This window comes from Frigoribacterium sp. CFBP 8751, from assembly GCF_014841545.1.
Taxonomy (GTDB): domain Bacteria; phylum Actinomycetota; class Actinomycetes; order Actinomycetales; family Microbacteriaceae; genus Frigoribacterium.
In genome coordinates this window covers 171,961-229,631 of sequence record NZ_JACYUB010000003.1, presented here as the reverse complement: position 1 = coordinate 229,631, position 57,671 = coordinate 171,961, and the positions used below count along the sequence as shown (strand labels likewise).

Annotated in this window: 50 protein-coding genes and 1 tRNA gene (2 of these 51 only partly in view); 3 read left to right on the top strand and 48 right to left on the bottom strand. The window is 69.4% G+C overall.

The annotated features are described in order from the left end of the window. The 16 genes from gap to polA form a co-directional block, all read right to left on the bottom strand. Positions 1-909, bottom strand: the 5' portion of a protein-coding gene (gap, locus tag IFT88_RS10290) for a type I glyceraldehyde-3-phosphate dehydrogenase (protein WP_043595015.1). The gene continues 96 nt to the left of window position 1, outside the view; only the first 909 of its 1,005 coding nucleotides appear in the window; its start codon is at positions 907-909; its stop codon lies beyond the left edge, outside the window. 171 nt (positions 910-1,080) lie between these two features. Then, positions 1,081-2,061: a DNA-binding protein WhiA gene (whiA, locus tag IFT88_RS10285; protein ID WP_055972792.1), complete on the bottom strand. Its 981-nt coding sequence runs from the start codon at positions 2,059-2,061 to the stop codon at positions 1,081-1,083. Positions 2,062-2,129: 68 nt separating this feature from the next. Continuing rightward, the gene (gene rapZ / locus IFT88_RS10280) at positions 2,130-3,011 is read right to left on the bottom strand and encodes an RNase adapter RapZ (protein WP_055972789.1); all 882 of its coding nucleotides are present in this window, start codon (positions 3,009-3,011) and stop codon (positions 2,130-2,132) included. A 40-nt stretch (positions 3,012-3,051) separates the two neighbouring features. Then, positions 3,052-4,959, bottom strand: coding sequence for an excinuclease ABC subunit UvrC (gene uvrC / locus IFT88_RS10275; protein ID WP_043595018.1), 1,908 nt, complete (start codon positions 4,957-4,959; stop codon positions 3,052-3,054). Further along, positions 4,956-7,907 (bottom strand): excinuclease ABC subunit UvrA, encoded by a 2,952-nt coding sequence (uvrA, locus tag IFT88_RS10270; RefSeq protein WP_192120441.1) that lies wholly within the window; start codon positions 7,905-7,907, stop codon positions 4,956-4,958. Before uvrA ends, uvrC begins: the two co-directional genes overlap by 4 nt. Before the next feature lie 70 nt (positions 7,908-7,977). Continuing rightward, the gene (locus IFT88_RS10265) at positions 7,978-8,892 is read right to left on the bottom strand and encodes an SDR family NAD(P)-dependent oxidoreductase (RefSeq protein WP_192120439.1); all 915 of its coding nucleotides are present in this window, start codon (positions 8,890-8,892) and stop codon (positions 7,978-7,980) included. After that, the gene (gene uvrB, locus IFT88_RS10260) at positions 8,882-10,948 is read right to left on the bottom strand and encodes an excinuclease ABC subunit UvrB (RefSeq protein ID WP_043592809.1); all 2,067 of its coding nucleotides are present in this window, start codon (positions 10,946-10,948) and stop codon (positions 8,882-8,884) included. Before uvrB ends, IFT88_RS10265 begins: the two co-directional genes overlap by 11 nt. A gap of 10 nt (positions 10,949-10,958) precedes the next feature. Then, on the bottom strand, positions 10,959-11,609 hold the full coding sequence (coaE, locus tag IFT88_RS10255; protein WP_192120436.1) for a dephospho-CoA kinase: 651 nt from the start codon (positions 11,607-11,609) through the stop codon (positions 10,959-10,961). Positions 11,610-11,687: 78 nt separating this feature from the next. After that, entirely contained in the window at positions 11,688-13,136 is a 1,449-nt protein-coding gene (rpsA, locus tag IFT88_RS10250) for a 30S ribosomal protein S1 (RefSeq protein WP_043592805.1), read from the bottom strand. 168 nt (positions 13,137-13,304) lie between these two features. Continuing rightward, positions 13,305-14,996: a DUF885 domain-containing protein gene (locus IFT88_RS10245; protein ID WP_192120434.1), complete on the bottom strand. Its 1,692-nt coding sequence runs from the start codon at positions 14,994-14,996 to the stop codon at positions 13,305-13,307. A 39-nt stretch (positions 14,997-15,035) separates the two neighbouring features. After that, positions 15,036-15,305 carry an HPr family phosphocarrier protein gene (locus IFT88_RS10240; protein WP_043592801.1) on the bottom strand — a complete coding sequence of 90 codons (270 nt, stop codon included), beginning with the start codon at positions 15,303-15,305 and terminating at the stop codon, positions 15,036-15,038. Positions 15,306-15,331: 26 nt separating this feature from the next. Continuing rightward, entirely contained in the window at positions 15,332-15,796 is a 465-nt protein-coding gene (locus tag IFT88_RS17170; protein ID WP_043592800.1) for a PTS sugar transporter subunit IIA, read from the bottom strand. A 2-nt stretch (positions 15,797-15,798) separates the two neighbouring features. Next, positions 15,799-16,107 (bottom strand): PTS lactose transporter subunit IIB, encoded by a 309-nt coding sequence (locus tag IFT88_RS17165; protein ID WP_043592799.1) that lies wholly within the window; start codon positions 16,105-16,107, stop codon positions 15,799-15,801. A gap of 47 nt (positions 16,108-16,154) precedes the next feature. Continuing rightward, positions 16,155-17,351, bottom strand: a complete 1,197-nt coding sequence (locus tag IFT88_RS17160; RefSeq protein WP_052505062.1) for a PTS mannitol transporter subunit IICB — start codon at positions 17,349-17,351, stop codon at positions 16,155-16,157. A gap of 113 nt (positions 17,352-17,464) precedes the next feature. Further along, positions 17,465-18,226 (bottom strand): DeoR/GlpR family DNA-binding transcription regulator, encoded by a 762-nt coding sequence (locus IFT88_RS10220; protein ID WP_043592798.1) that lies wholly within the window; start codon positions 18,224-18,226, stop codon positions 17,465-17,467. Between the two features lie 351 nt (positions 18,227-18,577). Next, on the bottom strand, positions 18,578-21,250 hold the full coding sequence (polA, locus tag IFT88_RS10215; RefSeq protein WP_192120432.1) for a DNA polymerase I: 2,673 nt from the start codon (positions 21,248-21,250) through the stop codon (positions 18,578-18,580). A 66-nt stretch (positions 21,251-21,316) separates the two neighbouring features. Between polA and IFT88_RS10210 the strand changes: the two genes are divergently transcribed. Continuing rightward, a complete protein-coding gene (locus IFT88_RS10210) occupies positions 21,317-21,787 on the top strand; it encodes a PaaI family thioesterase (protein WP_192120430.1) in 471 nt (156 codons plus the stop codon). Between the two features lie 61 nt (positions 21,788-21,848). Here the strand turns inward: IFT88_RS10210 and IFT88_RS10205 are convergent, their stop codons facing one another. Beyond that, on the bottom strand, positions 21,849-22,454 hold the full coding sequence (locus IFT88_RS10205; protein WP_043592796.1) for an ANTAR domain-containing response regulator: 606 nt from the start codon (positions 22,452-22,454) through the stop codon (positions 21,849-21,851). Between the two features lie 39 nt (positions 22,455-22,493). Between IFT88_RS10205 and IFT88_RS10200 the strand changes: the two genes are divergently transcribed. Both IFT88_RS10200 and IFT88_RS10195 read left to right on the top strand, forming a co-directional pair. Next, a tRNA-Leu gene (locus tag IFT88_RS10200) sits at positions 22,494-22,579 on the top strand. A 292-nt stretch (positions 22,580-22,871) separates the two neighbouring features. Next, a complete protein-coding gene (locus IFT88_RS10195; RefSeq protein WP_043592793.1) occupies positions 22,872-23,075 on the top strand; it encodes a cold-shock protein in 204 nt (67 codons plus the stop codon). A 127-nt stretch (positions 23,076-23,202) separates the two neighbouring features. Here the strand turns inward: IFT88_RS10195 and IFT88_RS10190 are convergent, their stop codons facing one another. The 31 genes from IFT88_RS10190 to efp form a co-directional block, all read right to left on the bottom strand. Then, entirely contained in the window at positions 23,203-23,829 is a 627-nt protein-coding gene (locus IFT88_RS10190) for a GlsB/YeaQ/YmgE family stress response membrane protein (protein ID WP_192120428.1), read from the bottom strand. Positions 23,830-23,914: 85 nt separating this feature from the next. Further along, positions 23,915-25,363, bottom strand: coding sequence for a pyruvate kinase (gene pyk, locus IFT88_RS10185; protein WP_043592789.1), 1,449 nt, complete (start codon positions 25,361-25,363; stop codon positions 23,915-23,917). Between the two features lie 80 nt (positions 25,364-25,443). Then, positions 25,444-26,901, bottom strand: a complete 1,458-nt coding sequence (locus tag IFT88_RS10180; protein ID WP_043592786.1) for a glutamate synthase subunit beta — start codon at positions 26,899-26,901, stop codon at positions 25,444-25,446. Then, positions 26,894-31,471 (bottom strand): glutamate synthase large subunit, encoded by a 4,578-nt coding sequence (gltB, locus tag IFT88_RS10175; protein ID WP_192120426.1) that lies wholly within the window; start codon positions 31,469-31,471, stop codon positions 26,894-26,896. The genes IFT88_RS10180 and gltB overlap by 8 nt, the downstream gene beginning before the upstream one ends. Positions 31,472-31,759: 288 nt before the next feature. Beyond that, positions 31,760-32,761, bottom strand: a complete 1,002-nt coding sequence (gene lgt, locus IFT88_RS10170) for a prolipoprotein diacylglyceryl transferase (protein WP_342212132.1) — start codon at positions 32,759-32,761, stop codon at positions 31,760-31,762. An 85-nt stretch (positions 32,762-32,846) separates the two neighbouring features. Next, positions 32,847-33,662, bottom strand: coding sequence for a tryptophan synthase subunit alpha (trpA, locus tag IFT88_RS10165; RefSeq protein WP_192120425.1), 816 nt, complete (start codon positions 33,660-33,662; stop codon positions 32,847-32,849). Next, entirely contained in the window at positions 33,659-34,867 is a 1,209-nt protein-coding gene (gene trpB, locus IFT88_RS10160) for a tryptophan synthase subunit beta (RefSeq protein ID WP_054146069.1), read from the bottom strand. The genes trpA and trpB overlap by 4 nt, the downstream gene beginning before the upstream one ends. 2 nt (positions 34,868-34,869) lie before the next feature. After that, positions 34,870-35,643, bottom strand: coding sequence for an indole-3-glycerol phosphate synthase TrpC (trpC, locus tag IFT88_RS10155; RefSeq protein WP_137846571.1), 774 nt, complete (start codon positions 35,641-35,643; stop codon positions 34,870-34,872). After that, complete coding sequence (locus IFT88_RS10150; protein ID WP_043592886.1) at positions 35,644-35,922, bottom strand: DUF6704 family protein; 279 nt, start codon at positions 35,920-35,922, stop codon at positions 35,644-35,646. It abuts the gene before it with no gap. An 81-nt stretch (positions 35,923-36,003) separates the two neighbouring features. Continuing rightward, positions 36,004-36,648 carry a Trp biosynthesis-associated membrane protein gene (locus IFT88_RS10145; protein ID WP_043592777.1) on the bottom strand — a complete coding sequence of 215 codons (645 nt, stop codon included), beginning with the start codon at positions 36,646-36,648 and terminating at the stop codon, positions 36,004-36,006. Continuing rightward, positions 36,648-38,180: an anthranilate synthase component I gene (locus tag IFT88_RS10140; RefSeq protein ID WP_446718828.1), complete on the bottom strand. Its 1,533-nt coding sequence runs from the start codon at positions 38,178-38,180 to the stop codon at positions 36,648-36,650. The genes IFT88_RS10145 and IFT88_RS10140 overlap by 1 nt, the downstream gene beginning before the upstream one ends. Beyond that, complete coding sequence (hisI, locus tag IFT88_RS10135; RefSeq protein ID WP_137846569.1) at positions 38,173-38,589, bottom strand: phosphoribosyl-AMP cyclohydrolase; 417 nt, start codon at positions 38,587-38,589, stop codon at positions 38,173-38,175. Before hisI ends, IFT88_RS10140 begins: the two co-directional genes overlap by 8 nt. Positions 38,590-38,671: 82 nt before the next feature. Further along, positions 38,672-39,478: an imidazole glycerol phosphate synthase subunit HisF gene (hisF, locus tag IFT88_RS10130; RefSeq protein WP_192120424.1), complete on the bottom strand. Its 807-nt coding sequence runs from the start codon at positions 39,476-39,478 to the stop codon at positions 38,672-38,674. Positions 39,479-39,480: 2 nt separating this feature from the next. Then, complete coding sequence (gene hisG / locus IFT88_RS10125) at positions 39,481-40,320, bottom strand: ATP phosphoribosyltransferase (RefSeq protein WP_043592771.1); 840 nt, start codon at positions 40,318-40,320, stop codon at positions 39,481-39,483. A 64-nt stretch (positions 40,321-40,384) separates the two neighbouring features. Further along, positions 40,385-40,648, bottom strand: a complete 264-nt coding sequence (locus tag IFT88_RS10120; protein ID WP_043592769.1) for a phosphoribosyl-ATP diphosphatase — start codon at positions 40,646-40,648, stop codon at positions 40,385-40,387. Then, the gene (gene rpe / locus IFT88_RS10115) at positions 40,645-41,310 is read right to left on the bottom strand and encodes a ribulose-phosphate 3-epimerase (RefSeq protein ID WP_043592767.1); all 666 of its coding nucleotides are present in this window, start codon (positions 41,308-41,310) and stop codon (positions 40,645-40,647) included. Before rpe ends, IFT88_RS10120 begins: the two co-directional genes overlap by 4 nt. Before the next feature lie 9 nt (positions 41,311-41,319). Then, positions 41,320-42,690: an RsmB/NOP family class I SAM-dependent RNA methyltransferase gene (locus IFT88_RS10110; protein ID WP_192120422.1), complete on the bottom strand. Its 1,371-nt coding sequence runs from the start codon at positions 42,688-42,690 to the stop codon at positions 41,320-41,322. Next, a complete protein-coding gene (gene fmt, locus IFT88_RS10105) occupies positions 42,687-43,685 on the bottom strand; it encodes a methionyl-tRNA formyltransferase (RefSeq protein WP_192120420.1) in 999 nt (332 codons plus the stop codon). Before fmt ends, IFT88_RS10110 begins: the two co-directional genes overlap by 4 nt. Positions 43,686-43,700: 15 nt before the next feature. Continuing rightward, positions 43,701-45,776 carry a primosomal protein N' family DNA-binding protein gene (locus IFT88_RS10100; protein ID WP_342212131.1) on the bottom strand — a complete coding sequence of 692 codons (2,076 nt, stop codon included), beginning with the start codon at positions 45,774-45,776 and terminating at the stop codon, positions 43,701-43,703. Positions 45,777-45,778: 2 nt separating this feature from the next. Continuing rightward, positions 45,779-47,005 carry a methionine adenosyltransferase gene (gene metK / locus IFT88_RS10095; protein WP_446718831.1) on the bottom strand — a complete coding sequence of 409 codons (1,227 nt, stop codon included), beginning with the start codon at positions 47,003-47,005 and terminating at the stop codon, positions 45,779-45,781. A gap of 126 nt (positions 47,006-47,131) precedes the next feature. Further along, positions 47,132-47,398, bottom strand: coding sequence for a DNA-directed RNA polymerase subunit omega (rpoZ, locus tag IFT88_RS10090; RefSeq protein WP_043592764.1), 267 nt, complete (start codon positions 47,396-47,398; stop codon positions 47,132-47,134). 77 nt (positions 47,399-47,475) lie between these two features. Continuing rightward, positions 47,476-48,390: a guanylate kinase gene (gene gmk, locus IFT88_RS10085; protein ID WP_043592762.1), complete on the bottom strand. Its 915-nt coding sequence runs from the start codon at positions 48,388-48,390 to the stop codon at positions 47,476-47,478. Next, positions 48,378-49,232, bottom strand: a complete 855-nt coding sequence (pyrF, locus tag IFT88_RS10080; protein ID WP_137846564.1) for an orotidine-5'-phosphate decarboxylase — start codon at positions 49,230-49,232, stop codon at positions 48,378-48,380. The genes gmk and pyrF overlap by 13 nt, the downstream gene beginning before the upstream one ends. Continuing rightward, the gene (gene carB / locus IFT88_RS10075; protein WP_192120418.1) at positions 49,229-52,504 is read right to left on the bottom strand and encodes a carbamoyl-phosphate synthase large subunit; all 3,276 of its coding nucleotides are present in this window, start codon (positions 52,502-52,504) and stop codon (positions 49,229-49,231) included. The genes pyrF and carB overlap by 4 nt, the downstream gene beginning before the upstream one ends. Continuing rightward, complete coding sequence (carA, locus tag IFT88_RS10070; RefSeq protein WP_043592756.1) at positions 52,504-53,688, bottom strand: glutamine-hydrolyzing carbamoyl-phosphate synthase small subunit; 1,185 nt, start codon at positions 53,686-53,688, stop codon at positions 52,504-52,506. Before carA ends, carB begins: the two co-directional genes overlap by 1 nt. Beyond that, positions 53,681-54,202 carry a PH-like domain-containing protein gene (locus IFT88_RS10065; protein WP_056226427.1) on the bottom strand — a complete coding sequence of 174 codons (522 nt, stop codon included), beginning with the start codon at positions 54,200-54,202 and terminating at the stop codon, positions 53,681-53,683. Before IFT88_RS10065 ends, carA begins: the two co-directional genes overlap by 8 nt. Further along, the gene (locus tag IFT88_RS10060; protein WP_056226424.1) at positions 54,199-55,569 is read right to left on the bottom strand and encodes a dihydroorotase; all 1,371 of its coding nucleotides are present in this window, start codon (positions 55,567-55,569) and stop codon (positions 54,199-54,201) included. The genes IFT88_RS10065 and IFT88_RS10060 overlap by 4 nt, the downstream gene beginning before the upstream one ends. After that, positions 55,566-56,522, bottom strand: a complete 957-nt coding sequence (locus tag IFT88_RS10055) for an aspartate carbamoyltransferase catalytic subunit (protein ID WP_192120411.1) — start codon at positions 56,520-56,522, stop codon at positions 55,566-55,568. Before IFT88_RS10055 ends, IFT88_RS10060 begins: the two co-directional genes overlap by 4 nt. After that, on the bottom strand, positions 56,519-57,112 hold the full coding sequence (gene pyrR, locus IFT88_RS10050) for a bifunctional pyr operon transcriptional regulator/uracil phosphoribosyltransferase PyrR (protein WP_192120409.1): 594 nt from the start codon (positions 57,110-57,112) through the stop codon (positions 56,519-56,521). The genes IFT88_RS10055 and pyrR overlap by 4 nt, the downstream gene beginning before the upstream one ends. 131 nt (positions 57,113-57,243) lie before the next feature. Next, complete coding sequence (gene nusB, locus IFT88_RS10045; RefSeq protein ID WP_043592748.1) at positions 57,244-57,654, bottom strand: transcription antitermination factor NusB; 411 nt, start codon at positions 57,652-57,654, stop codon at positions 57,244-57,246. A gap of 3 nt (positions 57,655-57,657) precedes the next feature. Beyond that, a protein-coding gene (gene efp / locus IFT88_RS10040; protein WP_043592746.1) for an elongation factor P crosses the window boundary here: on the bottom strand, positions 57,658-57,671 show its final stretch. 550 nt of this gene lie beyond the right edge of the window; only the last 14 of its 564 coding nucleotides appear in the window; its start codon lies beyond the right edge, outside the window; its stop codon occupies positions 57,658-57,660.

Here is a 57,671-nt window from a genome sequence, read left to right as displayed (position 1 = left end):
GATGACCTTGGTGAGCCCGGAGTCGTAGATCGACGAGTGCGGGTCGGTCGTGATGTCGGTGGACACCAGCGGGTCTTCGGAGTAGGCGAGGATGCCCTTGAGTTCGCCCTCGGCAGCGGCCTTGTACGCGGCGTTGATCTGCTCGACCGTCACCGGTGTGCTGGTCTCGAGGGTCACGTCGGTGATCGAGCCGGTGGGGACGGGAACACGCAGGGCGTAGCCGTCGAGCTTGCCGGCGAGCTCGGGGATCACGAGGCCGATCGCCTTGGCGGCACCGGTGGACGTCGGGACGATGTTGAGCGCGGCGGCGCGGGCACGACGGGGGTCCTTGTGCGGGCCGTCCTGCAGGTTCTGGTCGGCCGTGTACGCGTGGACGGTCGTCATGAGACCGCGTTCGACACCGAAGTTGTCGAGGAACACCTTCATCAGGGGCGCGAGGCTGTTCGTCGTGCACGACGCGTTCGAGATGATGTGGTGGTTGGCGGGGTCGTAGATGCCCTCGTTCACGCCCAACACGATGGTGGCGTCGTCACCGGTGGCAGGAGCCGAGATGAGGACCTTCTTGGCACCGGCGGTGATGTGCTTGCGCGCGTCTTCGGCCTTGGTGAAGAAGCCGGTCGACTCGACGACGATGTCGACGCCCAGCTCGCCCCAGGGCAGGTTGGCGGGGTCGCGCTCGGCGAGCACCTTGATCGGCTTGCCGTCGACGACGATCGAGTCGCCGTCCAGCTCGACGGTGGCGTCGAGACGACCCGTGATCGAGTCGAACTTGAGGAGGTGCGCGAGGGCGGCGTTGTCGGTCAGGTCGTTGACGGCGACGATCTCGATGTCGGTTCCCTTGGCGAGCGCCGCGCGGAAGTAGTTACGGCCGATGCGACCGAAGCCGTTGATGCCGATCTTGACGGTCAATGAAACTCCTGATGATCAGGCGTCGTGGGGACGCGTGGAGGGTGTGGGCGACCAGGCCCGTGGCGACGCCCGAACTCTCGATGACCTCGGGTCGGACACCGCTTACGACAGTAGCAGCAGCCCTCTCGAATTCGTCGTCCCGTGACGTCACGGGACCCGCTCCGCCGGTCGTCAGTCGAGGTCGAGGTCGTTCGGGAGATTGGCGTCCGTACCCGGCAGGCCCAGGTCGCTGGCCTTCTTGTCGGCCATGGCGAGGAGACGGCGGATGCGTCCGGCCACGGCGTCCTTGGTCATCGGGGGGTCGGCGTGGTGACCGAGTTCGTCCAAGCTGGCGTCACGATGGGCCAGTCGCAGCTCGCCCGCGTACTTGAGGTGGTCGGGGATGTCGTCGCCCAGGAGTTCCATGGCCCGGTCGACCCGGGCGCAGGCGGCGACGGCTGCCTGGGCCGAGCGTCGCAGGTTCGCGTCGTCGAAGTTGACGAGTCGGTTCGCGGTCGCGCGCACTTCCCGGCGCTGCCGCATCTCTTCCCAGTCGGTGACGCTCTTCTCGGCACCCATCACCTTGAGCATGGTGCCGATGGCCTCGCCGTCACGGATGATCACGCGGTGGACGCCGCGGACCTCGCGGGCCTTCGCCGCGATGCCGAGTCGGCCGGCGGCCCCGACCAGCGCCATGGCGGTCTCGTTGCCGGGGCACACGACCTCGAGCGAGGCGGAACGACCGGGATCGGTCAAGGAGCCCTGGGCGAGGAAGGCCCCGCGCCAGATCGCAGCGAGATCGTCGCGCGAGCCGGTCGTGAGCCGGTTCGGCAGGCCGCGCACGGGTCGTCGGCGGGCGTCCATGAGTCCGGTCTGACGGGCAAGCGTCTCGCCGGCCTCGTGGACCCGCACGAGGAACCCGGGCGTGCGTCGTGAACCCGAGGGAGCCGTCATGGCCACGTCGCTCCGCGCCCCGTACAGCTCGGCCAGGTCTTTGCGGACCCGTCGAGCGATGAGGGCCGAGTCGAGTTCTGCCTCGACCGCGATCCGACCGGAGATGAGGTGCAGTCCCCCGGCGAAACGGAGGACGGTGGCGAGCTCGGCAGCCCGGATCGTCGTCCTGCTCACCTCGACGCGGGCGAGTTCTTCTTTGACGTCGGCAGTCTGGGCCACTCCGGTTGTTCCTTTTCGTCAGGTCGGCTTGTCGTCGGTACACGGGCGTGCTGAAGGACCCCGGTGGGTCATTCTCGGCCGAGGTCGCGGTGTTTCACGCTGACGGCCACGCCGGGGAGTCCACGCAGACGCGCCGCCAGTTCACCCACGAGGGTGACCGATCGATGTTTGCCCCCGGTGCAGCCAATGGCGATCGTAGCGTGTCTCTTGTTCTCACGCTGATAGCCCGACAACACGGGGACGAGCGAGGCGGCGAAGGCGTCGACGAACTCCCGTGCCCCGTCCTGCTGCATGACGTACGTCGTGACGGGTTCGTCGAGCCCCGACTGCTGCCGGAGTGCGGGCACCCAGAACGGGTTCGGGAGGAACCGTGCGTCGCCCACCATGTCGGCGTCCGTGGGCAGGCCGTACTTGAACCCGAAGCTGAGGACGGTCACCTGCACCCCGGCACGGTCGGACTCGGCGAACTTCTCGGAGATCGTCGTGGCCAGCTGATGGATGTTGAGTTCTGACGTGTCGATGATCACGTCACTGGTCTCTCGGAGTTCTTCCATTCGTGCACGTTCGGCGAGGATGCCGTCGAGCAACGTGCCGTCGCCCTGCAGCGGGTGTGGCCGCCGGACTTGCTCGAAACGCCGCACCAAGGCTGCGTCGGTCGCGTCGAGGAAGAGCACGCGCACCTTGCTGGGCATGCTCGCCCGGAGGGTGCGGACGGCCTCCTGCGCTTCGCTGAAGAGACGACCGCCGCGGACGTCGACGACGGCCGCGATCTTGGGGAGGGAGTCCCCCGCGCGCTCGGCCAGGTCGAGCAACGGTCGCAGCATCTGCGCGGGCAGGTTGTCGACCACGTACCAGTCGAGGTCTTCGAGGGCGTTGCCGACCGTCGACCGCCCGGCACCGGACATGCCCGTCACGATCAGGACCTCTTGCTGTTCGCTGACGTCGCTCATGTCGGTGGTGTCCTCCGGGTCGGCGGGCGGTGCATCGAGTCTAGGCGGGGCTCGTGGGGGGCGCGGCGTCGTCGACGGTCACGTCCTCGGCTCCGCGGAGCCGTTCGACGACGGCCGCGGCGAGCGTCGGTCCGATGCCGCGGATCGCCGAGATGTCGGCGAGCTCGGCGTCCTTCAGTCGCTTGACCGAGCCGAAGTGCTTCAGGAGCACGGCCACGCGGGAGGGGCCCAGCCCCGGGATCTCGGCCAGTTGCGTCGAGATGTCACGCTTGCGTCGCTGCCGCTGGTGCGTGATCGCGAACCGGTGCGCCTCGTCCCGGATGCGCTGGATCAGGAACAGCGCGTCGCTGTTGCGCGGCAGGATGACGGGGAAGTCGTCATCGGGCAGCCAGATCTCTTCGAGCCGCTTCGCGATGCCGCACAGGGCGATGTCGGTGACGCCGGCGTCGTCGAGTGCTCGTCGGGCCGCTGCCACCTGGGGTTGTCCGCCGTCGACGATGAGGAGGTTGGGGCGGTACGCGAACCGTTTGCGTTGCTCACCCACCTCCTCGACGGGGGCGAGTTCGTCGTCGAGGCGCGAGAGCCGGCGGCTGAGGGTCTGGTAGATCGACTCCGTGTCGTCGGTCGACTGCGGGATGTTGAATCGCCGGTACTGGTCCTTCCGCGGCAGGCCGTCCTCGAACACGACCATCGAGGCGACGATGTTCGTGCCCGAGAGGTGGGACACGTCGTAGCACTCCATGCGCAAGGGCGCGTCGCTCATGCCGAGGGCCTCCTGGATGTCGGCCAGGGCGGTCGACCGGGTGGCGAAGTCGGCGCTGCGACGGGTCTTGTAGAGCATGAGCGACTGCTGCGCGTTGAGGGTCGCCGTCTGCATCAGGTTCGCCTTCTCACCTCGCTGTGCCGTGTGGATCTGCACCCGTCCGCGCCCGCGGAGGGAACTCAGCACGCTCTCGAGGGCGTCGTTGTCGTCCGGGGTCTCGGTCACGACGATCTCGCGGGGAAGCTCGGCGCCGGCCGTGTAGATGCCTTGCAGGACCTGCTCGACGAGGTCGCCGGTCGAGATGTCGATCTCTTTGTCGACGACCCATCCGCGGGAACCACGGATGCGACCGCCCCTCACCGTGAAGAGTTGGACGGCGGCCGCCAGCTCGTCCTCGGCGAGGGCGTAGAGGTCGAGGTCGACGTTGTCGCGGAGGACGACCGCCGACTTGTCGAGCACGGCCTCGAGGGCCTGCACCTGGTCACGGTACGTGGCTGCGTCCTCGAAGCGCTGCTCGACGGCGGCCGTCTTCATCGAGCGCTGGAGGTCGGCGATCACCCGCTTGTCGTAGCTGCCCATGAACTTGACGAACTCGTCGACGATCGCCCGGTGCTCCTCGATCGACACCTTGTGCGAGCAGGGCCCGCCGCAACGACCGATCTGCCCCGGGAAGCAGGGCTTGCCCGTCTGCATGGCCTTCTTGTAGCTGCTGTCGGAGCACGTGCGGATCGGGAAGACCTTGATCATCAGGTCGATGGTGTCGTGGACCGCCCAGATCTTCGGGTACGGCCCGAAGTACTTCGCCCCCTTGATGCGCGGGTTCCGCGTGACCATGACCCGGGGCGCCTCGTCGGCCAGGGTGACGGCCATGAAGGGGTAGGTCTTGTCGTCGCGGAACTTGACGTTGAACGGAGGATCGAACTCTTTGATCCACGTGTACTCGAGCTGCAGGGCCTCGATGTCGCTGCCCACGACGGTCCATTCGACCGACCTCGCCGTCAGGACCATCCGTCGGGTTCGTTCGTGCAAGGAAGGCAGCGGGGCGAAGTAGTTGCTCAGCCGGGCCCGGAGGTTCTTGGCCTTGCCGACGTACAAGACCCGGCCCCGCTCGTCACGCCAGCGGTAGACGCCAGGGTCTGTCGGGATCTCGCCCGCCTTCGGGCGCCAGGAGACGGTGTTGCTCATCGGGCTTCGACGGCCTCCCGACGTCGCGTCGGCGTGGCCTTCTTCTTCTGGACGCGAGGAGCGGTGTGACCCGACTCGAGGATCTCCTTCAAGAAGACGCCTGTGTGGCTCTCGGACACGGTGGCGAGGTGCTCGGGCGTACCGGTGGCGATGACGGTACCGCCACCCGCGCCTCCTTCGGGGCCCATGTCGATGAGCCAGTCGGCGGACTTGATGACGTCGAGGTTGTGCTCGATCGTGATGACGGTGTTGCCCTTCTCGACGAGACCGTTCAGCACGAGGAGGAGCTTGCGGACGTCCTCGAAGTGCAGACCGGTGGTCGGCTCATCGAGCACGTAGACGCTGCGACCGTTCGATCGCTTCTGCAGCTCGGTCGCGAGCTTGACGCGCTGGGCCTCGCCACCGCTCAGCGTGGTGGCGCTCTGACCGAGTCGCACGTAGCCCAGGCCGACGTCGACCAGGGTCGACATGAAGCGCGAGATCGCCGAGATGGGGGCGAAGAACTCGGCGGCCTCGCTGATCGGCATCTCGAGGACCTCGGAGATGTTCTTGCCCTTGTACCGCACCGCCAGGGTGTCGCGGTTGTACCGCGCGCCGCCGCAGACCTCGCAGGCCACGTAGACGTCGGGCAGGAAGTTCATCTCGATCTTGATCGTGCCGTCACCCGCGCAGTTCTCGCAGCGGCCGCCCTTGACGTTGAAGCTGAACCGACCCGGAAGGTAACCGCGGGCCTTCGCGTCGGTCGTCTCGGCGAAGAGGGTGCGGATTCGGTCGAACACGCCCGTGTAGGTCGCGGGATTCGAGCGCGGGGTGCGGCCGATCGGCGCCTGGTCCACGTGGACGACCTTGTCGAGGGCTTCGAGCCCCGTGACACGTGTGTGCTTGCCGGGGATCTGACGGGCTCCGTTGAGTTGGTTCGCCAGGACCTTGTACAGGATGTCGTTGACGAGGGAGGACTTGCCGGAACCGCTGACGCCCGTCACGGCGACGAAGGTACCCAGGGGGAAGTCGACCGTGACGTCGCGCAGGTTGTTGGCCTTGGCGCCGACGACCGAGATCATGCGCTTCTTGTCGACGGGACGACGGCTGGTCGGGGTCTCGATGGAGCGCCGTCCGGCGAGGTAGTCGCCCGTGTACGAGTCGGTGTTCGCGACGAGGTCCTCGTAGCTGCCCGAGTGCACGACCGTGCCGCCGTTGACGCCGGCACCCGGACCGATGTCGACGACCCAGTCGGCCGTCTTGATGGTGTCCTCGTCGTGCTCGACGACGATCAGCGTGTTGCCGAGGTTCTTGAGTTTGACCAGCGTGTCGATCAGGCGGCGGTTGTCGCGCTGGTGCAGGCCGATGCTCGGCTCGTCGAGGACGTAGAGCACTCCGGTGAGGCCGGAGCCGATCTGGGTCGCGAGGCGGATGCGCTGGGCCTCGCCACCCGAGAGGGACCCGGCGGCGCGGGCCAGCGAGAGGTACGTGAGTCCCACCTCGAGCAAGAACTCGAGTCGGACCCGGATCTCCCGAAGGACCTGGGCGGCGATGCGCGCCTCGCGGGTCGTGAGGGTGAGGCTGTTCATGAACTCGAAGGCGTCGGCGAGGCTGAGCTCGGACACGGTCGCGATGTCGTTCCCGTCGACCAGGACGGCGAGGACCTCGGGTTTGAGCCGCTTGCCCTTGCACACGACGCACGGGATCTCGCGGAGGTAGGACGCGTAGCGCTGTCGCTGGGTGTCGGTCTCGGCCTCGGCGTACTTGCGCTCGATGTAGGGCATCACACCCTCGAAACCGGTCGAGTACGTCATCTCACGCCCGAAACGGTTCCGCCACTTGACCGTGACCTCGAAGTCGTTGCCCTGGAGGACGGCGTGCTGGATCTTCTCGGGCAGGTCGTGCCACGGAGTCTTGAGGCTGAAGCCGAGATCGCCGGCCAGACCCTCGAGGAGTTTCTGGAAGTAGTTGTAGAGACCCTTGCCGGACTGGGTCCAGGGAAGGATGACACCGTCGGCGAGGCTCAGTTCGGGGTCGCCGAGCAGCAGGTCGGAGTCGACGGACATCTTGGTGCCGAGACCGGAGCATTCGGGGCAGGCGCCGAAGGGGGCGTTGAACGAGAACGTCCGAGGCTCGATCTCGGTGAGCTGGACGGGGTGGTTGTTCGGGCACGAGAGCTTCTCGGAGAACGTCCGGTACTTGCCGGCTGCGCCGTCGTCGGTGTCGACGAAGTCGATCGTGACCAGGCCGTCGGTCAGGCGGAGGGCGGTCTCGAGGGAGTCGGTCAGACGGGTCAACGCCTGATCGGAGGCGACGAGGCGATCGACGACGACCGAGATGTCGTGCTTGATCTGCTTCTTCAGCTTGGGCGGGGAACTGAGTTGGATCTGCTCACCGTCGACGATGGCCCGGGAATAGCCCGTGGACGCGAGCTCGGCGAACAGATCGACGAACTCGCCTTTCTTCTGCGAGACCACGGGGCTCAGCACCTGGTAGCGGGTGCCCGTCTCGAGCGTCATGAGCTGGTCGGCGATCTGCTGCACGCTCTGCTTGCTGATCTTCTCACCGCAGACGGCGCAGTGCGGCACGCCGATGCGTGCCCAGAGCAGGCGCATGTAGTCGTAGATCTCGGTGATCGTGCCGACCGTGGACCGTGGGTTGCGGTTCGTGGATTTCTGGTCGATGGAGACGGCCGGGCTGAGGCCCTCGATGAAGTCGACGTCGGGCCGGTCGACCTGACCCAGGAACTGCCGCGCGTAGGCGGACAGCGACTCGACGTAGCGTCTCTGACCCTCGGCGAAGATCGTGTCGAATGCGAGGGACGACTTGCCGGAGCCGGACAACCCGGTGAAGACGACCAACGAGTCACGCGGGATCTCGAGGTCGACGTTGTCCAGGTTGTGCACACGGGCACCCCGGACGCTCAGCGTGGAGGAACCTTCTACAGGTGAGATGGACACTCTTACCATTCTGTCGATGTGGACGACGCTCGTCGTCGTGGCGGGCGGGCCCGCAGGAGGTACGGCCGGCGGCGCCGGGTCAGGGGGCCGAGGACGAGATGACGGGTTGGACCCCCGTCAGGTCGGCCGACACCTGCCACAGACGGGCTGCAACCGACTCGTCGCGGGTGTGACGTTTGGCGGGAACACGAGCCGGCGCGCCGGTCAGTTGGAACCATCCGGCCGGACCCCAGTATTCCCCGCCGACGACGTCTTCGCCCACGACGGCCTGGACCAGTGGCTCTGCTCCGACCTCTTTTCCCTGGGAGAAGGTGTGCATCATCGAGGTGAGGACGGCGGGAGGGCGATGGGGTTCGACGACGGGCGGACGCGGGTCGCTGAGAGAGTCCCAGGAGAACCCGGGGTGGGCGACGACGCTGGAGACCGACGATCCGGCGGCTCGAAGGCGACGATCGAGGTCGAAGCCGAAGGTCATGACCGCCAGCTTGGATCGCGCGTAGGCGACGGCCCCGGAGTAGCTCGAGACCATCATGGGGTCGTCGAGGTCGAGTCGCACCCACCGGTGGCTGATGCTGCCGAGGTGCACGACTCGAGCCCGCCCTGCCGACTCGAGGGCCGGCATGAGGTGCGAGACCAGGGCGAAGTGGCCGAGATGGTTGGTGCCGAATTGGAGTTCGAATCCGTCGGTCGTCGCCTGACGCCGACGGGAGCCGACGACGCCCGCATTGGCCAGGAGGCCGTCGACCGGTCCGCTGGCGGCGATGGCGGACGCACCAGAGCGGACCGACGCGAGGTCGGCCAGGTCGAGCGCGACCGTGTCGACGTCCGCCCCGGACACGCGGCTGCGGAGGAGATCGGCGGCCCGGACGGCCCTCTCGGCGTCGCGAGCCGCGAGGACGACCTGATGACCGGCCGTGACGAGCCGCTCGGCGGAGTAGTAGCCGAGCCCCGCCGTCGCACCCGTGACGACGACGCGGCGACGATTACCGGGCATGACCGGCAGCCTCCATCTGCCGCAGATCTTTCTTCAGGTCGGCGACCTCGTCGCGGAGCCGACCCGCCAACTCGAACTTGAGCTCGGCGGAGGCCTGCAGCATCTGCTCGTTGAGGTCGGCGATGATGGCTTCGAGGCCGTTCGCCGCGCTGGCAGCCTTGCCCTCGCGGCGGAGGTTCGGCGTCGGGGCGCGCTTGCCGCCCTGGCGATCCGCGAGGAGGCGTGCGGTGTCGGCACCCTCGCGGGCCAGGACCTCGGTGATGTCGGCGATCTTCTTGCGGAGTGGTTGAGGGTCGATGCCCCTCTCGAGGTTGTAGGCGACCTGCTTCTCGCGACGACGATCGGTCTCTTCGAGAGCCTGTTTCATGGAGTCGGTCATCACGTCGGCGTACATGTGCACCTGACCCGAGACGTTGCGGGCCGCGCGGCCGATGGTCTGGATGAGGGACGTCGACGAACGGAGGAAGCCCTCTTTGTCGGCATCGAGGATCGCGACGAGCGACACCTCGGGGAGGTCGAGGCCCTCACGGAGCAGGTTGATGCCGACGAGCACGTCGTAGACGCCCTGTCGCAGTTCGGTGAGGAGTTCGACCCGCCGGAGAGTGTCGACGTCGGAGTGCAGATACCGCACCCGCACACCCGCCTCGGTGAGGAAGTCGGTGAGTTCTTCGGCCATCTTCTTGGTCAGGGTGGTGACAAGGACGCGTTCGTCGATCTCGACCCGCGTGCGGATCTCTTCGAGCAGGTCGTCGATCTGGCCCGCGGACGGCTTCACCACGATCTCGGGATCGATGAGCCCGGTGGGTCGGATGATCTGCTCGACCACGCTGTCGGTGATGCCCAGCTCGTATTTGCCCGGTGTCGCCGAGAGGTAGACCTTCTGGCCGACCCGGTCGAGGAACTCCTCGAACTTGAGCGGCCTGTTGTCGAGGGCACTGGGAAGCCTGAACCCGTGGTCGACGAGGGTGCGCTTGCGCGAAGCGTCTCCCTCGTACATGGCACCGATCTGGGGCACGGTGACGTGCGACTCGTCGATCACCACGAGCAGGTCGTCGGGGAAGTAGTCGAGCAGGCAGTGGGGCGCCTCGCCGGGCGACCGGCCGTCGATGTGCGCGGAGTAGTTCTCGATGCCGTTGCAGAAGCCGATCTGTTCCATCATCTCGAGGTCGAAGGTCGTGCGCATGCGCAGGCGCTGGGACTCGAGGAGCTTTCCCTGCTTGTCGAGCTCGTCGAGGCGGGTGGCGAGTTCGTCCTTGATGGTGCCGATGGCGCGGTGCATGACGTCGGTGCCCGCGACGTAGTGCGAACCGGGGAAGACCGAGACGGCGTCCATCGTCTTGACGACGTCGCCCGTGAGCGGGTGGAGGGCGTACAGAGCCTCCACCTCGTCGCCGAACATCTCGATGCGGATGGCCAGCTCTTCGTACATGGGGATGATCTCGATCGTGTCTCCGCGTACGCGGAAGTTGCCGCGGGAGAAATCGATGTCGTTGCGCTGGTACTGCATCGAGACGAACCGGCGGATCAGCGTCTCGCGATCGATCCGCATGCCGACCTGAAGGGCGATCATGGCCTCCATGTAGCCCTCGGGAGTGCCGAGACCGTAGATGCAGGAGACCGTCGAGACGACGATGACGTCACGTCGGCTCAGCAGCGAGTTCGTCGTCGAGTGACGCAACCGCTCGACCTCGGCGTTGACCGAGCTGTCCTTCTCGATGAACGTGTCGGTCTGCGGGACGTAGGCCTCGGGCTGGTAGTAGTCGTAGTACGAGACGAAGTACTCGACGGCGTTGTTCGGGAACAGCGAGCGGAACTCGTTCGCCAACTGGGCCGCGAGCGTCTTGTTGTGGGCCAGCACGAGCGTGGGCCGTTGCACCTGCTCGACGAGCCAGGCGGTGGTCGCCGACTTGCCCGTTCCGGTGGCACCGAGCAGCACGACGTCGGTCTCGCCGGCGTTGATGCGCCCCGCCAGTTCGGCGATGGCGGCCGGCTGGTCGCCGCTGGGCTCGAACTCACTGATGACTTCGAACGGGCGCACACTGCGGGTCGGTTCCATGGATTCCAGCTTACGAGGGACCACCGACACTCGTGTCGTGGGAGGCCGCCTGCTTCGCCGCTGACAGCGAACGCAGTCGATCGTAGAGGTCGTCAGCCTGCTCCAGGGTGTGCTCGAGCGAACCCGAGGAGTCGACGACGAGGTCTGCCACGGCGAGTCGCGTCCGGTCGTCCGCCTGCGCGTCCACACGCCGCCGCGCCTCCTCGTCGTTCATCCCGCGCAGTTCCACGAGTCGCCTCAGGCGGACCTTGCGCGGGGCGTTCACGACGACGATCACGTCGAAGCCGTCGGTCCCCCGTGATTCGACGAGCAACGGCACGTCGTAGACGACGACGCGACCCGCGTCGTCGGCGACGGCGTCGGACATGCGCCGGGCGGAGAGCTCGTGTACGGCCGGGTGGGTGATCCCCTCGAGATCACGGCGTGCGGCGGGGTCGGCGAAGACGATCGCCCCCAGGGCGGCTCGGTCGAGGGAGCCGTCGGGCTGCAGGACGTCGGATCCGAAGCGGTCGACGACGGCCGCGAGTCCCACCGATCCGGGCTCGACCACCTCGCGTGCGAGGGCGTCGGCATCGATGTGCGCCGCGCCCCGTTCGGCGAGTCGACGGGCCACGACCGACTTGCCGGCGGCGATGCCACCGGTCAATCCACACACGAACACGACGTCGAGACTACGCCGGAAACGCCGGAAGGCGGCTCCCCCGAGGGGGAACCGCCTTCTGGTCGAGACCGGACGGACTCAGTTGTTGTTCGACAGCTTCTCGCGCAGAGCGGCGAGCGACTCGTCGTCGGCGAGGGTGCCGGCGCCCGAAGCGGACTCGGCCGAGAACGACGAACCCGTGGGAGCGTCGAACGTCGTCTCTTCGACGAGCGAGGCAGCGACCTGCTTCTTGTGGGCTTCCCAGCGCGCCTGGGCGGCAGCGTAGTCCTGCTCCCACTTCTCGCGCTGCGAGTCGAAGCCTTCGCGCCACTCGTTCGTCTCGGGGTCGAAGCCCTCGGGGTACTTGTAGTTGCCCTGGTCGTCGTACTCGGTGAGCATGCCGTAGAGCGCCGGGTCGAACTCGGTGCCTTCGGGGTCGACGCCCTCGTTGGCCTGCTTGAGGCTCAGCGAGATGCGACGGCGGTCGAGATCGATGTCGATGACCTTGACGAACACCTCGTCGCCGACGGCGACGACCTGCTCGGCCAGCTCGACGTGCTTCGCCGACAGCTCGGAGATGTGCACGAGACCCTCGATGCCGTCGGCCACACGGACGAACGCACCGAAGGGGACGAGCTTGGTGACCTTGCCCGGAGCGACCTGACCGATCGCGTGCGTGCGGGCGAACACCTGCCACGGGTCTTCCTGGGTGGCCTTGAGCGAGAGCGACACGCGCTCACGGTCGAGGTCGACCTCGAGGATCTCGACGGTGACCTCCTGGCCCACCTCGACGACCTCGCTGGCGTGCTCGATGTGCTTCCAGCTGAGCTCCGAGACGTGCACGAGGCCGTCCACGCCGCCCAGGTCGACGAACGCACCGAAGTTGACGATCGACGAGACGACGCCCTTGCGGACCTGGCCCTTGTGGAGGTTGTTGAGGAAGGTCGTGCGGCTCTCGGACTGCGTCTGCTCGAGCAGGGCGCGGCGCGACAGGACCACGTTGTTGCGGTTCTTGTCGAGCTCGAGGATCTTGGCCTCGATCTCTTGGCCCAGGTAGGGCGTGAGGTCGCGGACTCGGCGCAGCTCGATGAGCGATGCGGGGAGGAAGCCGCGGAGGCCGATGTCGACGATGAGGCCACCCTTGACGACCTCGATGACCGTACCGGTGACGACGCCGTCGGCGTCCTTGATCTTCTCCACGTCGCCCCAGGCACGCTCGTACTGAGCGCGCTTCTTGGACAGGATCAGACGGCCTTCTTTGTCTTCCTTCTGGAGGACGAGGGCCTCGACCGTGTCGCCGACCTCGACGACCTCGGTGGGGTCGACGTCGTGCTTGATCGAGAGTTCGCGCGAGGGGATGACGCCCTCGGTCTTGTAGCCGACGTCGAGGAGGACCTCGTCGCGGTCGATCTTCACGACGGTGCCCTCGATGAGGTCGCCGTCGTTGAAGAACTTCAGGGTCTTCTCGACCGCGGCCAGGAAGTCATCAGCGGATCCGATGTCGTTGATGGCGACCTGCTTGGGTGCCTTGGTCGTTACGGTTGTCATGTAGTTAGTGCTCCAGTACGGGCATGAATCGGGCCGTGCTCGTCCCTCGAACGGTGTTCAGGAGGGTGTGTCGAACGCGGCGTGCGGAAATGTCGACGCAGATAGCGCTCGGTCATCTTAGCGCGGCGTCGCAGGTGTGGGCAACGGCGTGTCGTGGGTCGCGGCGACTCACGCGAGCAGTGCCCGCCGGAGCGTGTCGAGCCCGACCCCGCCCAGCTGCAGGGCGTCCCGGTGGAAGGCCTTGACGTCGAAGGCGGCGCCGTCTCGACGGGCGCGTTCGGCGCGGAGGTCTTCCCAGATGCGCTGACCGACCTTGTACGACGGCGCCTGCCCCGGCCAGCCGAGGTACCGGTCGACCTCGAAGCGCACGAACTCGGTGTCCATGTTGACGTTGTCCGACATGAAGGCGAAGGCGTTCGTCGCGTCCCACCGCCCGCCACCGCCGGGGAACGGCTTGCCGAGGTGGACCCCGATGTCAAGCACCACGCGCGCGGCACGCATGCGCTGACCGTCGAGCATGCCCAGCCGGTCGCCCGGGTCGCCGAGCCAACCGAGCTCGTCCATCAGCCGTTCCGCGTACAGGGCCCAGCCCTCGGCATGCCCCGAGGTGCCGGCCAGCTGGCGACGCCACGTGTTGAGCGTGGCCCGGTTGTGGACGGCCTGACCGAGTTGGAGGTGGTGACCGGGGACCCCCTCGTGGAAGACCGTCGTCGTCTCACGCCACGTGCCGAAACGGGTGACCCCCTCGGGCACGGACCACCACATGCGGCCGGGACGCGAGAAGTCGTCGCTGGGGCTCGTGTAGTAGATGCCACCGTCCTTGGTCGGTGCGATGCGGCACTCGAGCCGGCGGACCGGCTCGGGGATGTCGAACTGGTCCCGGCCCAGCTCGGCGACCGCGCGGTCGCTGAGCTCCTGCATCCAGGCGCGGAGTGCGTCGGTGCCGTCGAGCTGGCGTTCGGGGTCGGCGTCGAGCAGCTCGATGGCCCGGGAGACCGACGCCCCGGGTTCGATCTGCCGGGCGACCTCTTCTTGTTCGGCCGTCATCCGGGCGAGCTCGTCGATCCCCCACTCGTAGGTCTCGTCGAGGTCGACCGTCGCTCCGAGGAACCGTCGCGAGTGCAGGGCGTAGGCGTCGCGCCCTACGGCGTCGTCGGCGGTCGCCGCGGGGAGCAGCTCGTCGAGCAGGAAGCGTCGGAGGTCTACGTAGGCCTCCGCCGCCGACGAGGCGCCCGAGGTGAGGTCCCGGCCGAGCGCCGTTCCGGGTTCGGTGCCGTCACCGAGCCGGGCGCCCCGCACGAACTCGGCGAAGAAGCCGTCGTCGGCACCGATGCGGGCACACTGCTCGGCCACCTTCTCGACCTGGCGCCGGGCGGGGGTGACTCCCCCGGCGATGCCCGCGCGCAACGTCTCGACGTACTGGTCGACGGCGGTCCGGACCCGACCGAGACGGGTCGCGACGTCGCCCCAGTCGCCCTCGGATGCGGTGGGCATGAGGTCGAACACGTCGCGGATGCCCTGGGCCGGCGACGCGATCACGCTGAGGTCGCGCAACTCGAGTCGCTGTTCGGCGTAGAGCAGCTCGAGCTCGAGCTCGTTCGTCAGGTCGTCCCGGGTGACCCGGTCGACGTCGTCCACGGGAGTGGTGGACCGCAGTTCGGCCGACGTGGCCCGGACGGCCTCGATGCGTCGGGCATGACCGTCGGGCGAGTAGTCGCCGTACTCACCCGTCCGGCCCTCACGACCGATCCAGGTGGCGGTCGTGGGGTCGAGCTCGCAGAGGGTGTCCACCCATCGTTCGGCGACCCCGTCCACGCGGGTCGGTGTGCGAGGGGTCGGCGTCGTCGCGGCATCGGTCATGCCGACGAGNCGGCGGGCGTCCCGTGTCGGTGCTGGTGCCTACTCTTTGTCGAGGTCGGTCGCGAGGAGCGCGACGAGCTCGTCGAGGGCGGCCTCGGCGTTGTCGCCCTCGGTCGCGACGACGACCTCTTCACCGTGGCCGATGCCCAGCGAGAGCACGCCGAGGATGCTCGCGGCGTTGACGCTCTTGCCGGCTGCGGAGGTCAACGTGACCTTGGCGCCGGTCTTGCCGGCGGCCTGGCTGAACAACGAGGCGGGACGGGCGTGCAGCCCGACGCTCGAGGCGATGGTGACGGAACGTTCTGGCATGTCTTCTCCTCTGGAGGGGGTGGGGGTCAGTCGTCGTCGTCGGTCGACGCGAGCAACTCGTAGACCTCGGCGGTCGTGGTCGACCCGCGCAGGGCGGCGGCCTTGTCGGGGTCCATCAGGATGCTGGCCAGCTGGCTGAGGATCGCGATGTGGCCGTTGCCCTTGGCGGCGATGCCGACCGTGACCGAGACCTCGTTGCCGTCCCAGTCGACCGGGGTCGGGAACCGCAGGACGACGAGGGCGTCCTCTTTGACCGAGTCCTTGCCGGCGAGGGTGCCGTGCGGGATCGCCACACCCTCGCCGACGTAGGTGGACACCGAGTTCTCACGCTCGAACATCGCGTCGACGTACGTCTCGTCGATCGCGCCCGCGTCGATGAGCGCCTGACCCGTCTTGCGGATGGCCTCGTCACGCGAGGCGGCGACCTCGTCGAGTCGGATGGACGACTCGGCGAGGAGCGCCGAGAGCTCGGGTGCCTGCTGGTCGGTCATCGTCAGACCTCGACCGTCGAGCCGTCCTGGATCGCCTTGACGATCTTGGCGACGTTGGGGTCTCCCATGAACAGCTGGAACGGCACGACGGGCACGTTCGGCACGACACCGCGGGCGCGCTCGGCCAGGTTGTTCTGGGTGACGACGACGTCGGCATCCGACGGGATCGACGCGACGGGCGAGTGCTCGACGGTGACACCGCTCTTCTTCAGCTGCTTCTTGAGCGTGGACGCCAGCATGACGCTGCTGCCCATGCCCGCGTCGCACGCGACGATGAGTTTCTTGATGCTGGAACCGTCGAGGGTTGCCATGACCTTCTCCTTGTGTGGTGGTGGTGCTGACTGGTGGTGCGGGCGGGCTAGGCGGTGGGTGCCGCGGTGCCCTTGCTGGTGGCCTTGTTGGCCGCGGTGGCGGCCTGGGCGTCGGCGAGAGCCTGCTCCTGTGCGGCGGTGTCCTCGGCACGGGCCTCGCGGTTCTCCTTGCGGCCGAAGCCCATCAGGAGGGACGAGACGACGAACGAGACGGCCGCCGAGAGCAGGATACCCAGGTAGATCGGGAGAAGGTCCCCGCGGGCGGCGACGAGCGTGTAGGCGATGATGCTGCCGGGCGAGGCGGGACCGACGAGGCCGACGTTGAAGAGCGCGAAGGTCGCGATGCCGGTCGCACCACCGAGGACGGCGGCGACGAGCAGGATCGGCTTCATGAGCACGTACGGGAAGTAGATCTCGTGGATGCCACCGAAGAAGTGGACGATGATCGCGGCCGGCGCCGAGGGGCGGATGGCACGGGGACCGAAGAAGAGGTACGCGAGGAGGATGCCGAGGCCCGGGCCGGGGTTCGACTCGAGCATGAAGAGGATCGACTTGCCGGCCTCTTGCACCTGCGTGCCACCGAGCGGGGTCAGGATGCCCTGGTTGATGGCGTTGTTGAGGAACAGCACCTTGGCGGGCTCGATGATGATCGACGCCAGGGGCAGGAGGCCGCGGTCGACGAGGAACCCGACGGCGCCACCGAAGACGTTCGTGATCGCCGTGGTGACCGGGGCCAGGCCGAAGAAGGCCAGGACGCCCATGGCGCCACCGATGATGCCGAGCGAGAAGTTGTTGACGAGCATCTCGAAGCCGGACTTGATGCGGCCGTCGACGAGCTTGTCGAACTGCTTCAGGACCCAGGCGGCGAGCGGGCCGACGATCATCGCGCCGAGGAACTGCGGCACGTCGGTCGCGACGATGACGCCCATGACGGCGACGGCGCCGATGACGGCACCGCGCTGACCGTGGACCATGCGACCACCCGTGTAGGCGATCAGGATCGGCAGGAGGTACTTGATGATCGGGCCGACGAGACCGGGCCACGGCGTGCCGTCCGACATCTCGCCGAAGCCGCCGAGCTGGGGAACCGGCGTCCAACCGGTCTGGATGAAGAGGGCCGTGATGAGGCCCCAGGCGATGAAGGCGCCGATGTTCGGCATGATCATGCCGGCCAGGAAGCCACCGAAGCGCTGGACGCGTGCTCGGGCTCCCGTACCGGTGACGGTGGGGGTGAATTCGGACATGGTGAGGACTTCTCCTTGTTGCTCTCAGCGACGAGAGGGATGTGGGGTGGTGGAGGGGGTGTGAGGTGCTGTCGTGCGTCGGAGGGGTTCGGGGGTGGCCGGTCGGACTCGCGTCATGCGATCACGACCCTGGGGCCGGCCTGTTCGACGTCGTCGGCCAACTCGGCGTCCACGCCGGAGTCGGTGATGACGGTGTCGACGTCGGTGAGCGGAGCGACCTTGGCGAAGTCCTCGCGACCGAACTTGGTGTGGTCGGCGAGGACGACGGTCCGCCGTGACGCGGCGATGAGTGCGCGCTTGACCCGCGCCTCCGCCAGATCGGGGGTGCTGATGCCGCGCTCGACCGAGACGCCGTTGGTGCCGATGAACGAGACGTCGGCGAAGACGTCGGCGATCTGGGCCCGCGTCCAGTCCCCCACCGCCGAGTACGTGCGCGTCCGGATGAGACCACCGAGGAGGTGCAGGGTGACGTTCGGTCGGCTGATCAGGATGGTGGCGACGGCGAGGGAGTGCGTGACCACGGTCAGCTCGCGATCGAGGGGCAGCAGTTCGGCGAGACGGATGGTGGAGGTGCCGGCGTCGACGATGATCGAGCCGCCGTCGGGCAGCTCGTCGAGGGCAGCCCGGGCGATGCGCTCCTTCTCGGACGCGGCCGTGCCCTCTCGGTCGACCACGGGCGGCTCGATGCCGAGGCGCTCGACGGCGATGGCGCCTCCGTGCACGCGGCGGAGGACTCCCCGGCGCTCGAGGGCGGTCAGATCGCGGCGCACGGTCTCGGGCGCGACCGAGAGCTCTCGTGCGAGACCGGCGACCTCGACGCGGCCCCGGGACAGGGCGGTGTCGAGGATCTGCTGGTGACGCTCCGGTGCGTACATGAGAGACCTCGTCGTCGGACTGCACGGCAGCCTCGAGGAGCTGACCGGTGGTGCGGAAGTGCGGAAGGAGTTCAACTGCTGTTGATCTGCGCTTATATAAGTCCGTTTGTGTGGCCCGGTCAAGTCTGTGCCGCGTGTCGTGTCCGTTTGTGCCCGGGTCGAGGGTGTTTCACTGCCCGATGGGCAGCCGATGACCCGAGGAACGGGCATCACGTGCCCGAGCGGGGGCCTGAGCGGAGGGACACGAGGAGGCACGGGTTCGGAACCGCAGGACCAGCCGGCCCGCCGTCGCCGACCACGGCTCGGAGGCGACCTCGGGTGGTCGGCCTCTCGGGTACGGACGTCGTCTGGTCAGTGGGCTGCTGCGTCCCAGCTCTCGCCGAGGCCGACGCTGACGTCGAGCGGCACACGCAGGTCGGCCGCGCTGCTCATGCGTCGGCTGACGATCTCTTGCACGTCGTCGACCTCGCCCGGTGCGACCTCGACGATGAGTTCGTCGTGCACCTGCAGCAGGACGCGCGAGCCCATCTCTCGCTCGTCGAGTTCGGACCGGACGCCGAGCATCGCGATCTTCATGATGTCGGCCGCCGAGCCCTGGATCGGCGCGTTCAACGCGGCCCGCTCGGCGTTCTCGCGCAGGACGCGGTTGGGGGACTTGAGGTCGGCGAACGGGCGGCGCCGACCGTAGATGGTCTCGGTGTAGCCGTCTTCGCGAGCCTGCTCGACGACGTTGCGGAGGTATTCGCGTACGGCACCGAAACGGGCGAAGTAGTCGGTCATGAGCTGGCGTGCCTCTGCCGTCTCGATGCGCAGCTGCTTCGACAGGCCGAAGGCGCTGAGCCCGTAGGCGAGGCCGTAGGACATGGCCTTGACCTTGGTGCGCATGGCAGGGCTGACGTCGGCGGGTTCCACCCCGAAGATGCGGGCACCGACGAACCGGTGCAAGTCCTCGCCCTCGTTGAACGCCTGGATCAGCCCCTCGTCACCCGAGAGGTGCGCCATGATGCGCATCTCGATCTGCGAGTAGTCGGCCGTGAGGAGCGTCTCGTAGTCGGGCCCGTGCACGAACGCGGCGCGGATCTCTCGCCCGACGGCGGCCTTGACCGGGATGTTCTGGAGGTTGGGGTCGACGGACGAGATGCGCCCGGTCGTCGTGCCCGTCTGGTCGTAGGTCGTGTGGATGCGGGCGTCGTCGGCGATCGACTTCTCGAGGGTCTCGATGATCTGGCGCAGCTTCGTCGCGTCGCGGTGCTTCAACAGCAGGTCGAGGAAGGGGTGCGGGTGCTTCTCTTGCAGATCGGCCAAGGAGGCGGCGTCGGTCGAGTAGCCCGTCTTGGTCGCCCGGGTCTTGGGCATCTCGAGCTGTTCGAACAGTACCTCTTGCAGCTGCTTGGGTGAGCCGAGGTTGACCTCGCGGCCGATCTCGGCGAAGGCCGCCGTGGCCAGCTCGCCGGCCCGTTCACCCAGACGCAGCGAGAGTGCCTTGAGGGTGTCGCGGTCCGCCGCGACGCCCGTGAGCTCCATGTCGCCGAGCACCGGCACGAGCGGCAGTTCGATCTCGGTGAGCACTCGTCGGGAGCCTTCGTCGAGGGCGGCCACGAACGACTCGGAGAGCCGGAGGACGTACCAGGCCTCGGATGCCACGTTGACGTCGTCGTCGGCCGACACGAGCTGGTTGGGGTCACCGACGGGCAGGGTCTCGCCCAGCTGCTCGTAGACGAGGTCGGATAGTGCGAACGATGTGCGGCCCGGGCGCAGCAGCCAGGCGGCGACCCGGGGGTCGCCGACGATGCCGGTCAGCGTCAGGCCGGCGCGCGAGAGAGCCTTGTAGGCCCGCTTCGCGTCGTGGACCACCTTGGGTGTGGCGTCGTCGAGCCAGGCCTCGAGGGCGACGTAGTCGCCGCGTCCGGCGGCCCACGGCACGTACGCCGACTCGTCGAGGGACGAGATGCCGAGCCCGACGATGCCGTCCGTCCCGTACTCGACCGTCAGGCCGACGGGCTTCTCGGGGTCGGACGCGTGTTTCTTCAGCCAGAAGGCGAGTTCTTCGTCGATGAGGGTCCGGACGACCGGGAGGCCCTCGGGGGCCGCCGTCACCGATGCCTCACCCGCGTTCGCCGTCGACGGGTCGCCCGACTCGGACAAGGCCAGGACGCGGTCGAGCAGCGTTCGGAACTGCAGCTTGTCGAACAGCTCGCGAACGGCGGCCTCGTCGATGCCCCGGCGTTCGAGGTCGCCGGGGCCCACCGGGAGGTCGACGTCGGTGACGAGGCGGTTCAGTCGGCGGTTGCGGACGGCGTTCTCTTTCTGCTCGCGGAGCTTCTGCCCGACGACGCCCTTGATCTCGTCGGCCCGCGCGATGATCTCGTCGAGACCGCCGTAGAGGTTGATCCACTTGACGGCTGTCTTCTCCCCCACCTTGTCGATGCCGATGAGGTTGTCGCTCGTCTCGCCGACCAGGGCGGCGACCTCGGGGTACTGGTGGGGCTCGATGCCGTACCGCTCGAAGACCTTGTCGCGGTCGTACCGAGTGAGCTCGCTGACACCGCGGGCCGAGGGGTAGAGGAGCGTGACGTCGTCGTTGACCATCTGGATGGCGTCACGGTCGCCGGAGACCACCAACACCCGGTACCCGTCGTCGCGACCGCGGGTGGCGAGGGTCGCGAGGATGTCGTCGGCCTCGAAGTCCTCTTTCGTGATCGTGGTGATGCCCATGGCGTGCAGCGCCTCTTGCAGGAGCGGGATCTGGCCGACGAACTCGGGCGGTGTCTCTGAGCGAGTGCCCTTGTACTCGGGGTACTCACGGGTGCGGAAGGAGAAACGCGAGATGTCGAACGCGACGGCGAGATGCGTCGGTTTCTCGGCCTTGAGCAGGCTGAGCAGCATCGAGATGAAGCCGTGGATGGCGTTGGTGTGCTGGCCTTCGCGATTCACGAAACTGTCGACCGGCAGGGCGTAGAACGCCCGGAAAGCAAGGGAATGGCCGTCGATGACCAGGAGGGTAGGCTTCGTGTCGTCCGTCACCACGTCAGCCTAGCGGGCACCCCCGACACCGTCGCCGGGCGCCTCGGTCCGATCACCCGGAGAGCCATGAGCAGTCCGTCCGCCGTCCCGAACGACGCCGAGAGGACCGTCTCCTCGGACGCGTCCCTGAGCGACGCCGCCGTCGAGCTGTTCCGCCGTCGAGGCGTCGGCGCGCTGGCCGAGAAGATGGGCATCGTCATCGACGAGATGAGCGCCGAGCGGGCCGTGGGCCGGATGCCCGTGGAGGGCAACACGCAGCCGGTCGGCATCCTGCACGGTGGCGCGCACGTCGTCCTGGCGGAGACCCTGGGGTCGGTGGCCGCGAACGTCCACGCCGGACCCGGCCAAGTCGCCATGGGCATCGAACTGAACGCCAGTCACAGTCGGTCGGCGGCGACGGGGTGGGTGACGGGCACCTGCACGGCCCTGCACCTCGGCTCCACGCTCACCACGCACCAGGTCGTCATGACCGACGATCGAGGTCGTCTCCTGTCGACGGTGCGGATCACGAACTTCCTCACGGACGCTCGCGACTAGGCCACCGACGGGAGAAGGCCCGCTCCGGTCGTCGGGGCGGGCCTTCTCTCGTCGCGGACGACTACTTCTTGGCGCTCAGCTGTTCGATGATCGCCTGGGCCACGTCGTGCATCGTCAGGCGTCGATCCATCGACGCCTTCTGGATCCAGCGGAAGGCCTCGGGCTCGGTGAGACCCATCTTCTCGTTGAGCAGGCCCTTGGCCCGGTCGACGAGTTTGCGGGTCTCGAACCGCTCGACCAGGTCGGCGACCTCGGCCTCGAGGGTGATGATCTGTGCGTACCGCGAGAGGGCGATCTCGATCGCGGGCAGCAGGTCGTTGGGCGTGAAGGGCTTCACGACGTAGGCGAGGGCGCCGGCTTCGCTCGCCCGTTCGACGAGTTCTTTCTGGCTGAAGGCCGTCAACAGGACGACGGGCGCGATGTGCGCCTTCGAGAGCCGCTCGGCGGCCGAGATGCCGTCCAGCTGGGGCATCTTGACGTCCATGATGACGAGGTCGGGGCGCAGCTCGGTCGCGAGGGCGACCGCGGTCTCGCCGTCTCCGGCTTCGCCCACCACCTCGAAACCGTTGTCGCGGAGGATCTCGACGATGTCGAGGCGGATGAGGGACTCATCTTCGGCCACGACGACGCGACGGGGTGCTGCTGGGGTTGCTTCCTGGTCACTCACGACGTGAAGCCTACGGTATTGTCGACCTGGTTGTTGTGCGCCGGATTGGCGGAATGGCAGACGCGGAGCACTCAAAATGCTCTGTCCGTGAGGGCGTGTGGGTTCGAGTCCCACATCCGGCACCAGCCCCGTCGAGAACCAGGCCGACGAGATGTGGCTCTCCTTGCCTCGTCCGGCCTTCGAGACGACACGCCGACACGAGTTCCGCCCAGAGGGTGTGCCCGTGGGCATCCGTGCACTACGCTGATGACACTGGTTGTTGTGTTACGCATTTGTATCTCGCGACGTGCCGAAGGCCTCCTCTCACCGAGAGGGGTTCCGACGGTGGCGTCGTTCTCAGAGGGAGCGGACAAAAAGGCACCGCGACGAGCGATCTCGAAATCGAGATCGACAACTCTGATTGAAGGAAATAGAAAAATGGCAACAGGCACCGTTAAGTGGTTCAACTCCGAAAAGGGCTTCGGCTTCATCACCCCCGACGACGGAACCACTGACGTCTTCGCGCACTTCTCCGCGATCGCCGGCGACGGCTACCGCAACCTGGAAGAGAACCAGAAGGTCGAGTTCGACACGGCTCAGGGCAACAAGGGCCTCCAGGCCGAGAACATCCGCGTCATCTGACTCGGTGGCGTCCTCGTGACGCCGTCAGTCGGCGGGTTCGCCCGCCACTGAACCGAAAGCCCCGATCCGCTCACGCGGGTCGGGGCTTTCTCCGTCTCCGGCTCGTGGGACGAGAGAGGGCGGAATCTCACGGAAGCGGAAAGCCGAGGAGGCGCGCCACCGGTTCGTAGTCCTGGCTGGCCGTCCGGTAGGCGGACTCCCACTCGGCGATCCGTGCTCCGGCCTCGCGGGGATCGGTGAACCGGTCGTCGTCACCGCCGCCGGCGACCAGGGCTTCACGGGCGTCGCGATACCGGCTGGTGAGGGTCGACCAGAGGACGAGTTCGTCCCCGGTGGAGTCCTCGGGAGCCGCGCGGGCCACGTCCCAGGGAACCTCGACGACCGGAAGGGGGCCGTCCGACGGGCTCGTCGCATCGGCAGCAGGCACCTGGTCGTCGGTTCCCTCACGAAAGATCGTCCGCGTGCCGATGGCGAGAACGGCACCCACCACGGCCCCCAGGAAGACGATGAGCGACAGGGCCCAGAGCCCGTCGACCCGCCAGACCGTCGCGGCTACTCCCCCGAGGAACGAACCGCCGACGACGGCACCGAGGGTCGCCCACCGGCCCGGCCCCGCGCCTCCTCGGCCGGTCTCCGGCATCTGGGGGCCAAGGCTGCGTCGGGTCTCGGCCACGCCGTGACCGCTCCACGACGGCACGACGTACAAGCGGGCCTCGAATTCGAAGCACGAGGGGTGTCGGGCGTCCACGGACATGCGGTGAGCGTACGCCCCGCCGCCACGACGAAGCCGGGACGATCCGGTGGGATCGCCCCGGCTTCGCCAGGAGTGTCGCGGTGTGTCAGGGCTGCGATGCGTAGGCCGGGGCGGCCTCGCCGTGGGCGTCGCCCACACGGTGCACCCGGAGGTCGTTCGTCGAACCCGCGATTCCGGGAGGGGACCCGGCGATCACGATGACCTTGTCACCCGACTCGGCGAGATCGTTGCCGAGCAGGATGTCGTCGACCTGCGCGAACATCGCGTCGGTGTGCGTGACGGTCTCGACCAGGTAGGACTGCACGCCCCAGCTGATGGCCATGCGGCGACGGATGGCCTCGTTGGGCGTGAAGGCCAGGATGGGGATCGCGTGGCGGAGACGCGACATGCGACGGACCGAGTCACCCGACTCGGTGAAGACGCAGAGGAACTTCGCCTGGACGAACTCGGCGACGTCGGCCGCGGCGAGCGTGATGGCGCCGCCCTGGGTGCGGGGACGGGTGCCCAGCGGGGGGATGCGCTCGAGACCGTGCTCTTCGGTGGAGGCGACGATGCGCGCCATCGTCTGCACCGTGATGACGGGGTACTCGCCGACGCTCGTCTCGCCCGAGAGCATGACCGCGTCCGTGCCGTCGAGGACGGCGTTCGCGACGTCGGAGGTCTCGGCTCGCGTGGGGATCGGGCTCGAGATCATCGACTCGAGCATCTGCGTGGCGACGATGACCGGCTTGGCCATGCGACGCGAGAGCTCGACCGCGTGCTTCTGCACGATGGGCACGGCCTCGAGGGGCAGCTCGACGCCGAGGTCACCGCGGGCGACCATGATGCCGTCGAACGCGTCGATGATCGCCTCGAGGTTGTCGACCGCTTGGGGCTTCTCGATCTTGGCGTAGACGGGGACCTTCCGGCCCTCTTCGGCCATGATCTCGTGCACGCGCACGACGTCGTCCGCGTCACGCACGAACGAGAGGGCGATCAGGTCGGCACCGAGCTGGAGACCCCAACGCAGGTCGGCCTCGTCCTTGTCGGACAGAGCGGGGACGTTGACGGCCACGCCCGGGAGGTTGATGCCCTTGTTGTTCGAGACGGTCCCGGCCACGACGACCTCGGTCGTGACGACGGTCCCGTCGGTCTCGAGGACGCGCAGCTTGACGCGACCGTCGTCGATCAGGAGTGGATCGCCCGCCTTGACGTCGTCGGGCAGGCCCTTGAACGTCGTGCCGCAGATCTCTTTCGAACCCAGGATCTCGTCCGTGGTGATCTTGAACACGTCGCCGACCTCGAGGTCGTGCGGACCGTCGGCGAACTTGCCGAGGCGGATCTTGGGGCCCTGCAGGTCGACGAGGACCGCGACGGCGCGGCCAGAGTCGGCGGACGCCTGGCGGACGTTCGCGTAGACGCCCTCGTGGACGTCGTAGCTTCCGTGGCTGAGGTTCATGCGGGCGACGTCGACGCCGGCGTCGATGATCGCCCGGATGTCGTCGTAGCTCGACGTCGCCGGCCCGAGGGTGGCGACGATCTTTGCGCGTCTCATGTGTTCCGTTCGTGTGGGGGGAAAAGGGGGGAGGGACGACTACAGCCCGACTCCCACCCTATTCCCGTCGGAAGGCGGGATCAGACCGAGATGGACCGATCGGTGGGCTTCACCGGGAAGGGCAGCACGGTCTCGCCCTCGAGGTAGGCGTCGACGGCCGAGGCCGTGGCCCGCCCCTCGGCGATGGCCCAGACGATGAGCGACTGACCTCGACCTGCGTCACCGGTCACGAAGACGCCGGGCTCGCCGGTCTCGTACGTCGCGCCACGCTCGAGTGATCCGTGACCGTCGAAGGTGAGCCGCAGCTGTCCCTCGATGGTGTCGCGCTCGGGCCCGGTGAATCCGAGCGCGAGGAGGACGAGGTCGGCGGGGACCTCGCGCTCGGTGCCCGCCTTGGGGACCCGTCGGCCGTCGACGTACTCGGTCTCGGCGACGCGGATGGCCCGCACCTCACCGACCTCGTTCGTCAGGAACTCGACGGTCGAGGCCAGGTAGACCCGCTCGCCGCCCTCTTCGTGGGCGCTGGACACCTCGAACAACGTGGGGAACATCGGCCACGGCTGGGCCTCGGGGCGCTCGTCGGGCGGCTGCTGACCGATCGCGAGGTTGGTCACCGACAGGGCACCCTGACGGTGTGCGGTGCCGATGCAGTCGGCACCGGTGTCGCCACCACCCAGGACGACGACGTGCTTGCCCTCGGCCGTGATCTGGTCGGCCACCGTGTCGCCCGCTCCGGCCTTGTTCTGCTGCACGAGGTAGTCCATGGCGAAGTGGATGCCGGACAGGTCGCGTCCCGGGATCGGCAGGTCACGAGGAACGGTGGCCCCCGTCGCGACGACGACGGCGTCGTAGCGGGCCCTGAGGTCGTCCCAGGCGATGTCGCGGCCGATCTCGACCCGGGCGCGGAAGCGCGTGCCCTCGGCCTGCATCTGGGCGATGCGCTGCTCGAGTTGCTTCTTCTCCATCTTGAAGTCGGGGATGCCGTAGCGCAGGAGACCGCCGATGCGGTCCTCGCGCTCGTACACGGCGACCGTGTGGCCCGCGCGGGTGAGCTGCTGGGCGGCCGCGAGTCCGGCGGGGCCCGAACCGACCACCGCGACCGTCTTGCCGGTGAGGCGCTCGGGCGGGTGCGGGGTCACCCAGCCGTTGGCGAAGGCCTGGTCGATGATCGAGACCTCGACCTGCTTGATGGTCACCGGAGGCTGGTTGATCCCCAGGACGCACGACGACTCGCACGGCGCGGGGCAGAGACGGCCCGTGAACTCGGGGAAATTGTTGGTCGCGTGAAGGCGCTCGATGGCCTGGCGGCCCTCGCCGCGCCACATGAGGTCGTTCCACTCGGGGATCAGGTTGCCCAACGGGCAGCCCTGATGGCAGAACGGCACGCCACAGTCCATGCAGCGGCCCGCCTGGCGACGGAGCTCGCCGCTCTCCTGTTGCTCGTAGACCTCTTTCCAGTCCATGAGCCTGACCGACACGGGGCGGCGCTTGGGTAGCTCGCGGGACTGCGTCTTCAGGAAGCCTTTGGGGTCAGCCACCGGTCACCTCCAGGATTCTCTTCCAGGTTTCGTCGCCATCGGGGTCGAGACCCTCGTCGACGGCCGTCTGCCGGGTGGCGAGGACGGCGGCGTAGTCGCGGGGCAGCACCTTGACGAACTCGGCCGTCGTGGCGTCGAGGTCGTCGAGCATGCGCTGAGCCACGGGCGATCCGGTCTCGGCGAGGTGCCGCTGCAGCAGATCGGTGAGGATCTCGACGTCGGCGCTGCCGAGCGGGTGGAGTTCGAGTTCACCGGACGCGAGCGCCTCGGCGTTGACCCGTTCGGGCTTGAGTCGGTGCACGTAGGCCGTGCCGCCCGACATGCCCGCGCCGAGGTTGCGGCCCGTGTCGCCGAGGATGACAGCGAGGCCGCCCGTCATGTACTCGAGCGCGTGGTCACCCACGCCCTCGGCGACCGCGCTGGCCCCGGAGTTGCGGACCAGGAAGCGCTCCCCCACGATGCCGCGCAGGAACATGCTGCCCTGGGTGGCGCCGTAACCGATGACGTTGCCGGCGATGACGTTCTCCTCGGCGGCGAAGGCGCTGCCGCGGGGAGGGCGTACGACGACGTTGCCGCCGGAGAGCCCCTTGCCCACGTAGTCGTTGCTGTCGCCTTCGAGTCGCAGCGTGATGCCGGAGGGCAGGAAGGCTCCGAGCGACTGACCGGCCGAGCCGCTGAGGTTGATATCGATGCTGCCGTCGGGCAACCCGTGCTCGCCGTGTCGCAGGGTGACCTCGTGCCCGAGCATGGTGCCGACCGCGCGCTCGGTGTTGCGGACGGGCAGCGTGATCTCGACGTGTCCGCCGTTCTCGAGCACGTCCGCGCTGCGCTCGATCAACTGAACGTCGAAGTGCTCATCGAGACCGTGGTCCTGCGTGGTGTGGTTGCGACGGGGCTCGTCGTCGGCGAAGGTCGGCCCGACCAACACCGGCGCCAGGTCGAGACCCGATGCCTTCCAGTGGTCGACGGCGCGGTCGACGTCGAGGACGTCCGTCCGGCCGATGGCCTCGTCGAGGCTGCGGAAACCCAGGGCGGCCAGGTACTCGCGCACCTCCTGGGCGAGGAACTCGAAGAAGTTGACGACGAACTCCGGTTTGCCCGAGAAACGGGCACGGAGCTCGGGGTTCTGCGTCGCCACGCCCACCGGGCAGGTGTCGAGGTGACAGACCCGCATCATGATGCAGCCCTCGACGATGAGCGGCGCCGTCGCGAAACCGAACTCCTCTCCGCCGAGCAGGGCGGCGATGAGGACGTCACGACCGGTCTTCATCTGACCGTCCACCTGCACGACCACACGGTCGCGCATGCCGTTGAGCATCAGGGTCTGCTGGGTCTCGGCCAGGCCGATCTCCCAGGGCGTACCCGCGTGCTTCAGCGAGTTCAGTGGACTGGCGCCGGTGCCCCCGTCGTGACCGGACACGAGCACGACGTCGGCCAGGGCCTTCGTGACCCCCGCCGCGACCGCGCCGATGCCCGACTGGCTCACGAGCTTGACGTGGACGCGTGCCTTGGGGTTGGCACGCTTGACGTCGAAGATGAGCTGCTTCAGGTCTTCGATCGAGTAGATGTCGTGGTGCGGCGGCGGGGAGATGAGGCCGACGCCCGCCGTGGCGTGCCGGGTGCGCGCGACCCACGGGTAGACCTTGGTCGGCGGCAGCTGACCACCTTCGCCGGGCTTGGCGCCCTGCGCCATCTTGAGCTGGATGTCGGTGGCGTGCGTCAGGTACATGCTCGTGACGCCGAACCGGCCGGAGGCCACCTGCTTGACGGCACTGCGGCGCTCGGGGTCGAGCAGCCGGTCGACGTCCTCACCGCCTTCGCCGGTGTTGGACTTCCCGCCGAGGCGGTTCATCGCGATCGCGAGGGTCTCGTGGGCCTCTTGCGAGATCGAGCCGTAGCTCATCGCTCCTGTCGAGAACCGCTTGACGATCGCCTCGATGGGCTCGACCTCGTCGAGCGGCACGGGTGGTCGCACGCCGTGCTTGATCCGGAACAGCCCGCGCAGCGTCATCAGCTGCTCGGCCTGGTCGTCGACCAGCTTGGTGTACTCGCGGAAGATGTCGTAGCGGCGCGTGCGCGTGGCGTGCTGGAGCCGGAACACGGTGTCGGGGTTGAAGAGGTGCCGGGGGCCCTCGCGGCGCCACTGGTACTCGCCACCGGTGGCAAGCCGCTCGTGGGCGATGACGGAGCCGTCGCTCGGGTAGGCACTCGTGTGACGCTGCTTGTTCTCGGCAGCGATGACGTCGATTCCGACGCCGCCGAGCATCGACGAGGTGCCGGTGAAGTAGGTGTCGACGAACTCCTGGCTGAGGCCCACGGCCTCGAACGCCTGTGCCGCGGCGTAGCTCGACACCGTCGAGATGCCCATCTTCGACATGATCTTGAGCACGCCTTTGCCGAGCGCCTTGATCAGGTTGTGTACGGCGTCCTCGGGGCTCAACCCGGTGATCATGCCCGCGCGTACGAGGTTCTCGCAGGTCTCCATCGCGAGGTACGGGTTGACCGCGGACGCGCCGTAGCCGATCAGGGTGGCCACGTGGTGCACCTCGCGCACGTCGCCGGCCTCGACGATCAGGCCGACCTTCATGCGGTTCTCGGTGCGGATCAGATGGTGGTGGACCGCGGCGATCATGAGCAGGGACGGCACGGGGGCGAAGTCGGCGTTCGAGTCGCGGTCGGAGAGCACGATGAACTCGGCGCCGGCCTCGATGGCGTCGTCCACTTCGTTGCACATGGCGGCGATGCGCTTCTCGAGCGCCCGTGGGCCCTTGTCCGCCCGGTACAGCCCACGGATGGTCGACGTCTTGCGGGAGCCGGGGCTCGGGTCGATGTGCTGGATCTTCGCGAGCTCGTCGTTGTCGATCACCGGGAAGTCCAGGATCACCTGACGGGCGTGCTCGGGCGTCGCGGCGAGCAGGTTCCGCTCGGGGCCGAGGCCGAGCTTGAGCGACGTGACCACCGACTCGCGGATCGAGTCGAGCGGCGGGTTCGTCACCTGGGCGAACTGCTGTGTGAAGTAGTCGAACAGGAGGCGCGGACGCTCCGACAGGACGGCGATCGGCGTGTCGCTTCCCATGGCCCCCAGGGGCTCCGCACCGGTCTTCGCCATCGGGGTCAGCAGGATGCGGACCTCTTCTTCGGTGTACCCGAAGGTGCGCTGACGGCGGGTGACCGACGCAGGGGTGTGCACGATGTGCTCGCGCTCGGGCAGCTCGGAGAGGTGGATGCGCCCCTCGGCGAGCCACTCGCCGTACGGCGCCGCCGTGGCGAGATCGCGCTTGATCTCGTCGTCCTCGACGATGCGCCCGGCCTCGGTGTCGACCAGGAACATCTTGCCGGGGCGGAGCCGGCCCTTGCGGACTACCTTGGCGGGGTCGACGTCGATGACGCCGATCTCGCTCGCGAGGACCACGAGGCCGTCGTCGGTGACGAGGTAGCGGCCCGGTCGCAGGCCGTTTCGATCGAGGGTGGCACCGACGTGCGTGCCGTCGGTGAACGTGATGGCGGCCGGGCCGTCCCACGCCTCCATGAGCATGGAGTGGTACTCGTAGAAGTCGCGCAGGGTCGGGTCGATGTCGACCTGGTTCTCCCAGGCCTCGGGCACCATCATCATGACCGCGTGCGGCAACGACCGGCCGGTCAGACTGAGCAGCTCGACGACCTCGTCGAACGACGCCGAGTCACTCGCCCCCGGGCTGACGATCGGAAGGATGGGCTTGAGGTCACCGATCAGCTCGTTCTCGAGCTGGGACTGACGGGCGCGCATCCAGTTGCGGTTGCCCCGGACCGTGTTGATCTCGCCGTTGTGCGCGATCATGCGGAACGGTTGCGCCAGCGGCCACGACGGGAACGTGTTCGTCGAGTAGCGCGAGTGCACGATGGCGAGCTTCGACGCGAAGCGTTCGTCGCTCAGGTCGGGGTAGAAGGGCTCCAGCTGCAGTGTGGTGACCATGCCCTTGTAGACCATGGTCCGGCTGCTCAGCGAGGTGAAGTAGGCCGAGAGTTTGCGCTCGGCACGTTTGCGCAGCCGGAACGCCTGGCGGTCCAGCGCGACACCGGCGAGCGGGACGCCGTCGGCGTCGTGGTGCCTGCTCGCGACGAAGAGCTGCTCGAAGGCGGGCATGGCGTTGCGCGCGAGGGTGCCCAGCTCGTCGGGTCGCACGGGGACCTCGCGCCAGCCGAGCACGTCGAGGTGCTCGAGGTCGGCGATGCGCTCGATGCCCGTCTTGAGCTCGGAGCGCTCCTGCTCGTCGAGGGGCAGGTAGGCGATGCCCACCGCGTACCGGCCTGCCGGCGGCAGGTCGAAGTCGACCTCGTGACGGAGGAACTCGTCGGGCACCTGGCAGAGGATGCCCGCACCGTCGCCGGTGCCGGCGTCGGAGCCGACGGCACCTCGGTGCTCGAGGTTCCGGAGGGCTCGAAGGGCGGTGTCGACGATGTCGTGGCCAGGGGTTCCGCGGAGGGTCGCGACCATGGCGAGACCACAGGCGTCCTTCTCGTTGCGCGGGTCGTAGAGGCCGCTGGCCTCGGGAACCGTGCTGAACTGCTGGTGTGCTGGCGTGAGAGCCATGGAATCCGTCCTCACGAAGAGATCCGACAGGGGGTGGGACGACGTCGGCCCGAGGAGCCTCACGGAACCGCGGTCTGTGGGCGGCCCCGAGTCAGCGGGAGAGGTCGGCTCGTGGCGACCGTGGGCGTGCACGCCGGCAGGAGGGGCCGACTGCGCTCGATCTTACGAGGCGCGGGTGCGTGCACAGAACCGTGTCGCGGGCGGATCGTTCGCACCGGGATGGGGTGGAGAGGATCGGGCGCCACGACGATGGGGCGCCGGGCCCGCGGCCGTCGTGGAGTGGACGACCTAGGGACGCGGTGAGCGATCGGTGTTGTCGTCCGATGCGCTGACGGTGACCAACTCGGGTTCGTCGTTCTCCGTGTACGTGTCGTCGGAGTCTACAGCAGACGCTCGCTCGCTCGGCGCGCGACCGGGAACGTAGGGGCCGGGGACGGTGCCGGTGTGACGACGTGCGGCGACGACGAAGAGGACGATGCCGAGGACGATGGCGAAGAAGCTCATCCAGACGTTCGTCCGGATGCCGAAGAACAGCAGGCTGGGGTCGGTGCGGATCGACTCGAACCAGGCACGGCCGATGCCGTACCAGACCAGGTAGAAGGCCAACGACCGGCCCCACTGCATCGGAGCCTTCTTCTCGAGGAGCAACAGGATCGCGACCCCCGCGAGCATCCAGACGATCTCGTACAGGAACGTGGGGTGGAAGAGCGTGCCCTCGGGCAGGCCCGTCGGGTAGGCGGCGTTCGTCGATTCGATCTCGAGGCCCCAGGGCAGGTCGGTCGGCATGCCGAAGAGCTCGTGGTTGAACCAGTTGCCGAGGCGTCCGAACGCCTGTGCGACGAGCAGCCCGGGGGCGAGGGCGTCCGCGAACACCGTGAACCGCAGACCGGTGAAGCGGCAGCCGAGCCAGACGCCCACGGCACCCAACAGGAGTGCTCCGTAGATGGCGAGACCGCCTTCCCACACGAACAGGACGTGGATGTACTGGTCGGGCGAGGAGAAGTAGTCCGCGGGGTGGGTGATGACGTGGAAGAGGCGTCCCCCCGCGATGCCGAAGACCACGGCCCAGATGGCCACGTCGATGACGATGCCCTTCTCGGCCCCCTGCCGGTTGAGGCGGTGGTTCGTGATGACGACCGCCGCGACGATGCCGACGAGGATGCAGATGGCGTAGGCGTGGATGCGCAGCGAGCCGGGCAGCGAAGCCCCGAAGGTCGAGTTCAACCAGGCGGTGACGTCGAAGTACTGCCAGGCGGCCGACGGGCTCGGGATGCTCAGGGGAACGAACACGGGCGTGGTGCCTTTCGGAGGGATGCGGAGCGTCGGTCACCCGACGGGTGACGACTCTAGCGCGGGGGCGTCGGACCCGAGAGGGTCAGGAGGCGGAAGGGGCCGCGCCGGACGCCAGGTCGGCGGAGACCTCGGCGAGACGTTCGACCCCTCCGTCGGCGAGGGCTCGGACGAAGGCCGAACCGATGATGGCACCGTCGGCGTATTCGAGTACTTCGCGGACCTGCTGGGCGGTGGAGATGCCGAGACCCACGCAGGCGTTCTCGACGCCCACCTCGCGGAGGCGGGCGACGAGGGTGCTCGCCGCTGCGTCCACGTCGGTGCGGGCGCCGGTGATGCCCATCGTCGAGACGGTGTACACGAAGCCGCGACTGCTCGCGACGGCCTGTCGGAGGCGCGATTCACTGGACGACGGAGCGGCAAGGAAGACCCGGTCGAGGTCCGCCGCTGCGGCGGCCGTCACCCACGCGTCGGCCTCGTCGGGGATGAGGTCCGGGGTGATGAGCCCGGCGCCGCCCGCGGCCGCGAGGTCGTCGGCGAAACGCTGGACGCCGTACTGCTCGACCGGATTCCAGTAGGTCATCGGGATGACGGGCGCGTCGACGCGCGCGGTGATCTCGCGGATCGCCGTGAACACGTCGCGTACACGGAACCCCTCGGCGAGCGATCGCTGCGTCGCGGCCTGGATCACCGGCCCGTCCATCACGGGGTCGGAGTAGGGGATGCCGAGTTCGATGACGTCGATGCCGTTCTCGGCCATCGCCACCGCGGCCTCGATGCTCGTGTCGAGATCGGGGAACCCGACCGGCAGGTATCCCACGACGGCACCGCTCCCGGCTTCTCGCCGAGCCCGGATCGCGTCGCCGACCTTGCTCGTTCCGCCCGGAACCGTGGCGGTCACAGCTGCTGTGCCTTCTCGTCGAGGACGCCGAAGTACCGGCTCGCGGTCGAGACGTCCTTGTCGCCACGCCCGCTGAGAGAGACCAGGATCGTCCAGTCGGGGTGCTCCAGGCCGAGCTTGATCGTGCCCGCCAGGGCGTGTGCCGACTCGATGGCGGGCATGATGCCCTCGGTCTGCGAGAGCAGACGGAAGGCCTGCATGGCCTCGTCGTCGGTGATCGGCTGGTACTCGGCTCGTCCCGACTCGGAGAGCCAGGCGTGCTCGGGGCCGACACTCGGGTAGTCGAGACCTGCCGAGATGGAGTGGCTCTCGAGGGTCTGACCGTCCTCGTCTTGCATGAGGTAGGACTTGGTGCCCTGCAGGTTGCCGATGCGGCCGAGCGTGATCGAGGCCGCGTGACGGCCCGTCTCGACGCCGTCACCGCCGGCCTCGAAGCCGAACAGCCGGACCGAGGGATCGTCGAGGAACGCGTGGAAGATGCCCATGGCGTTCGAGCCGCCGCCGACGCAGGCCGTGACGGCGTCGGGCAGGGCACCGGTGAGGTCGAGGACCTGCTGGCGGGCCTCTTCGCCGATGATCTTGTGGAAGTCGCGCACCATGGCGGGGAACGGGTGCGGGCCGGCGACGGTGCCCAGCACGTAGTGCGTGGTGTCGACGCTGGCCACCCAGTCGCGCATGGCGTCGTTGATGGCGTCCTTGAGGGTGCGGGAGCCGGTCGTGACCGAGACGACCTCGGCCCCGAGCAAGCGCATCCGTGCGACGTTGAGCGCCTGGCGCTCGGTGTCGACCTGCCCCATGTAGACGACGCACTCCATGCCGAAGAGCGCGGCTGCGGTGGCCGTGGCGACGCCGTGCTGACCTGCCCCGGTCTCGGCGATCAGACGGGTCTTGCCGAGCTTGCGGGCCAGCAAGGCCTGACCGAGCACGTTGTTGATCTTGTGCGACCCCGTGTGGTTGAGGTCTTCGCGTTTGAGGATGATGCGGGCGCCGCCCGCGTGCTGGGCGAAGCGCGGCACCTCGGTGATGATCGACGGCCGACCCGTGTAGGTGGCGTGCAGAGCCGTCAACTCGGCGGCGAACTCGGGGTCGACGGCGGCGGCCTTGTACGCCGCGTCGAGCTCGTCGAGAGCGGCCACGAGGGACTCGGGCACGAAGCGCCCACCGAACGAACCGAAGTACGGGCCCGTCTCGTCGCGTAATGCCATGGTCAGACCTCCAGGAAGCGGGTGATGGCGTCGGCGGGGTCGCCGTGGGTCACGAGGGCTTCGCCCACGAGCACGACGTCGGCGCCCGAGCGACGGTAGTGGGCGACGTCGTCGGGAGACGAGACGGCCGACTCGGCGACGCGGGTGACGCCCGCCGGGATCGATCCGGACAAGCGGCCGAACAGGTCCCGGTCGAGTTCGAAGGTCGTCAGGTCGCGAGCGTTGACGCCGAGGACGGTGGCGCCGGCATCGAGGCCTCGCGACACCTCGTCGGCGGAGTGCGCCTCGATCAGGGCCGTCATGCCCAGCTGCCGTACGAGGTCGTGCAACTCGACGAGACGGCGCTGCTCGAGCCCGGCCACGATCAGCAGGACGAGGTCGGCGCCGGCTGCCCTGGCCTCGAAGACCTGGTAGGCGTCGGCGATGAAGTCCTTGCGGAGGACGGGGACGTCGACGGCGGCGCGGACCGCTTCGAGATCGGCGAGGGAGCCCTTGAACTTGCGGCCCTCGGTGAGGACGCTGATCGCGCTCGCTCCCCCGGCCGCGTAGGACAGGGCCAACGACGCCGGATCGGCGATCGTCGAGAGATGGCCTCGAGACGGGCTCGCGCGCTTGACCTCGGCGATGACCTTGACGCGGTCGGCCGGGGCGAGGGCGGCGCGGGCGTCGAGCGCGGGGTCGCGCGAGAGAGCCGCCGCCTCGACGGCGGCGAACGGAAGGGACTCACGGCGTGCTGCGGCGTCGGCCACGGCACCCGCGTACAGGTCGTCGAGCACCTAGTTGTGGGCCTTCGGCACGTAGCGGTGGCCGCCGACGCCGTAGCCGGCCTTCTTGAGCACGAGACCCACGACGAGTCCGACGACGACGAGGCCGGCGGAGGCCCAGACGATCCACGGGACGTCGAGGAAGAACGCCAGGGTGCCGATGGCGAAGCCGACCAACATGATGACCACGGCGGTCCAGGCCGCGGGCGAGTTGCCGTGCCCGAGGTCGTCGGCCGTCTCGGTGTCGCGGCCCTTCGAGCCGGAGTCGACCTTCGCCGGGGCGTTCTTCAGGGGCGCGTCGCCACCGGAGGGGGTGCTCGTCGTGTTCGTGCTCACAGTGCTCCTTGGATCAGGTCGGTTCGGGGGCCGAGTCTACCGGGTACGGCCCGGCTCGGTGGGGCTCGACCCGCCCTCGTCGAGGTGCGAGGGGGCGTCGGTCGGGTCGTCGCCGCCCGAGAGCGCGTCCCAGGCGGCCGCGGGGTCGGCCGCAGGATCCGCGGCGACGAGTCGCGTCGCGGAGTACTTGCGGGTGGCCTGGGGCCAGGCGCCCGCGAGGAGCACGGTGGCGACGCCGAGGAGCGCGGCCAGCACGCCGGCCACGAGCCCGAGCCAGGGCCAGGCCGTCGGCTCGACCGACGAGACGATGCCCCGGATCGAGTCGGTGCCGTCGACGCCCGTGGCCGTCGTCACGGCGCTGCCCGACGCGCGCACGGGGTCGGCCAGGGCCGTCGCCGTCGTGACGACGACGCTGACCCCCAGCGCCACCTGCAGCACCCCCAGGACGACGCGGAACACCCGACCGGCGATCGTGAGCGCCCCGAAGAGTGCCAGGCTGGCCAGCGAGAGGGCGGACAACGGCGCACCGGCGACGTCGCCGGCGACGTCGAGGGGCAGGTCTCCACCCTGGGGTGACGCCACGACGACGTGGAACCAGTCCTGTGTCCAGGACAGCAGGGCGAGCCCCGCGAGCAGGATGCCCGCCAGGATCGTCGTGAGCTTGAGGCGTCGAGCGGGCATCAGCGCAGCCGTGTCATGGCGTTGGCGACCGCGACGGCACGCAAGGGGGCCGCGGCCTTGTTGCGCGCCTCCTGGTTCTCGGCGACCGGGTCGCTGTCGGCGACGAGTCCGGCACCCGCCTGGACGCGGGCCACGCCGTCCTGGAGCAGGACGGTGCGGATCGCGATCGCGACGTCGGCCGAGCCGGCGAAGTCGAAGTAACCGACCACTCCGCCGTAGACGCCCCGTTGGGCCGGCTCGAGCTCGTCGATGATCTCGAGGGCCCGGGGCTTGGGGGCACCCGACAGCGTTCCGGCCGGGAAGGTGGCCCGGAACGCGTCGATGGCATCCTTGCCGGGCGCCAGGTCGCCCTCGACGCTGGACACGAGGTGCATGATGTGGCTGAACCGTTCGACCTGCATGAACTCGGTGACCTCGACGCTGCCCGGGGTGCAGACCTTGAGCAGGTCGTTGCGGGCCAGGTCGACCAGCATGAGGTGCTCCGCGCGTTCTTTGTCGTCCGAGGCGAGCTCGTCGGCGTAGCGCTGGTCCTCGTCGGGCGACGCGCCCCGGGGCTTCGACCCGGCGATGGGATGCGTGTAGGCCCGGCGGCCGTCGACCTTGACCAGCGCCTCGGGCGACGAACCGACGATGGTGTACGGCCGACCCTGCACGTCGTCGAGCGTCACGAGGTACATGTACGGGCTCGGGTTGAGCGTCCGCAGCACCCGGTAGACGTCGAGCGGTTCGGCCGTGACCTCGTGGTCGAAGCGCTGGGAGATGACGACCTGGAAGACGTCCCCGTCGTGGATGAACTGCTTCGACCGCTCGATGGCGTGCGCGTACTCGTCGTCGGTGGAACGCCGGGTGGGTGTCGCTTCGATCGTCAGGTCGACGTCGGACAGGAACGTCTCGCTCGGGGCCGCGAGCCGGGATTGCAGGTCGTCGAGACGCGATTGCGCGTCGTCCCACAGGACGTCGGGGCCGTCGGTGCCGTCGTTCAACACGGTCGCGACGAGCAGGACGGCACCCGTGCGGTGGTCGAGGGCCACGAGCTCGGAGACGAAGCTGAGCGCCTGCGAGGGCACGGTGAACTCGGCCGGTGGCACGTCGGGCAGGTGCTCGAGCTCGCGCACGGCCTCCCAGCCGACGAAACCGACCAGGCCCCCGGTGAGGGGCGGCATCCCGTCGATGCGCGGGGTGGCCCACCGGTGGTGCAGGGCGGACAGCACCTCGAGCGGGCGGCCGGTGGCGTCACCCAGAGCCCGCCCGCGGTCGATGCCGTAGTCGATCCACCGGGCCTCGCCCTCGTCGGTCGTGAGGACTCCGAACGACGAGACGCCCACGAAGGACCACCGGGACCAGATGCCGCCCTGGGCCGCCGATTCGAGCAGAAAGCTGCCGGGCCGACCGTCCGCCAGTTTGCGGTACACCCCGACCGGGGTCTCGCCGTCGGCGAAGAGGTCGCGCACGACCGGGACGACCCGATGGCCGGCGAGCCGGGCGTCGAACTGGGCCCGGGTCGTCGACGTGCGGATCAGGGCGTCAGCCACGGGGACCTCCGGTGGGGTCGGTGTCGCCGGACGGCAGGGACGAGGAGGCGGTGGCCGGCTCGAGCGGGTCGACCTCGAAACAGGAGTGGGAACCCGTGTGGCAGGCAGCGCCGATCTGCTCGACCGTGACGAGCAGCACGTCGTCGTCGCAGTCGAGGGCGGCGGCACGGACGAACTGCGCGTGACCGGACGTGTCGCCCTTCCGCCAGTACTCGTGACGAGACCGGGACCAGAAGGTGACGCGCCCCTCGGTGAGCGTGCGGCGGAGGGCTTCGGCGTCCATCCAGCCCATCATCAGCACGTCCTTCGTGCCCTCTTGCTGGATGATCGCGGGCAGCAGGCCCGACGCGTCGAACCGGGCACGGGCGACGACGGGCTCGACCGTCTCACGCGTCAGCTGGTCGGTCATGATGTGCTCCTCGGTGCGGTGCGGTGCGGTGCGGTGCGGTGTCGCGGGGTCGGGTGCGGGTTCTGAGGAGTGACGGCCCGCCTCAGCGGACGATCGCCCCGGACCGCGCCAGTTCGTCCTTGACCTGGCCGACGGTGAGTTCGCCGTTGTGGAAGACCGAGGCCGCGAGCACGGCATCGGCGCCCGCCTCGATGGCGGGGGCGAAGTGCTCGAGCCGACCCGCCCCTCCGGACGCGACGACCGGCACCCGGCTGAGTTCGCGCATGGCGCGGACGAGTTCGAGGTCGAAGCCCTGCTTGGTGCCGTCGGCGTCGATCGAGTTGACGAGTAGTTCGCCCGCCCCGCGTTCGATGGCTTCACGGGCCCAGGCGAGCGCGTCGAGCGTCGTCTCGGTGCGGCCGCCGTGGGTCGTCACGACGAAGCCCGACGGGGTGCCCGTCGACCGCTTGACGTCGAGCGAGAGGACGACCGCCTGTGCTCCGAACCGGTCGGCGATCTCGCCGATGAGGTCGGGCCGGGCGATGGCGGCGCTGTTCACACCGATCTTGTCCGCGCCGGCCGCCTGCAACCGCGCGACGTCGTCGGTGGTTCGCACGCCGCCGCCGACCGTCAGCGGGATGAAGACCTGCTCGGCCGTCGCCCGGACGACGTCGTACGTGGTCGACCGTGCGTCGACCGTGGCCGTGACGTCGAGGAAGGTGATCTCGTCGGCGCCCTGCTCGTAGTAGGTGCGGGCCAGTTCGACCGGGTCGCCCGCATCCCGCAGGTCGAGGAAGTTGACACCCTTCACCACGCGGCCCGCCGCCACGTCGAGGCACGGGATGACCCGGACGGCGAGGGACGCGTCCGCGGCGACCCCGCCGGTGGCGACCGCGTCGTCGGCGGGCACGGCTACAGCCTCGCGGCGTGGATCGGGCTGACCAGGATGGCCCGGGCACCGAGGTCGTAGAGGGCGTCCATGACCTGGTTCGTGTCGGACCGCGGGACCATCACGCGGACGGCGGCCCAGTCGCGATCGTGCAGCGGGGAGACGGTCGGCGACTCCATGCCGCCGGCGACGGCGGTCGCGGCGTCGAGCTTGGCGACCGGGACGTCGTAGTCCATGAGGACGTACTGCCGGGCCACGAGCACGCCCTGCAGGCGGCGGTGGAGGACCGCCAGGCCGTCGACGTCGGCATCGGACGAGATGAGGACGGCGGTCGATTCGAGGATGACCGGCCCGAAGATCTCGAGGCCCGCCGCACGCAGGGTGGCACCGGTCGAGACGACGTCGGCCACGGCGTCGGCGACGCCCAGCTGCACCGCGCTCTCGACGGCGCCGTCGAGCGGCACGAGGGTCGCGGTGACTCCGTGGCTCTCGAGGAAGGAGCCGACGAGGCCGGCGTAGCTGGTGGCGACCCGGGTGCCCTGGAGCTGGCGGAGATCGGCGAAACGGCCGGGAGGGCCCGCGAAGCGGAAGGTCGAGCCGCCGAAGTCGAGGGGGGCGACCTCGTGGGCCGGCGAGTGCGAGTCGAGCAGCAGGTCGCGGCCCGTGATGCCGACGTCGAGCGCGCCCGACCCCACGTAGGTCGCGATGTCGCGCGGACGGAGGTAGAAGAACTCGACGCCGTTGCGCGGGTCCTCGACGTGGAGGGTCTTGGGGTCGCGGCGACCGGTGTAGCCGGCCTCGGCGAGCATGGCGGATGCGGTCTCGCTGAGCGATCCCTTGTTGGGCACTGCGACGCGAAGCATGGGTTTCTCTGTCTGCTGGGGTGCCGCGCGAGCGGCGTGACGAACGGGGGTGGCGGAGGCCGACTCAGAGATGTCGGTAGACGTCGGCCGGGGTGATGCCCTTGGCGATCATCATGACCTGCAGGTGGTAGAGCAGCTGGGAGATCTCTTCGGCGGTAGCGACGTCGCCCTCGTACTCGGCGGCCATCCAGACCTCGGCGGCCTCTTCGACGATCTTCTTGCCGATCTGGTGCACACCGGCGTCGAGTTCGGCCACGGTGCCCGACCCCTCGGGCCGGTCGCGGGCCTTGTCGCTGAGCTCGAGGTACAGGTCGTCGAAGGATTTCACGACGTCAAGGCTACCGTCGCGGCGGCTGCTCGGAGTGCAGCGATGTTGTCGACGGGCGACCCGCCGTAGACGGCGGACCCGGCGACCACCGTGTCGGCACCGTTCTCGACGGCCGTGACGATGGTCTCGGTCGTGATGCCGCCGTCGACCTCGAGCCAGACGTCGAGCCCGGAGGCGCTCACGGCGGCCCTGGCGCGCGTCAGCTTGGCCATCGTCTCGGGCATGAAGGACTGCCCGCCGAAGCCGGGCTCGACGGTCATGACGAGGATCATGTCGTACGCGTCGAGGGTCTGGAGATAGGGCTCGAGGTCGGTGCCCGGCTTCACCGCGACGGAGGCGCGGGCCCCGTTGCTGCGGATGGCGCGTGCCGTGGACACCGGGTCGGTCGCGGCCTCGGCGGAGAAGGTGACCGAGAAGGCACCCGTCTCGGCGTAGCGGGGCGCCCAGCGGTCGGCGTCGTCGATCATGAGGTGCAGGTCGAGCGGCACCGGGCTGACCTCGCCGAGACGCTGCACGACGGGCAGCCCCAGGGTGAGGTTGGGCACGAAGTGGCCGTCCATGACGTCGACGTGCACGAGGTCGGCGGACGAGATGCGCTGGAGGTCGCGTTCGAGGTTGGCGAAGTCGGCCGAGAGGATGCTGGGGCTGATGCGGATCGACACGAGACGAGCCTACCGTCCGGCACGTTTCTCGATCAGGGCCACGAACATGGCGTCCGTGCCGTGACGGTGCGGCCAGAGCTGGACGAACGGTGCCGACGCCAGGTCGACCGACCGGCCGGCGATGCGCTCGACGCCCGCCGTCGCGTCGAGCAGCACGAGGTCGTCGTCGCGGCCCCGGAGCCCGGCCTCGACGACGCCGCGGGTCTCGGCCGTGTGCGGCGAGCAGGTCACGTACGCCAGGACTCCCCCGGGCGCGAGGGCGTCCAGGGCGCTGGCGAACAGGCGCGACTGGAGGGCCGTGAGCTGTCCGACGTCGGCCGGTTGCTTGCGCCACCGGGCCTCGGGTCGACGTCGCAGGGCCCCGAGACCCGTGCAGGGCGCGTCGAGCAGGATGCGGTCGAAGCCTCGGGGCTGTTCCGCCCCGAACCGTGTGGCGTCACCCTCGAGCACCTCGACGTCGCCGGGGACGGCCTCGAGGGCCTGTCGGACGAGACCGGCCCGGGCCGGGACGAGCTCGTTGGCGACGAGGTGGGCGCCTGCGCGGGCGGCCTCGGCGCCCAGCAGGGCGGCCTTGCCACCGGGGCCGGCGCACATGTCGAGCCAGCGTTCTCCCGACTCGGCGGGCCGGTGGCGGCTGAGCAGCAGTGCCGCGAGCTGTGAGCCTTCGTCCTGCACGCGGGCGCGCCCCTCGCGCACGGCCGTCTGTTGCGCCGGGTCTCCCCCGCCGCTCGTCGCGGCGAGCGGCGAGAGGCGCCCGCTCGGCGCACCGAGTTCGGAGACCTCGGCGAGCCCGGGCAGTGCGACGAGGCTGACCTTCGGGGCGTCGTTGTCGGCCGACAGCAGGCCGACGAGTTCGTCCTCGCGTCCCTCGGCGGCCAGCGAGCGACGGAACGCCCGCACCACCCAGGCGGGGTGCGACCACTCCGCCGCCAGACGGTCGTCGTCCCCGGTCGTGCCGGCCAGGACGCGCGCGCGCCACTCGTCGGGAGTCGACCGCGAGATGGTCCGGAGCACGCCGTTCACGAAACCCGTGCCCGACCGGCTGCCCACCTGACGCGCGAGCTCGACGCTCTCGTCGACGGCTGCGTGGACCGCGACCCGCGTCGAGAGCAGCTGGTGCGTGCCGAGTCGCAGGACGTCGAGGAGCGCCGGGTCGATCGCGTCGGTGCCCCGACGGGCGGCCAGCGCGATGACGCGGTCGTAGTACCCCCGGAGGCGCAGGGTGCCGTAGGTGAGTTCGGTCGCGAGCCCTGCGTCCTGTGCTCCGAGGCGGGCGCGGACGATGCGTTGCGGGAGCAGGAGGTTCGCGTAGGCGTCGTCCTGTTCGACGGCCCGGAGGACGTCGAGGGCGACCTGGCGGGCGGGCTGGACTCGGCTCATGAGGCGCTCTTCGTGTCGAGGGCGGGGTCTGGTGCGATGTTGGCCGGGGCGGCCGGGGCGGTCGAGGTGGGCGGGGTGACGCGACGGTCGATCCCGCCGGGCAGTCCACGCCACCAGTCGGCTGCCGACATCTCTTTCTTGCCCGCCGGTTGCACCCGGACCAGCTCGACGGGTGAGGAGGCGGTGCCCAGCAGCACACGGCGGCCCCGGGACTCGAGGCGACCGGCCTCGAGCGGCGCCTCGACGTCCGACGTCACCCGCGCCTCCGTGATCTTGAGGGCGGTGCCGTCGAGGTCGACGCGGGCTCCCGGTTCGGGCGTCACGCCTCGGAAGCGGTCGATCAGCTCGGTCGCCGGACGCGAGGCGTCGAGGACTCCGTCCGCGAGGGTCAGCTTGGGGGCGAGGGTGACCTCGCCGGTCTGGGGTGTGGCCACGGCCGTGCCGTCGGCGAGGCGGTCGACGACGTCGACCAGCAGGTCGGACCCGGACCGCGCGAGCTCGGTGAGGAGCACCCCCGCGGTCTCGGCGCCGTCGAGTCGGCGTTCGAGGGTGCCGTAGACATCGCCTGCGTCGAGCTCGGGGACGAGCTGGAACACCGCGGCGCCCGTCACGACGTCGCCCGCCATGAGCGACCGCTGGACGGGGGCCGCACCGCGCCAGGAGGGCAGCAGGGAGAAGTGCAGGTTGACCCAGCCGAGGCGGGGCGCACCGAGCAGGGGCTCGCGGAGCAGGGCGCCGTAGGCCACGACGACGCCGAGGTCGGGATCGAGCGCCGCGAGCTCGGCCGTGACCTCGGGCGTGATGCGTCGGGCCTTCACGACGCGGAGACCGAGGCGGTCGGCCTCGACGGCGACGGGCGTGGGGGTCAGGACGCGTCGGCGTCCCTGGGGGGTGTCGTCGCGCGTCAGCACGGCGACGACCTCGTGAGGGCCGTCGGCGAGGGCGGTGAGCGAGGGCACGGCAGCGGCGGGGCTGCCGGCGAAGACGAGGCGCATGGGGTTCCTGGCGGGTCAGTCGGCGAACGGCTCGACGTCGTCGAACCGCACTCTGAGTGTAGGGACGGCCCGCGTGCGCTTCTGACCGAGCGCCTTGCGTCGGTCCGTCGCGGCACGGATGACCTGGGAGCGGAGGGCCTGGGCCACGTCGTGACCTCGGGAGTAGTCGAAGCGGACGATCGCGCGGACCCCGGCGGACTCGACGTCCACCGGACCGAGGGTCTCGGCACGGACCTCGTCGGGCAGGTCGTCGAGCGCGCGTGCGACGGTGTCGACCGTGCCGGTCACGGTGGCCACGCGGACGGCCGGTGGGAAACGCAGGACACGGCGATCGGCGAGCTCGGCGGAGACGAATCGGGCGAGCTCCCACGTGGCCAGGGCGGAGGCGATCGCCCCGCCCACCCCGACCAGCACCACAGGGGCGCGTCGTGCGGCGAGGGCCGTGGCGTTGGCCCACCAGCGGAGGCAGTCCTCGGCGACGCGGAGGCTCTCGCGCGCGAGCATGCGTTCGCCGTCGAGCAGCAGGACGGCCCGGTAGCCACCCGGGGCGACCGGCTCGGCCCCGCGGGTCGCGACGACGATGGCCGGGTCGGCGTCGACGTGCGTCAGGGCCCGGGTGCCGTCCGACACGATGATGCGGACCCCCGGGAACGCCTTGCCGAGCTCGTCGGCGGTCCGTGAGGCGCCGGTGCCGACTGCTCGCATGCGGGTGCCGTCACAGGTGCGGCAGTGCCACGAGACGGCGAGGGCGCCGCACCAGGCGCAGGCCGGGGTCACCCCGCGCTCGCGCTGCTGGAGGGGGCCGTTGCAGCGCAGGCAGCGCGCCGTGTCGCCGCAGTCGACGCAGGCCAGGCGAGGCGAGTAGCCCGGTGAGGCGACCTGGATCAGCACCGGTCCGTGCTCGACCGCGGCCCGCGCCTCGGCGTACGCCGAGGAGGGGATGCGGGCCTGCGCGGCGAAGCCGTCCGTGGCGGCCTGACGCACGGTCGGCACGACCCGGGGCTGGTAGCGCGGATCGGGACGCACCTCGGCCAGGAAGCCGATCTCGACCAGGCGCTGGACGTCGGTGCTGCGGGAGTGGCCGAGGAACACCAGGGCGGTGTCCTGCTGCGCCTGCCGGAGCAGGGCGGTGTCGCGGGCGTGCACGTAGGGGGCGAGCGGCTCACCGAAGGACGGGTCGCCGTCGTCGAACACCACGACCAGACCGAGTCTGGCCGAGGGCGCGAGCAGGACGGACCGGTTGCCGACGACGACCACGGGCTCGTCGCCCCGGGCCCGGAGCAACGCGCGGTAGCGGTCGGCGTTGGACTGTCGGGAGTCGAGCCGCACGACGCGGTCGGGCGGCAGGACGGCCCTGAGGGCCTGGAGGACGTGCTCTTCGTCGCGGTAATCGGGGACCGCGACCACGGCGTTGTCGCCCGCCGCGACGGCGACCGCGGCGAGTTGGGCGGCCGTCAGCGCCCAATGACCCACCCATGCACCGTCGGGCAACTCGACCAGCAACGGCACGGCGTCGACCGCCGCGCGACCGCGGGACGCCACGAGCCCGGCGAGGTCGGTCGACCGGTAACCGACGACGACCGGGGTGCGATCGCGATCCCCGACGGGCGGCGCGGCGTCCGCGGATGGAGGCGCGGTGTCGGCGGGTGACGAAGTCGCGTCGGTGGGTTCCGGTGGCGGCGAGGACGGGTTCTCAGCGGCCGCCAGGTACGCCTTCTCGACCCGGACCTGACGCGGAGGGACCGCGAGCCGCACGACGTCGCTGGCCGATCCGCCGGCCCGGTCGGCCACGGCACGCGCCAAGCGCCACACCTCGGGTGCCAGGACCGACACGGTGGACACGACATCCTCGATCTCGGAGAGGTCACCGCCGTGCTCGGACGACGACGCGACCTCGACGACGAACCCGTCGGCGATGCGTCCGGCCGAACGGAGGGGAACCTTGACGCGGATGCCCGGGGCGACCCGGTCGCGCAGCCGCTCGGGCACGGCGTAGTCGAACAACCGGTCGAGCTGCGGCAGCGGTGACTCGACCATCACCCGGACGACGCGCGGGCCGCCCTCGACGAGGGCCTCGGCGACCGCCGCCACGGTCAGAGCCCGGCGGCGGCCCGGAGGGCGTCGACGCGGTCGAGCGCCTCCCAGGTGAAGTCGGGCAGGTCGCGACCGAAGTGGCCGTAGGTCGACGTCGCCGAGTAGATGGGCCGGAGAAGGTCGAGGTCGCGGATGATCGCCGCCGGGCGGAGGTCGAACACCGTCTCGATGGCGGCCGTGATGACGTCGTCGCCGACGTGCCCCGTGCCGAAGGTCTCGACGTAGAGACCGACGGGTGCGGCGCGTCCGATCGCGTAGGCCACCTGGAGTTCGAGCCGGTCGGCGAGGCCGGCGGCGACGGCGTTCTTGGCCACCCAGCGCATCGCGTACGCGGCGGAGCGGTCGACCTTCGAGGGATCCTTGCCCGAGAACGCGCCCCCGCCGTGACGGCTCGCGCCGCCGTAGGTGTCGACGATGATCTTGCGGCCCGTGAGTCCGGCGTCGCCCTGTGGGCCCCCGATCTCGAACCGGCCGGTCGGATTGATGATGAACCGCGTGTCGGCCGACGAGAGCCCTGCCTCGTCGAGGACGGGGCGGATGACGTGTTCGATGACGTCGGACTCGAGCTGTTCGCTCGAGACCGCGGGTGAGTGTTGCGTCGACAGGACGACGGTGTCGACCGTCTTCGGTACGACCCCGTCGTAACCGACCGTGACCTGGGTCTTGCCGTCGGGCCGGAGGTAGTCGAGCGTGCCCGACTTGCGCACGGCCGCGAGACGCTCGGCCAGCCGGTGGGCGAGCCAGACCGGGAGAGGCATGAACTGGGGCGTCTCGTTGGTGGCGTAGCCGAACATGATGCCTTGGTCGCCCGCACCCTGACGGTTGAGCAGGTCGTCGTCGCCGCCACGCGCCTCCAGGGCGGTGTCGACGCCCTGGGCGATGTCGGGAGACTGCGACCCGATCGAGACCTCGACGCCGCAGGTGCGACCGTCGAAGCTCACGGCGGACGAGTCGTAGCCGATGCCCACGATGAGGTCGCGCACGATCGTCGGGATGTCGACGTAGCCCTTGGTGGTGACCTCCCCGGCGACGTGCACGAGCCCCGTCGTGACCATGGTCTCGACCGCGACCCGGCTGGCGGGGTCGACCGCGAGCAGGGCGTCGAGGATGCCGTCCGAGATCTGGTCACAGATCTTGTCGGGGTGGCCCTCGGTGACCGATTCGGACGTGAACAGTCGCAGGGAGGTCGATGCCGTCGTGGCGGAAGCGGTCGTCGTGTCGGTCAGGCTCACGGTGTTCCTCTGGGTGTCGATCGGGGTGCGGACGCGATGAGGCCCCGCGGGATGGACTCCCGGGGGCCTCGTCAGATGATAGGACCGACCACCGTCAGAGAGGCCGGTCGTGTCGTCGCGCTACTCGGCAGGAGCCGCGAGCGGCTTCACCTCGAGCTTGTCCTCGTTGATCTCGTGCATGGCGACCGAGAGGGGCTTGTCGTCGATCGAGCTGTCGACGAGGGGGCCGACGTTGTCGAAGAGGCTGCCCTCGTGCAGGTCGGCGTAGTAGTCGTTGATCTGACGGGCGCGCTTGGAGGCGAAGATGACGAGTGCGTACTTCGACTCGACCTTCGACAGCAGCTCGTCGATGGGCGGATCGATGATGCCCTGGTTCTTGTCGGCCATTGGTTGCTCCTCGTGTCGATGGGGGTCGGTGCCGACACCGCTCGGGACGAGCGTGGGCACCAAGATCGGGGCGCGGGTCACGCGCGGGTGCGGCCCGGTTCGGGCGCAGTCATCAATTCTACGACCTCACGGGCCGCTTCGGCCACGTCGTGGTTCACGACACGCGCGTCGAACTCGTCCTGGGCGGCCAGTTCGACCTTCGCGGTCTCGAGTCGGCGCTGCTGTTCGGTGGCGTCCTCGGTGCCTCGACCGATGAGTCGACGGACCAGTTCGTCCCAGGTGGGCGGCAGCAGGAAGACGAGCACGGCCTCGGGCATCGCGGCCCGGACGAGACGGGCGCCCTGCAGGTCGATCTCGAGCAGGACGCTGCGACCCTCGTTCAAGGCGGCGTCCAGCGGGGGGCGAGGCGTGCCGTAGCGATAGGAATTGTGGACCGTGGCGTACTCGAGCAGTTCGCGATCGCGGATCATGCGGTCGAACTCGGCGTCGTCCACGAAGTAGTAGTGCACCCCGTCGACCTCGCCGGGTCGTGGGGCTCGTGTCGTCGCGGACACGCTGAGATGCACGTCGGGGTAGTTCTCGCGGATGTAGGTCGAGACGGTGCCCTTGCCCACGGCCGTGGGACCGGCCAGGACGACCAGACGGGACCGCAGGCGCCCCTTGGCCTCGCGGACGGCGAGCCAGTCGCCGAGGATGCGGCGTTGCCTGACCCCGAGCCCCCCGACCCGTTTCGACTCGGCGATTCCGAGGTCGGTCATGATGCGGGCGACGCGGGTCGGTCCGATGCCGGGGATGCTGGTGAGCAGCTCTCGGACCCTGAGCGACCCCTCGGGACTCGTGGGTTCGCCGGCCCAGGCGGCCTCGGCGACGTCGAGGGCGCTGCGCGTCCGCGAAGCGACGGCGTTCTTGACGGCGGCGCGGCCTCGCCGTGCCGCCACGGCGGCGCGGGCAGCCGCGGCACGGTCGACGGGAGGCGGGGTCAGACGAGGCACGAACGCACCTCGTCGGCATCTCGGCGGACCGCGTCCGGGAACCCTGCCGGGCCCGCCGAGAGGAGGGCGCGGGAGGCGGAGACCAGCACGGCGCCGGCGGCGGGTCCGAAGAGTCGCGGAAGGTCGGCGTAGGTCGCACCCTGGTGACCGAACCCCGGGGCGAGCACCGGCGTCGTCGTCAGCCGGGCGGCGTCGATGCCGTAGTCGTCGAGGTCGACGGTCGCGCCGAGCACGAGGCCGACGCTGCCGAACGGGGCGTCGCCCGCCGTCTGGTTGTCAAGGAGCACGTCGTCGACGATACCGCTCGCGACGGTCCCCTCCGCGCCGTGGACGTCGGTCCGGATGGCCGTCTGCGTCGCCAGCGCCTCGACGTTGGACGTCGCGGCCAGCACGAACACGCCGGCGCCGACGGCCCGCGCGCGGGTGACCAGCCCGGTCAGGGAATCGAAGCCGAGATAGGGCGAGACGGTCAGCGCGTCGACCCGCAACGGCGACGACTCGTCGAACCAGGCGTCACCGTAGCCGTCCATCGTCGAGCCGATGTCGCCCCGCTTGGCGTCACCGATCTGCAGCAGGCCCCGCTCGCGTCCGGCCTCGAGGACGTCCTCGAGGGCCGCGAACCCCGCGGAGCCCCAGCGTTCGAAGAACGCGACCTGCGGCTTGACGATCGACGCCGAGCCGACGAGGCCGTCGACGACGCGCAGGCCGAACTCGCGCACGCCCGAGGCGTCCGACGAGAGGCCCCACTGGTCCAGGAGGTAGGGGTGGGGGTCGATGCCGACGCAGAGCGGACCGGTCGCGGCGAACGCCGCCGCGAGCCGGTCGCCGAACGACGAGCTCACCGTCGGGCCGCCCGGGCGAGACCGTAGTCTTGGAGGCTCGTGACCTCGAGGTCGCTCTGCACGGCCTCGATCGAGGCGACGGCGGCTCCGAGCTGCGCGATGGTCGTGAAGAGCGCCTTGTCGGCCGCCACGGTCGCCGCGCGGATCTCGTAGCCGTCGGCCCGGGCGCTCGACCCGCTCGGGGTGTTGATGACGATGTCGACCTCGTCGGCGTTGATCAGGTCGACGACGGAGTGGCCCCCGGCGCTGAACTTGTTGACCGTGTCGGCGTGGATGCCGTTGCGCACGAGGACGGTGGCCGTCCCCTCGGTCGCCAGGATGCGGAACCCGAGCTGCTGGAGGCGCAGCACCGGCAACACGATCGCCCGCTTGTCGCGGTCGGCGACGCTGACGAAGACGGTGCCCGACGTCGGGAGCCCGCCGTAGGCGGCCGTCTGGCTCTTCGCGAACGCCCGGGGGAAGTCGCGGTCGATGCCCATCACCTCTCCGGTCGAGCGCATCTCGGGGCTGAGGACGCTGTCGACGACCTGCCCCTCTTTCGTACGGAACCGCTTGAACGGCAGCACGGCTTCCTTCACCGAGATCGGCGAGTCGAGGGGGACGTCCGAGCCGTCCTGACCGGGGAGCAGGCCGGTCTCGACGAGATCGCGCACGCTGTGCCCGACCATGATCAGCGAAGCCGCCTTCGCCAGCGGGATGCCGAGTGCCTTCGAGACGAAGGGCACCGTCCGGCTCGCCCGGGGGTTGGCCTCGATGACGTAGAGCACGCCGGCCGCGATCGCGAACTGCACGTTCAGCAGACCGGACACGCCGATGCCCTTCGCGATCGCGAGGGTCGCGTCGCGGACACGGTCGATCTCGCCCTTCCCGAGCGTGACGGGCGGCAGGGTGCAGCTGGAGTCGCCGGAGTGGATGCCGGCCTCCTCGATGTGCTCCATGATGCCGCCGACGTAGAGCTCGGTGCCGTCGTAGAGCGCGTCGACGTCGATCTCGACGGCGTCGTCCAGGAACCGGTCGACCAGCAAGGGCGCCTCGGGGCCGATGATTGCCTGGTCCGCGACCCGCTCGAAGTAGTCGGCGAGCGACGGGCTGTCGTAGACGATCTCCATGCCGCGGCCCCCGAGGACGTACGACGGGCGCACCAGCACCGGGTAGCCGATCTCTTCGGCGACGGCGACCGCGCTGTCGTAGTCGGTCGCCGTGCCGTTGCGCGGTGCGAGCAGGCCGGCGGCGTCGAGGATGCCCTGGAAGAGGCCTCGTTCTTCGGCCGAGTCGATCGCGTCGGGTGTCGTGCCGAGGATGGGCACGCCGGCCGCTTCGAGCCCCTTGGACAGGCCGAGGGCGGTCTGGCCGCCGAGTTGCACGACGACGCCGACGAGCTCGCCGCTGGCGCTCTCGGCGTGGACGACCTCGAGCACGTCCTCGAGGGTGAGCGGCTCGAAGTACAACCGGTCGCTCGTGTCGTAGTCGGTCGAGACCGTCTCGGGATTGCAGTTGATCATGATCGTCTCGAAGCCGGCGTCGCTCAGGGCGAAGCTCGCGTGGACGCACGAGTAGTCGAACTCGACGCCCTGACCGATGCGGTTCGGCCCCGAGCCGAGGATGATCACCTTGCGGCGGTCGCTGGCCACGACCTCGGTCTCGGTGTCGTAGCTCGAGTAGTGGTACGGCGTCAGGGCGGGGAACTCCCCCGCGCAGGTGTCGACGGTCTTGAAGACGGGACGGACGTCGAGCGCGTGGCGGTGATCGCGCACCTGCTGCTCGGAGAGGCCACGCAACTGGCCGATCTGGTCGTCGCTGAAGCCGTGGTCCTTGGCGAGCACGAGGGTGTCGGCGTCGAGCTCGGCCGCCGCGGCGACCTGCTCGGCGACCTCGTTGATCAACACGATCTGGTCGATGAACCAGGGGTCGATCTTCGTGGCGTCGAAGACCTGCTCGGCGGTGGCACCGGCCCGTAGGGCCTGCTGCACGGTGACGATGCGGCCGTCGGTCGGCGTCGCCGACAACGCGAGCAGCGCCTCCTTTTCTCCGGTTTCACCCTGCCAGTGGAAGCTCGACCCGCGCTTCTCGAGGGACCGGAGCGACTTCTGCAGCGCCTGGGTGAAGTTGCGGCCGAGGGCCATGGCCTCGCCCACGCTCTTCATCGTCGTGGTGAGCGTCGTGTCGGCCGCCGGGAACTTCTCGAACGCGAACCGGGGCACCTTGACGACGACGTAGTCGAGCGTCGGTTCGAAGGAGGCGGGGGTCACCTTGGTGATGTCGTTCGGGATCTCGTCGAGACGGTACCCGAGGGCCAGCTTCGCCGCGATCTTGGCGATCGGGAATCCCGTGGCCTTCGACGCGAGGGCGCTGGAGCGCGACACGCGGGGGTTCATCTCGATGACGATGACGCGACCGTCGGCGGGGTCCACCGCGAACTGGATGTTGCAGCCACCGGTGTCGACACCGACGCGACGGATGATGTCGATGCTGATGTCGCGCAGGTTCTGGTACTCGCGGTCGGTCAGGGTGAGCGCCGGCGCGACGGTGATCGAGTCGCCGGTGTGGACGCCGACCGGGTCGACGTTCTCGATCGAGCAGACCACGACCGTGTTGTCGGCCGTGTCGCGCATCATCTCGAGTTCGTACTCTTTCCAGCCCAGGATGCTCTCTTCGAGGAGGACCTCGGTGGTGGGGCTCTGGTGCAGGCCGTCGGTGACCATGCGGACCAGTTCGTCACGGGTGTAGGCGAAGCCCGACCCGAGCCCGCCCATCGTGAACGAGGGGCGGATGACCAGTGGGTACCCGAGGTCTTCGGCGTACTCGACGGCCTGGTCGACCGTCGTGGCGATGTACGACTTGGCGACGTCGGCACCGGACTCGAGCACGAGCTTCTTGAAGAGCTGGCGGTCCTCGCCCTTCTGGATGGCCTCGACCTTGGCGCCGATCAACTCGACGCCGTGCTTGGCGAGGATGCCTTCTTCGTCGAGGGCGATGGCGGCGTTGAGGGCCGTCTGCCCGCCGAGGGTGGGCAGGATCGCGTCGGGGCGCTCCTTCACGATGATGGCCTCGAGCACCTCGGACGTGATGGGCTCGATGTACGTCGCGTCGGCGAAGTCGGGGTCGGTCATGATCGTGGCAGGGTTCGGGTTCACGAGGATGACGCGCACCCCCTCTTCGCGCAGCACGCGGCAGGCCTGGGTGCCCGAGTAGTCGAACTCGGCCGCCTGGCCGATGACGATCGGCCCGGAGCCGATCACGAGGACGGAGTTGATGTCGTCACGCTTGGGCATCAGTTGCTGCTTTCGATGTCGGAGCCGAAGTCGACGGCCTGGCCGTTCGTGCGGGCGACGACCGCCTCGCGGAAGCGGTCGAAGAGGTGGTTGCTGTCGTGGGGGCCCGCGGCGGCCTCGGGGTGGTACTGCACCGAGAACGCGGGGATGTCGAGGGCGCGGAGGCCTTCGACGACCTGGTCGTTCAGGCTGTAGTGGCTGACCTCCACCCGGCCGAAGCCGGCCGGCGAGTCGAGGACGCCGTCGATGGGCGCGTCGACCGCGAACCCGTGGTTCTGGCTGGTGATCTCGACCTTGTTCGTCGTCTTGTCGAGCACCGGCTGGTTGATGCCGCGGTGACCGAAGGGCAGCTTGTACGTGCCGAAGCCCAGGGCCCGGCCGAACAGCTGGTTGCCGAAGCAGATGCCGAAGTACGGCAGACCGTCGCGCAGGGCGCCCTGGAGGAGTTCGACCTGCGAGTCGCTCGCCGCCGGGTCACCGGGGCCGTTCGAGTAGAAGAGGGCGTCGGGGGCGAGGGCGCGGAGCTCGTCGAGGGTGGTGGACTGCGGCAGGACGTGGACCTCGAAGCCGCGCTGCGCGAGGTAGCGCAGCGTCGAGGTCTTCACGCCCAGGTCGAGGACGGCGACGGATCCGATGCGATCGCCCTCGGCCTGCAGCACGTAGGGCTCGACCGTCGACACCTGACTCGAGAGGTTGAGGCCGCGCATGTCGGCCCCGGCGGTGACCAGGGCGAGCTGCTCGTCGGGGTCGAGCCCGGCGTCGGGCCCGCTGAAGATCCCGCCCTTCATCGAGCCCACCTCGCGCAGACGGCGGGTGACGGCGCGGGTGTCGATGCCGCGGATGCCGACGATGCCGTCGGCGACGAGCTGGTCGTCGAGGCTGCCCTGTGCGCGGTGGTTCGAGACCACGCGGCTCGCGTCTCGGACGACGTACCCGGCGACCCAGATGCGGCGCGACTCGGGATCGGTGTCGTTCACTCCCGTGTTGCCGATGTGCGGGGCGGTCATGACCACGATCTGGCCGGCGTACGAGGGGTCGGTGAGGGTTTCCTGGTAGCCGGTCATGCCGGTCGCGAAGACGACCTCGCCGAGGGTGCGTCCGACGGCGCCGTAGGCGCGACCCGTGTACCGGGTGCCGTCGGCGAGGACCAGCACGGCCCTGTCGGTGGTGGAGGCGTCAGTCAATGGTCTTCTCCTTGGTGGTGCCGGCCCCGGGGGCCGTGGGGACGAGGGGGCGGATCGCGGCGACGACGGGGCTCGGATCGTCGGTGATGCGCAGGTAGGTGTCGAGGTCGACGTCGCCGAGGCGCCAGCCGACGAGGACGAGGCCGTCGCGCTCGACGACACGGTCGATGGTCCAGGTCGCGCGGTCGACGCCTCGCAACGAGGAGGTGCGGATCAGCACGGCGGGTTCGCCCGCGATCTCGAGGCGCACGCCCTCGGCGTGGACGGACACGATCGCCCGACCGCGGAACCCGAGGCCGTGGACCACGACGCGGTCGAGCGGGTCGCCGCCTCGTGACGTCGCGACGTAGAGGGCGTCGACCGCCACGAACGGGTCCGACAGGTCGTCGGTCGCCAGGTCGGGGGCGGGGATGTCGGACTGACGGCGCCCGCGGGCCCGCCAGGACCGGGCCATCAGCCCGATCAGCAGCCCGACGCCGACGAGGATGAGCGAGGCGATGATCCACTGGCTCATCGGGCGGACGCCCCCTCGGAGGCGGCGAGGGCGGCGGCGCTGTCGACGAGTCGGGCCGCGTGGGCGACGTCGTCGCTGTCGACGACGCGACCGTCGACCACGGTCGCGTAGCCCTGGTGGAAGGTCGCCCGCACCTGACCGGGCAGGACCCGTCCGAGGTAGGGCGAGTTGCGGCTCTTGCCCGCGAGGTGCTCGGTCGAGAACGTGCGGGTCACCTCTCGATCGTAGAGCGTGAGCTCGGCGGGCTCGCCCACGGCCAGGGGACGACCGTGCCCGGTCACCTGGCCGATGGCGGCCGGGGTGATCGACATCACCCTGGCCACGTCGGCCCAGCCGATCAGACCCGTGTCGACCATGGTGTGGTGTACGACCGAGAGGGCGGACTCGAGACCGACCATGCCGTTGGCGGCGGCGTCCCACTCGCAGCACTTCGCCTCGGAGGTGTGCGGGGCGTGGTCGGTCGCCACGATGTCGATCGTCCCGTCGGCCAGGGCGGCACGCAGCGCGTCGACGTCCTCCGAGCGGCGGAGCGGCGGGTTGACCTTGTACCGCGAGTCGTAACCCGACACGAGGTCCTCGGTCAGCAGCAGGTGGTGCGGCGTCACCTCGGCCGTGACCTCGATGCCGCGCGACTTTGCCCAGCGGATGACCTCGACGCTGCCCGCCGTCGACACGTGGCAGACGTGCAGTCGGGCGCCGACGTGGTCGGCGAGCAAGACGTCGCGGGCGATGATCGCCTCCTCGGCGACCGCGGGCCAGCCGCCCAGGCCCAGTTCGGCCGACAGGGCACCCTCGTTCATCTGCGCGCCCTCCGTCAGCCGGGGCTCTTGGGCGTGCTGGGCGAGGACTCCCCCGAACCCCTTGATGTATTCGAGGGCCCGACGCATAAGCAACGGGTCGGCGACGCAGGACCCGTCGTCGGAGAAGACCCGCACGGCGGCGCGAGATCGGGCCATGGCGCCGATCTCGGAGAGGTGGGTGCCCTTCAGCCCCTGGCTGACCGCGCCGATCGGGCGGACGGTCACGAAGCCGGCGCGCTCCCCCAGCGCCTGCACCTGCTCGACGACCCCCGCGGTGTCGGCCACGGGCGACGAGTTCGCCATGGCGTTGACGGCGGTGTACCCGCCGGCGGCCGCGGCGCGCGACCCGGTCAGGACGGTCTCGCTGCCCTCGCCCCCGGGCTCGCGCAGGTGGGTGTGCAGATCGACGAGGCCGGGCAGCAGGAGCAGGCCGTCGGCGTCGGTGACCGTCGCGCCCGCGGAGGTCAGCCCGGAGCCGAGCTCGACGACGACACCGTCGCGGACGACGACGTCGGTCGTGTTGCCGTCGACGGTCTCGGCGCCCCGGATGAGGTGGGTGGTGGTCACGTTGCGTCCTCTCGGTCGCCGGCCAGGGTGAGGTAGAGCACGGCCATGCGGACGGCCACGCCGTTCGTGACCTGCTCGCGGACGGTCGACCGCGGCGAGTCGGCGGCCTCGTCGCTGATCTCGAGACCGCGGTTCATCGGGCCGGGGTGCATGACGAGGGTCGACTCGGGCAGCGACCGGAACCGCATCGCGCCCAGGCCCCAGGACCGGGCGTACTCGCGTGGATTGGGGAAGAACGCGTCGTTCATGCGTTCCTGTTGGATGCGCAGCATCATGACGACGTCCGGTCTCACCTCGGCCAGGGCGTCGTCGAGGTCGTAGTGGACGTCGACGCCGAAGCGGCTGACGTCGACCGGGATCAGCGTGGGAGGCGCGACCACCGTGACGTGGGCCCCGAGCGTCCGCAGCAACCAGGCGTTGGAGCGGGCCACCCGCGAGTGCAGGATGTCGCCCACGATCATCACCTCGACGCCGTCGAGGTCGCGCCCACGGCTCGCCGCCCCGTGGACGCGACGGCGGATCGTGAACGCGTCGAGCAAGGCCTGCGTGGGGTGTTCGTGGGTGCCGTCGCCGGCGTTGACGATGCCCGCGTCCACCCAGCCGCTGTCGGCCAGCACACGAGGGGCGCCGCTCGACGGGTGGCGGATCACGATGCCGTCGGCCCCCATGGCGGCGAGGGTCTGGGCCGTGTCCTTCAGGGACTCGCCCTTGGAGACGCTCGACCCCTTGGCGGCGAAGTTGATGACGTCCGCGCTGAGCCGCTTGGCGGCGGCCTCGAACGAGATGCGCGTGCGGGTGCTGTCCTCGTAGAACAGGTTGACGACCGTGATGCCGCGCAGCGTCGGCAGCTTGCGCACCTCGCGGGTGGCCACGTCGGCCATGTCCTCCGCGACGTCGAGGACGCGGATGGACTCGTCGCGCGAGAGGTCGGAGGTGCTGAGCAGGTGCCTCATCGGTTCGCACCCGGGGTGGTGACGGGCGCCGAGGCGGAACCCGCGCCTCCTGCGGTCGTGTCGTCGTCGATGGCGACGAGCTCGTCGTCGTCGACGCCGTGCAGTCGCACGAAGATGCGCTCGACGGTCGAGGTGGGCAGGTTCTTGCCCACGAAGTCGGCGCGGATGGGCAGTTCTCGGTGGCCCCGATCGACGAGGACCGCGAGGCGGACGGCCCGCGGTCGACCGATCGAGCTCAGGGCGTCCAGCGCGGCACGGATGGTGCGGCCCGAGTAGAGGACGTCGTCGACGAGGACGACGGTCTTGCCGTCGATGCCGCCGGAGGGCACCGAGGTGGGGCGGGGCGACCTGGTGGGCTGGCGCCGGAGATCGTCGCGGTACATCGTCACGTCGACGGACCCCACGGGAACGGTGCTGCCCGAGATCGACGACAGGGTCACGGCGAGCCGATCGGCGAGGACGACTCCACGCGTGGGGATGCCCAGGACGACCAGATCGTCGGCACCCTTGTTGGACTCGAGGATCTCGTGCGAGATGCGCGTGAGGGCACGCGCGATGTCAGCCTGACTCAGCACGGTACGTGTGCTCAATCGGACCTCCTTCCCCGCCTCTCGGGACGGAACTTAAAGGATGTCGTTGTGGGTGGCTCCACCTTATCGGTCCGACGCGCGACCGACGAGTCGACCGGTCGAGCGGGTCGACCGGGTCGAGCCTCCGACCGTCAGTCGGCGGTCGCGATGCGGCCGAGCAGACCGTTGACGAACGAGGCCGAGTCATCGGTGCTGAGCGTTTGTGCGAGTTCGACGGCCTCGCTGATCGCGACGGCGTCGGGGATCTCGTCGTTGTGACGGAGCTCCCAGATGCCGATGCGGATGATGCCGCGGTCGAGGGTGGGCATGCGCGCGAGGGTCCACCCCTGCGAGTACGTCTCGATCAGTTCGTCGATCTCGTCGCGGTGGTCGATGACGCCCTGCACGATGTCGCGCGCGTAGCCCCAGCTCGACCCGCGCTCGGGCTGGTCGAGGGCCCGCTGGGTCTCGGCGACCAGAGCGTCGGTCATGCTGATCTGACGGATGTCGGCGACGTACAGGACGTCGAGGGCGCGCTTGCGCGCCTTGGTGCGTGCGCTCACCGACTAGTCGTTGACGC

Excerpts from the sequence above, each read along its gene's own strand:
- uvrA (WP_192120441.1), bottom strand. The coding sequence starts at position 7,907 with ATGGTAAGAGTGTCCATCTCACCTGTAGAAGGTTCCTCCACGCTGAGC.
- IFT88_RS10210 (WP_192120430.1), top strand. The coding sequence starts at position 21,317 with ATGAGCAGTCCGTCCGCCGTCCCGAACGACGCCGAGAGGACCGTCTCC.
- hisI (WP_137846569.1), bottom strand. The coding sequence starts at position 38,589 with ATGACCGACCAGCTGACGCGTGAGACGGTCGAGCCCGTCGTCGCCCGT.
- gltB (WP_192120426.1), bottom strand. The coding sequence starts at position 31,471 with ATGGCTCTCACGCCAGCACACCAGCAGTTCAGCACGGTTCCCGAGGCC.
- IFT88_RS10110 (WP_192120422.1), bottom strand. The coding sequence starts at position 42,690 with ATGAGCCGAGTCCAGCCCGCCCGCCAGGTCGCCCTCGACGTCCTCCGG.
- IFT88_RS17165 (WP_043592799.1), bottom strand. The coding sequence starts at position 16,107 with ATGGCAACCCTCGACGGTTCCAGCATCAAGAAACTCATCGTCGCGTGC.
- IFT88_RS10195 (WP_043592793.1), top strand. The coding sequence starts at position 22,872 with ATGGCAACAGGCACCGTTAAGTGGTTCAACTCCGAAAAGGGCTTCGGC.
- pyk (WP_043592789.1), bottom strand. The coding sequence starts at position 25,363 with ATGAGACGCGCAAAGATCGTCGCCACCCTCGGGCCGGCGACGTCGAGC.
- IFT88_RS10055 (WP_192120411.1), bottom strand. The coding sequence starts at position 56,522 with ATGAGGCACCTGCTCAGCACCTCCGACCTCTCGCGCGACGAGTCCATC.
- trpB (WP_054146069.1), bottom strand. The coding sequence starts at position 34,867 with ATGGCATTACGCGACGAGACGGGCCCGTACTTCGGTTCGTTCGGTGGG.
- IFT88_RS10065 (WP_056226427.1), bottom strand. The coding sequence starts at position 54,202 with ATGAGCCAGTGGATCATCGCCTCGCTCATCCTCGTCGGCGTCGGGCTG.
- IFT88_RS10190 (WP_192120428.1), bottom strand. The coding sequence starts at position 23,829 with ATGTCCGTGGACGCCCGACACCCCTCGTGCTTCGAATTCGAGGCCCGC.
- IFT88_RS10145 (WP_043592777.1), bottom strand. The coding sequence starts at position 36,648 with ATGCCCGCTCGACGCCTCAAGCTCACGACGATCCTGGCGGGCATCCTG.
- IFT88_RS17170 (WP_043592800.1), bottom strand. The coding sequence starts at position 15,796 with ATGACCGACCAGCAGGCACCCGAGCTCTCGGCGCTCCTCGCCGAGTCG.
- hisG (WP_043592771.1), bottom strand. The coding sequence starts at position 40,320 with ATGCTTCGCGTCGCAGTGCCCAACAAGGGATCGCTCAGCGAGACCGCA.
- rpsA (WP_043592805.1), bottom strand. The coding sequence starts at position 13,136 with ATGACAACCGTAACGACCAAGGCACCCAAGCAGGTCGCCATCAACGAC.
- IFT88_RS10220 (WP_043592798.1), bottom strand. The coding sequence starts at position 18,226 with ATGTACGCACCGGAGCGTCACCAGCAGATCCTCGACACCGCCCTGTCC.
- IFT88_RS10245 (WP_192120434.1), bottom strand. The coding sequence starts at position 14,996 with ATGACCGATGCCGCGACGACGCCGACCCCTCGCACACCGACCCGCGTG.
- rapZ (WP_055972789.1), bottom strand. The coding sequence starts at position 3,011 with ATGAGCGACGTCAGCGAACAGCAAGAGGTCCTGATCGTGACGGGCATG.
- fmt (WP_192120420.1), bottom strand. The coding sequence starts at position 43,685 with ATGCGCCTCGTCTTCGCCGGCAGCCCCGCCGCTGCCGTGCCCTCGCTC.
- uvrB (WP_043592809.1), bottom strand. The coding sequence starts at position 10,948 with ATGGAACCGACCCGCAGTGTGCGCCCGTTCGAAGTCATCAGTGAGTTC.
- rpoZ (WP_043592764.1), bottom strand. The coding sequence starts at position 47,398 with ATGGCCGACAAGAACCAGGGCATCATCGATCCGCCCATCGACGAGCTG.
- IFT88_RS10240 (WP_043592801.1), bottom strand. The coding sequence starts at position 15,305 with ATGCCAGAACGTTCCGTCACCATCGCCTCGAGCGTCGGGCTGCACGCC.
- carB (WP_192120418.1), bottom strand. The coding sequence starts at position 52,504 with ATGCCCAAGCGTGACGACATCAACTCCGTCCTCGTGATCGGCTCCGGG.
- uvrC (WP_043595018.1), bottom strand. The coding sequence starts at position 4,959 with ATGAGCAACACCGTCTCCTGGCGCCCGAAGGCGGGCGAGATCCCGACA.
- IFT88_RS17160 (WP_052505062.1), bottom strand. The coding sequence starts at position 17,351 with ATGTCCGAATTCACCCCCACCGTCACCGGTACGGGAGCCCGAGCACGC.
- IFT88_RS10265 (WP_192120439.1), bottom strand. The coding sequence starts at position 8,892 with ATGCCCGGTAATCGTCGCCGCGTCGTCGTCACGGGTGCGACGGCGGGG.